The sequence below is a fragment of the Bifidobacterium intestinale genome (assembly GCF_023656765.1).
In the GTDB taxonomy this organism is placed as follows: domain Bacteria; phylum Actinomycetota; class Actinomycetes; order Actinomycetales; family Bifidobacteriaceae; genus Bifidobacterium; species Bifidobacterium hominis.
This window is the reverse complement of sequence record NZ_JAMOKR010000002.1, coordinates 230,687-288,357: the sequence shown is the minus strand read 5'-3', so window position 1 is coordinate 288,357 and position 57,671 is coordinate 230,687. Positions and strand designations below refer to the sequence as shown.

The following is a 57,671-nucleotide window of genomic DNA, read 5'->3' as shown; positions in this document are numbered from 1 at the left end:
ACATCCTCATTTCAACGTGATGTTCTACCCGTGCCATGGTATCCCGCAGCAGCGCAGCAGCGCACGTTCGTCTCAATCAGGCATGCCGGCCAATGGCTCACCGACAGCAAGAGACGTGAAGCCTTAGAAGATGACGGTTGGGCATACATTCAAGTGACCGCCGAAAACCTTATGAACGACTTCGAGGAACGGGCACTCGCGCAACGCGTGGCCGACCGGATGAGCCAACGATTAAGCAAGCCCATCATGCTCTGTCAAAGAATGCCCTCGGGAAGGATACACATCCGCATAACGTCTCTCGCCAATGGAAGCAGAAAGATTCTCATCTGAAAGCCACTATATGTGGCAGATTTGCCATCCCCGGACAAACCAAAACCGCTATATGTGGCAGACCAGACTGGTTTCAAGCTTCAAAAGACCCCAATCAGTACCCCCTAGACGAGATTTTCCTTGGGAGACTGCCACATATAACGGAAATCATTTTTCTGAAATGCCAAAAACTGCCACATATAGGACATTTCAAACTGAAAACACGGCATAGACATATCACCTTTTTCGTCAGATCGAAGACAGCATTTCGAAAACGTCATCATCATCGACGACGAGGCTATCGATTTTGCGGCGGCCGAGTTCGCGCAGCCATTCGTCGGGTTCCGTATCGGCGAGCGCACGGATGTCGAGATGCAACGGCTTGTGCCTTCCGACCACCACCTCGTTAGCATCCACAGCTTGGACCGGCCCGTCGAAATGGGCAAAGGCACCATCCGGAACATCCAACTGATCCGTCCGACCCGGAAGGCGTGCGGCACTTCCCACCGATCCTTCCGTACCGTTCGAATTACCCGGGACACCCGCACGGCCACCAGTCGGACATATACCCAACACCGCCGCATACGTGTCATATAGCCCGCGTCGACGTACAGCATATTCGGCATCAGATTCCTCCGCATGTTTTCTGCCGTCCACAATGTACGGCATTCCTGTGGTGATGTAGTGGAAGAAATGGCGATTGATGGCGTCGCATTCCGCCCGCATCACGTCATATACCACTTCCACACCGGTTTCCTCAAGAATACGAAGTCCTTTGCCGGCCACGATGGGATTCGGATCGATCGAACCGACCACGACGCGCGTTATGCCGTGCGAAAGAATTAGATCGGTGCATGCCGGCTGCGATCCGACATGGCAACAAGGTTCGAGAGTGTCGATGACCGTGGCTCCATGCATGTCAATACCATGCTTGTCGGCGTAGTCGAAGGCCATGCGTTCCGCATGCAGTCCGCGGTAGCGGTCGTGGTATCCGGCTACGAGAATCTCGCCGTCGCGAACCACCACCATGCCGACCAACGGATTCGGATTCACCCAACCGGCTCCCTTATGGGCCAGTTCCAGCGCCTGCGTCATGTATTTCCGATATTGAGGCATGTCATCCATGGTTCCAAGCATATTACGTCGATTGCGGTCCCACATTTCAAAATCGCCATGAGACATTTCGTAAATGGATAGGCGCGAACCGGTCATCCGTTCCATCGCCGTACGGCGTCGCACAATAACGCCATACAATGTTGGCAGACCAGCAAAGGAACCAGCGAGAGGAAGCACCACATGCAGCGTGAAATCATGACGTCTATCCCGTTTTTAAGCCAGCCGTCGGCGGAGGCGCTCAATACGCCCGAGGATCTTGCCGTCGCACAGGATCTCGAAGACACGCTCGACGCACACCGCAAAGGCTGCGTCGGCATGGCCGCAAACATGATCGGCGTCTCGAAGCGCATCATTGCATTCGTGGACGAGGATTTTGGCGGTCGCATCTTCATAATGTTCAACCCGACGATCACCGCGAAAGACGGCGCCTACGACGCTTCCGAAGGCTGTCTTTCCCTCAAAGGCGAGCGCCGAACCATGCGCTACCAGCGCATCGAGGTCTCGTATGCGGATCGCAAGTTCCGCGAACGCCATGCCACATTCACTGGTTTCACCGCGCAGATCATCCAGCACGAGATCGATCATTGCGAAGGCATTATCATTTAAGGCATTAGCATTATCATTTAACGACTTTTTCAGGCATGACACCTAGCGGCTTTTCGGGCGCTCTATCTAGCGACAGGCTTAGGAAAAATCGTTTGATGTAACAATCGTACGTAACCGCCTTACGTTACAGTTTCCGTAATGCACCGTAGGGCAGTGTCAAAGGAGATTTCATGGGTGCCATCGATATGTTCAACGATTTCGTCAAACTCATTGAAAGCAAGTCCCTGCCCGTCGAAGCCGTTGCGATTGCGGATGGCGACGCCATTATCGCGGAACGTCATTTCGTTCCCGACCAGGATCGCAATATTTATTCCCATACGAAAAGTTATGTTTCGACGGCTATCGGCATTGCGATTGAAGATGGCTTGCTGTCACTCGATTCGCGATTGGTCGACTCGTTCCCCGAGTATGTTCCCTCCGATGCGCAACTGGAGTTGGGTCAAATCACGCTGAGGCACTTGCTGACTATGTCGAGCGGTTTCAATCATGCATATTTGATGAACCCTGACCGGCGCAGTGGTGTTGGCGCACCTGATTATTTACGGTACATGTTCTCTCGCAGGGTTGAGGTGGAGCCCGGCAGCACGTTCTGCTATTCGTCTGCGGATTCTGATTTGGCGGGCCGCATGTTGGAGCAGGCTGCCGGCATGCGTCTTGGCGAGTATTTGTATGGCACGATTTTTTCCAAGTTGGATCAGGGTTGGCCTGTTTGGGAATGTGATCCGCAAGGTCATCCGATTGCAGGCGGCGGAATCTACATGTCGCTTGCAAATATGTTGAAACTTGGCCAGGTCTATTTGAATGATGGCACTTGGCATGGCACGCGCATTGTCAGCGAATCGTGGGTCAAGCAGGCTTCCGGCAAGCAAATCGACACTCCGTATAGCAATATTTGGACGTGCGGTTATGGCTATCAGTTCTGGATGTCGCCTTATGAGGGGGCATATCGTGCGGATGGTGCGTACGGTCAGATCACTACGATTTTGCCGAAGCAGGGTTTAGTTGTTGCGATTCAATGCCCGGAATCTGGCGATTTCGACAATATCGTTCGTCCTGCTTTGCATAAGCATCTGCTGCTTCCGCTTACTGCCTGAGCGCACGACTTTCGCCCATACCGCCGTGTAGATGGGGTATGGGATAATTATGCATGGTATTGTGCGTGGGTTGCGTTCCGGAATCCTTGATTGAGTTTCCGTTGACCGCTCATGCAACACGCTGGAATTCCAACGTTTCTTAAGGATGGAACACAACATTGGCTGAATTCATTTACCAGATGATCAAGGCCCGCAAGGCTTACGGCGACCGTGTGATTCTCGATGACGTGACTTTGAGCTTCCTGCCAGGCGCGAAGATTGGCGTTGTTGGCCCGAACGGCATGGGTAAGTCCACGCTGCTGAAGATCATGGCCGGACTCGACACCGTGTCTAATGGCGAGGCTTCTTTGACTCCGGGTTATACCGTTGGCATTCTGCAGCAGGAACCGCCGCTGGATGACACCAAGACTGTTGGCGAGAACATCAAGATGGCGTTCGGCGAGATCGCGGAAAAGGTGGCTCGTTTCAATCAGATTGGCGAAGAGATGGCCAATCCGGATGCCGATTTCGATGCTTTGATGGATGAGATGGGCAAGCTGCAGAACGATATCGATGCTGCAAACGGTTGGGATCTTGATTCTCAGCTTGAGCAGGCTATGGATGCTCTGCAGTGCCCGGATCCGGATACTCCAGTGACGGTGTGCTCCGGTGGCGAACGACGTCGTGTGGCATTGTGCAAGCTGCTGCTGGAAGCTCCTGATCTGCTGCTGCTTGACGAGCCTACCAACCATCTTGATGCCGAGTCGATTCTGTGGTTGGAGCAGTTCCTGCACCAGTACAAGGGTGCCGTCATCGCCGTTACCCACGATCGTTACTTCATGGATAACGTGGCTGAGTGGATCTGCGAGGTCGACCGTGGTCAGCTGTACCCGTATAAGGGCAACTACACCACGTACTTGGAGACGAAGGCCAAGCGTATGGAGATCCAGGGCGCCAAGGACGCCAAGCTCGCCAAGCGTTTGAAGAGCGAACTTGATTGGGTGCGTTCTTCGCCGAAGGCCCGTCAGGCTAAGAACAAGGCTCGTCTGGAACGTTACGACCAGATGGAGCAAGAGGCTCGTAACAATAAGAAGCTTGACTTCTCCGAGATTCAGATTCCGGCTGGTCCGCGTCTGGGCTCTACTGTGCTGGAAGCCGAGCATATTCACAAGGCGTTCGGCGACCGCGTGCTCATCGACGATTTGAGCTTCACGCTGCCGCGTAACGGCATTGTCGGCGTGATCGGCCCGAACGGCGTGGGTAAGTCCACCCTGTTCAAGACCATTGTCGGCCTTGAACCGTTGACGTCTGGCTCGTTGAAGATCGGTGAGACCGTGCAGATCAGCTATGTCGATCAGAATCGTGCTGGTCTTGACCCGAATAAAAACCTGTGGGAGGCCGTGTCCGACGGTCTTGACTTCATCGAGGTTGCCGGCGTTGAAGTGCCGACCCGCGCGTATGTGGCGTCCTTCGGTTTCAAGGGTTCCGACCAGCAGAAGCTCACCGGCGTGCTGTCCGGTGGTGAACGCAATCGTCTGAATCTTGCTTTGACTCTGAAGCAGGGCGGCAACCTGCTGCTGCTCGACGAACCGACCAACGATCTTGATGTCGAAACCCTTGAATCGCTTGAAAACGCACTGCTTGGCTTCCCGGGCTGCGCTGTGGTGATCTCTCACGACCGTTGGTTCCTCGACCGTGTGGCCACGCATATTCTCGCGTGGGAAGGCGATGATGAGAACCCAGCCAAGTGGTACTGGTTCGAAGGCAACTTCCAGGCCTATCAGGAGAACCGTGTCGCTCGTCTCGGCGAAGACGCGGCTCGCCCCCACCGTCTCCATCGCAAGCTAACGCGCTAAGCCGTTAAGCAGACAGTCCGGTGGGCTGTGTTTGCGGGGTTTCCGATTTGGTTCGGGAGCCCCGTTTTTGTTGCGTTTTACGGGTTTTGCTTAGTTTGTGATGGTTTGGTGTTTGTGTCTCGATGGCTCTGTTTGTGTCGGTTTGCGCGCCTTGGGGTATCATTTGGGGTATCGCCGGCCGATGCGGGAAGGCTGGCCCCATGCGCAGGAGAAGAAGTTTGAGCAGACGGTTCGGGTCGGTGGTGAAGAGGAAGAACCGCAATGGCGTGTCCACGTGTGGATTGGCAACGGCGTGTTGGACAATTCTTTAGAGGACGAGTCCTTGTTGTGTGAATTCGTTGGGGCTCCGGTATCCGAGGGTGGAGTGGAGTCTTTGGTTGTTGAACCACCACACATAGTCGTTGAGGTCGGAGCGTAGTTGTTCCAGGCTGGTGTAGTGGTTCCAGTATATGAGCTCCTTCTTCAGGAGCCTGTTGGTGGATTCGACCACGGCGTTGTCGTATGGGTTGCCCTTCCTTGACAGCGATCTTCTGATGTCGAACACGTCGAGCAGCTCGTCGATTTTCGCGTTGTCGAACTCGCTGCCCCGGTCCGTGTGGAACACCTCCACCTCGGTCAGAGGGAAGTCGAGCGTGGCGAACGCGGCCATGACCAGGTCGGCGGTGCGGCTCGTGTCGGCGCTGTGGCCGGCGATGCTCCTGTTCGCCAGGTCGATGAGCAGGCACACGTACGCCCACTTGCCGCCGACGCGCACGTACGTCAGGTCACCGGCCAGGTGGGTGCGCGGCTCGTAGCCGTCGAACTCGCGGTCGAGGATGTTCGCGAGCCTGGCCTCGTCGGCCCGCGTCTTGTGTGGTTTGAACGTTCTGCGCGCGTACGCGCTCGTCATGCCCCGCCGTTTCATGATGTCGACGATGCGCCTTCTGGAGGCGGTGACGCCCCTCCGCTCCAGCGCGGCCTTGATCTTCCTGGCGCCGTAACGCTCATGGCTGTCGCGCCAGATCGCGTGCACGTCGCCGGCGATCGGGTCCACCCGCTCGGCTTCGGGATGTTCGATCATCCAGTAGTAGGTGGAGCGGGGAACGCCCAGTATTCTGCACTGCGCCGATATCGGATAACGGGAGGCGTTGGCCCGTATCACTGCTACTTTCGTGCGAATACCGGCGCCGCTTGTTCTGAAACGTCCACCTCCATCTCCAACTGTCTGCTGCGCTTGCGCAGCTCGATCAGCTCGTTCTGCTCAGGGGTGCGGTTGTCGGCGGCTTTCGTGGAGCCGCTGTTGCGGATGCCCTGGACCCAACGGTGCAGCGTGGAATGCGAGATGTCGTACTCGTCCTTGATCTCGCGCGCCGGCTTGCCGTTCTCGTAAAGCTGCACGATCTGCCGTTTGAACGCCTCGTCGTAGTGGCGGGGATGCTTCGGGTCGGCCATCGTCGGCCTCCAATCTCATGTCATTCGTCCCTCATCGGACTGTCTAATACATTGTAGCCAATCCACCCGCCTGGCCACCGAGCCCGACGACCCGGCCAAGGGCCGGCATCCCACCGGCGGGATCCGGTACGAGAGGGACATCGCCGCCGCGTTCGCCGACTGGCCCTGGTGCGGCCAGATCGAGGAGGGGGCGCAGCGCGAGGATGGCGCGTCCCACGGCTACCTGCACTGGCAGATCTGGATAGAGACCGGGAACCCCAAGAAATTCAGCACCGTGAAGAACCGGCTCGCCAAGGCGGGCATGCCGGACGCCCACATCGAACCCAGGGAAGGCACCAAGGCCCAGGCCTACGCCTACGTCACCAAGGAGGAAACCCGTGTCAACCACACCATCGAAATCAACGTCGGCGAAGCCAACAGTCCCGACGATAACGGCAAATGACGCCGGGCCGTTCTTCCACGGCTTGTCCGCTAACGACATAATCGACGAGCAGGGCAAACGCAACGACCTCGAAGAGCTGCGCGGCATGGTCGAACAGGGCATGACCCTTGACGAGATACTGCTCGCGGACACCGACAACCACGCCTCCCGATGCGTCGGATGGCTCTCGCGGCTCATCGAGGCGAGGGACAGGTCGATCTACAACTCCAGCAGCAGCCGCGACATCGAGGTCTACTACCTGTACGGGCAGACGGGCGTGGGCAAGACCTCCTACGTGATGAACAAATACGCGCCCGAGGACGTGTACCGCGTCAGCGACTACCTGCATCCCTTCGACGGCTACGGGAACCAGAAGGTGCTGCTGATGGACGAGTTCTCCGGCGCACTGCCGTTCGACCAGCTCCTGAACGTCACCGACCGGTGGCGCACCACCCTGGCCGCCCGCTACCACAACCGGATCGCCATGTACGACACCGTGTGGATCGTGAGCAACCTGCCCCTCAACGAACTGTACAGCGAGATCGAACGGCCCCGACGCAAGGCGATGTTCAGAAGGTTCCGCCAGGTCATCTACATGACCAGACAAGGCGGCATGCACCGCTACGACCCCGACGAGATCTCCGACTACCTCGGCGACCCCGAGCAAGCCCCGGCCGGACGCTTCCATCTCCTCGGACTCGACGACAGCCTGAGGGCCGAGGACATCATATGAGCGCACACCGGTCCGCTGGTTTCACTGTCGAACACCCACGTGCCCCACGTGTTCGCGGGAGCCTTCTGGTCGAGGGTGACCGTATGCTGGCCGAGGCCGGTGAACGTTTCCGTCTTGGTGCCCAGCTGCACGCCGCCCGCCGACTTGATCTGGTTGAGATAATTGTTGATGCCGGCGTCGGTCGGATCGCCCGTATAGGGCAGGTTCCTGAGGATCACGTCCTTCGAACCGGTGAAGTAATACCCCCTCGCCGTCACACTCGTGCCGTTGCTCCACCGGTCACCCGACTTCACGCCGACCGTCACCTTGTCGGTGATGGGCTGACCCTCCTGAATGATGTGGGGGCCTCGGTGGAGATGGTGGGGGTGAAGCTCGGAGGGGCGGGATGGTACTTGTCCAGAACGATCACCACGATGGACTTGTTCACAGCGGCTCCGCCAAGGTTGCAGACGTCGCTACCCCATGCGGGATTCACCTTGCACTTTCCGTCGAAGGTCTTGTCCCACATAATCTTCTGCACGGAGGTAGTCGGATCATCGTTGAAAGCGTAGTTGACGTTATATGACTGCGTGCCTGCGTACCGATATGTGTTGGGCTTGATGTAGGTGTCCCATGCGGCCTGCCACTGGTTCTTGCCGCCCAGTTCAGCATGGTTGGAGTTGTCGTACGCTTCGCCGTAGTACACGTTGACGCCCGTGGAGAGCATGGCGCCGACCGCGACCACACGGCAGTCACCATCACCCTCGCCGGGATGACGCTGGCGGAAGCCGTTCATACACTCGTTGTTGGCTTTGGTGAGCGCGGACTGAGCCTTGGCCCTGCCCGTATTGTCGATGGTTGCATTTGCCGCTGCGAAAGCCGCCTCCACCGAACTGAAATTGTTCGCGCTACCGAATGAGCCGGATGTCGGATCATTGGGGTTGCTAAGCCCCCGTCCCTGTACTGCCAGAACACATGCGGAATGCCACCGCCGCCAGCCCAGCCACCAGCCGACTCACCACCGCCGCCACCGCCCGCGTAGGCTGTGGAAGCAATGATGCCGCCCGTGGCGAGGGTCGCCACAGCCGCAAGGAGGGCGATACCCTTCCTCCACCACTTCGGCTTCCCCTCGGGCGGAGTCTTAGAATTATGCTTCTTCAACTGCATAACGCTCCTTAATCTTGACTACATAGACAAGGCCGCACGAGCGGCCTGCCTACCTTCAAACAGACAATCAGGAAGCGGGTATTACGCAGGGAGAATGAAGTGCTATTGACAGGGCTGTGATGCATATGATAAGCCCCACCTCAATGAAGAGATGGGGCTTATCAGAGAAAAGGAAGAGAAGAGGAAAACGAACAAGCATTAATGATAAATTATACCGGTGCTACCATCAGAAGGGCCAATGCCTTGCCCGCCTGAAGCGGCACCGATCAGATCGGCAAGGTTGGAACCACCGGTGGAGGAGCCACCATTGTTGGACGGGGTGTAGGACTGCTTCGGGGCGGAATACCCACGGTTGGAGGAATACCCACGGCTGGAGCCGCCGTAACGGTTGTAGGACTGGGAGTAGGAGCGTTGCGACTGCGCAGCTGCCGCGGCTGCCTGCGCTTGGGCTTGGGCTGCGGCCTCGGCGTCGGCCTGCTCCTTCGCGGCCTTCGAATCGGTCACCTGCCTGACGGCGGCGGCGACCATCGCTCCGGTCATGACCATGCCGGAGTTCGACTGCAAGACCAGGTACCAGAAAATAGCGTATTGCACGACGCTGGAGCCGAACAGCGACAGCGTCTGTTCGACGGTCTGCCGTCCGATACAATGCATCACAGGGAGAGCCGTCCATGTCGTTCTTGTTCCGACACCGCGATCCTGGATCACGGCATGTCTACCGCTACGGGCCGCTGCGCATCACGTGCGTCGACAGGGACGTGCCGATCGACGTGCGCGTCAACGCCCATCTGATGTACAAGGTCGTGCTCTCTTGGGAGGACAAGGCCCGATGCGCCACGCCGTTCGACATGATCGCCCGTGATCTCGGCGAGTTCTGGCTACTCGACCAGTGATCCACTGGTAGGCCTGCACGGCTGGACCCGTTCGCCGCTCAATTACGGTTCGAGCAGCATCATCCTGCGACTGTTCACCAGCGCATTCTTCCATGCCGCCCATGCCCGCAGGCCACGGTATGTCCAGCTGCTCGATGAGCACCGACACACCGCCCGCCACCGGGCGCGCAGCCCATCGCTGATAGACTGGAGCGATGGGCAAATCGAAGAACAAACCGCCGTTGCGCGCACGCTGGAAGACCATGGAAGCCGCCATGGGCATGGAGATCCGGGAGCACAAAAGCTCGTTCGCGGTGTATGTCGTGCTGCGCGTGCTGGTGATCGCTGTCGCGGTGCTGGAGTTCTTCAACGGCAACTATGAGGCCGTGTTCCTGTGCATCCTGACGTTGCTGTTGCTGCTGGCGCCCGCGTTCGTCCAAGTACGGTTCCGCATCGAACTGCCGTCCGCGCTTGAGGTCACCGTATTGGTGTTCGTGTTCGCGGCTGAGATCCTGGGCGAGATCAGCTCGTTCTATGAGATCTTCCCGTTCTGGGACACGGTGCTGCACACGATGAACGGCTTCCTCGCGGCCGCCATCGGCTTTTCGCTGATCGACCTGCTCAACCGTTCGGACCGTGTGAAGTTCGAGCTGTCGCCGCTGTACCTGGCGATTGTGTCGTTCTGCTTCTCGATGACGATCGGCGTGGTCTGGGAGTTCTTCGAATTCTCGATGGACATGCTGTTCGGATTCGACATGCAGAAGGACGCCATCGTGCATTCGATCAGCTCGGTGATGCTCGATCCGGCCCACGCCAATCACGCCGTTCATATCAACGACATCACGCAGGTGGCGGTCAATGGGCGCGACCTCGGCCTTGGCGGCTATCTTGACATCGGCCTGATCGACACGATGGAGGATCTCATCGTCAATTTCATCGGTGCGGTCGTGTTCTCCGTCATCGGGTTCATCTATGTGAGGAACCGCGGCAAGGGCGTTTCCGTCATCAGCCGGTTCGTACCCCGACGCAAATCCCACGACCGCGATTACCTGCGGCTTGCGGGCGGCGACGGCGATGCGCCACTCGCGCCGGGAGCGCAGGCTCATCAGGCGCAACGCCAGTCCCAGCACGATCCACACCACCACGACCACCCATGATGCGGGTTTGAGCGCGGCCGGGGAGAACGGCAGCACCTGCAATCCGATGATGACGAGCCCGGCCGCGATGGCCAGCACGATGTTCGCCGTCTTCGGCTTGCCGGTCTTGCGGTCGATGGACGCGAAGCTCTTGGGCAGGTAGCCCCACCCTCGCGACTGGGCGGATTATGTGTTCGTCTACGCGCTCGCAGGTCTGATCGGCACCGTGCACGAGACCATCTGGGCATACCTGGCCAAAGGCATGTTCGAGTACCGCAACGGATCGATCCTCACCCCCCTCAACTACGTGTACGGTCTCCGCGTTGGCCATCGTCATCGCGCTGCGCCGTATCGACCGGGGGTGGAAGGTCGTGCTGGGCAGCCGGTCATGGAACTATGCGAACGAGCCGCTGAACATCGGCGGGCGCACCACCGTCCCGTTCATGCTGTTCTGGGGGCTGTTGTGCTATCTGATCGTCCGTTTCATCCTGCCGCTCGTCCTGTGGCTCGTGCATCTCATCGACGACACGTGGCACACGCGGCTCGCGACCATACTGCTGGCGTGGATTCTCATCGACGCCGTGGTCACGCTGCCCGCGATCTTCCTGTACGGGCAGCGCGCCAACGGCGTGGTGTTCGACAACTGGTTCGCGCAGCATATCGGGCGGCTTTCGATGACGACTTCATGCGCCTGCATTTCCCGAACATGCGCGCGTGAGAGCCACCGCGGGTCGAGCGGCACCATATATCGGCCGCAGGCTCGTTCGGCGGTGATGGCTTATGGGCGTCACGCCAGGCTGGCGCCCAGTTGACGGATGCCTTCGAGTTGGGCCGCGGCGGCCTTACGCTTGTCGGACGAATCGTCGCCCATGGACAGGTTGTCGACGTACACCAGCTCGACGTCCTTCACCCCGCAGTACTTGGCGAAGGTCTGCCGGCAGATCTGATTGTCCAACGACTCGCCGATGCCGTCAGACTCATACCATTGCCGCGAGCCGCCACGCCAGCCACTCGCCCGGCTGGTCTTCGGGGACGCCCTTGAGCGCCTTCGCCTTACTGATGGCGTCGTCGAGCTTGTCCAGCAGCTTCGGCTCCTTGAGCTGATCCGCCTTGTACTCGGTGGCGGTGGCCTCGTCCACGGCCTTCGAGAGCGCCTTGTCGGCGTTCTCGGCTTGGGCTACCGCCTCATGGTAGGCGTTGCCCTCGTGGCGCGCCCAGTAGGCGTAGCCGCCGCCGATACCCGCCAGCGCCACGACCACCACCGCGACGATGATGGCGACGGTCTTCCTCCTGACGCCGTGGGCCTCGCCGTTCCTGCCGTCCTCCGGCACGTCCTTGGTTTCGTCGGCGGTCTCGTCGGACATCGTTCCTCCCGGTCTGCCGTTCTGCTCTTCCGAGTCCATCATAGACCACGGAATACTACATCTATGAAGTAATCATATATGCAGTGGTGCACTTGGATGGAACCATGCACGAGCGCATATCCGACGAACTCACCTGGCGGCAGTACGCCAAGGGGCTCGGCATACGCCTGCGCCGCCTGCGCGACCAACGCGGCCTCAGCCAGGAGCGCGTGGCCTCGGACGCCGGACTCTCCACGGTGCAGTACCAACGGCTTGAATCGGGAGGTTTCGCCGGGCCCACGCCCAACCCCACCTCCAAGACCCTGATCGCCATCGCCCAGATCCTCGACGTCACCATCGACGAACTCCTACCCCCACCATGGCCCGACCTACGCACCAGATGATGTGTCACGAAGCGTCCCCATGTGCTAGAATCGGCATCGTTTAAGGTTCACATAGCCGCCTTGGACATGAAAAACCCAATGATTCCAAGCCTTGCGAAACCTAGGCATGTAGCCCAGTGGACTGTCTGTAGGCTTAGTCTGAGTGAGGCGACAGCCGAACGAAGGCAACAATGAGCCTTGCGAAGCAAGACCATAATTGCGGGGCCAGTTAACCCCATATTTCAGTAAAGCGCCGTGCTTCGTTACGAAGTGCGGCGCTTTGCCGTATGCGAATCGTTTGACGATTACCTGCCGTTCACGCTTCTCACGCATTCGTTACAAAACAATCCGGCGAAATTTACCGCCCTTGCGTAGACTCGAATCCGGAACGAAGCGTTACCTATACGACTCAAAAGAATCGAGGAGTGTCATGACAGAAACGGCAATCACACCATTGCAACGGTTAGCAAAGGTGCTTCAACTGGGCACGCCGTCCATGTACCGCAATCATATGTATGTGAATGGTGAAAGCCTGTATTTCCCCACTGGCCGCGTGTATGGCGGTCAGGTGATTGCGCAGGCTATGATGGCCGCATCCAAAACGGTGTCGCCATCTCGCCTGCCGAATTCGATTCATGGCTATTTCATTTCTGCCGGTGATATTCGTCAGGATTTGCTGTTTGATGTGGAGAATCTGCGTGATGGCCGCTCGTTTTCAGCTCGTCGTGTAAATGTCACGCAGGCTCAGGGTTCGATTCTTACCGCCATCGCCAGTTTTCAGGAGCAGGGTCAGGAGGGTGTTGAGTTCGCTGATCCGATGCCGGATGGTGTGCCGGAGCCGGAAGCGTTGACCAGCGCGAAGCAGCTTATGGAACCATTTGCCGAGAAGTCTTCGTTTGCCAAATATTATGCGGAAAAGTCGCCGTTCGACATTCGTCATGTGACGCGCACGATTATGTTGGGTGCCGATAAGAAGAGCGCCAGCAATGATTCCGGTAAACAGATGGTGTGGATGAAGGCTGACGGCACGGTTGATGTTCCGCAGGTTATGCATCGTGCGATGTTGGCGATGGGCTGCGATCAGGTGATGTTGGAGCCGGTGTTACGTCGCGCTGGGTTGAGTATTGCCACGCCTGGTATTTCGTTCGCTTCGATCGATCATTCGATGTGGTGGTATCGCGATATTGATATCACTCAGTGGCATTTGTATGTGCAGGATACGCCTACTGCAGCTCACGGCCGTGGCTTGGGTCAGGCGAAGGTGTATACGCAGGATGGTGAGCTTGTTGCCTGCATGACACAGGAGGTGATGCTTCGCGTTCCCGAAGAGGATCTGAAGAAGTGAGGCAATCAGACTTTCGATTGTGTCGCTGATTTGGTAGCCGCGGCCGCGTAACGATTGCGTTGCGTGGCCGTTTTCATTTTCGGACTTTCCGGGCCGTCGATTGGTGGGATTTGGCACAGCCACTCCCCCACAATGCCAATGATCATATCGATTATGCATACGATTGCCGCGATCGCGCATTCGAGGATGGCTTGGCTGTAGAACGCTGCCTCACCATGCGGCAGGCTCATGATGAGCTGCCCACCATACCAGCCGGCTAACGACGCTCCTGCCACGCCCAACGCTTTGCACGACACCAGTGTGGCGAACGCCTTCTGCGGGTCCAAAGGTTTCAGCTGCGCGCGTTTTTCGGGATCTGTGGTGGTGTATTTGTGGATCTGCAATGCCATATAAAGCACGACGAATCCCAGAATCGCCAACACCACGGGCACAATCCATGGAGCGCCGACCAATGGAAAACCTGAAATCTCGCCATATTTCGCCAATCCTATTCCGGCAAGCAATCCTAATGCGGCAGCGAGAACGTAGCACCACCAAGGGGTTCTGCGCGCTTTCATAGCGTACCTCCGATAATCCAATTGTCAGTCAGCAGTCCCACCTGCGCGGCATCGGGGGCCATGGCTAGCAGGAATGATACCGGATCCTTACCCAGTCGCGCATCGGGATCCATGTCGAGCCATGGCGCAAGCACTGCGGCATGATTGCGTGCGGTGGGCCACGGCACCTTGCAGTCGGGTTCATCGCATTCCACGCCTTCCATGTCGATCAGGTCGAGATCAAGGTCTTCGCCAATGGAAGCTTCCACATTGCCTAATGCTTCGATCAGATCATGGGCGCCCATGCGCGTGGAAATCTGGATTACCGCAGCCATTTTGTCGGGGAGTCCGTCGAGTTGGCTCACATGGTAGAGGGGTGAGATGCCCTCGACTTGGTTGCCGGGAATGCCGTCCAACGTGACGATGGCCATGCGGAACTGCTGTTCGGCATCGGTTGCTGGGCTGTCGAGTGAGATCACCGCACGTTTCGATGTGGGTTCTGGCTGTGCAGAAGCAAGTGCCGCCGCTTTGGCTGCGGCGGTTCCTTCCGGCAGATCGCTGGAATCGATCGCACCATACGCTTCGTCCATATCATCCGCATCGCCCGCATTATTGGCATCGCAGGCAAGGTCGTCGATACCGTAGCCGGTCGGACTTCCCACCATCCAATCATCAGCGATTTCGTCGATATGGTCGCGGTCGGATGCCTCGTGCAATAGCTGGGCCACGGAACCGGCATGTTCACCCGACAATTCAGCGTCCGGCTCGAGTGCCAGCCACGGCCCCAACACAAACGCACGCTGCCATGCACGGGGGTGAGGCAGCGTCAGGTCCGGATCGTCGCTGCTCTGACCGTCAAAATCGATGATGTCCAGATCAAGTGTGCGTGAGGTCCAATGGTCGGTACGCACTCGACCATGTTCGGCTTCGATGCGCTGCAATCCTCGCAACAGCTCCATTGCCGATAGCTTGGTGGTCACGGAAACAACCGCATTGTAAAAGTCGGGGGTACCATCGGGCATGCCCCACGCATCGGTACGGTACAGCGGCGAAATGCCCGTAACCTGAGTGGACGTCAGTCCGTCGATCGAACGCACCGCGTCACGCAAGGTGGCCACTACATCGCCCTGATTGCCACCCATGGCAATGATGGCATGATGCACTTGCGATGCAGCCGAAATTGTTTCACGAGAACGTTCCACGGTTACGCTCACGTCGTCGAATGGCACTACGATTGGCGCACTCGGCTTATGCACGGTCACTTGCGTTTGTGCCACGGCAGGATATTCAAGAATCATATTGGCGATGCGATCCGCCAGTTTTTCAATGAGATCGACATGCTCGCCTTCGATGATGGCGACTATTCCTTTGGCGATAGCACCGTAATCGACGGTGTCCCGCAGGTCGTCGGAATGCCCGGCTGGCGCGAGATCAAGAAACAACGTGGCGTCGACGACAAACGTTTGCGCACGCTCATGTTCGAAATCAAGCACTCCGTGTTTGCCGACCGCGCGAACGCCAGTCAATCGAATCTGATCCATGCCAGCCTTTCTTTGCATATCCTAAGAGTTCCAGTGGTTTACGGCGTTGTGATATCTGCGCTGTCGGGCGCGTATCAGTCGTTAGCGAAGGCACGCCATGCGTTGCCGATCGCCACCGCATCGCGGCTTTTCTTCACGTCATGCACGCGCACGGCCCACGCTCCATGTTCGGCACATAGGGCGCTGATGGCGGCGGTCGCATTGTCTTTGCTATCCATGTTTGGCTTGTCAATACCAGCATCGGCAAGCGCCGCGCCGACGAATCGTTTACGCGAGGCTCCAATCAGCACCGGATACCCGGTAGCATTGAACCTCTCCAATGCCGTCATCAGCGGGAAGTTATGCTCGACGCTCGGTTTGGAGAATCCAAGACCCGGATCGATGATGATTTGTGACGGTGAGACGCCTGCCTGAAGCACGTCGTCGACCTGCTTCATGAGTTCGTCATACACGTCATCCACCACGCCATTGGCGTACACGGACGTATCAGCGTCAGGCACGTCGCCTGCGGAACCGGCAAGCCAGCCGCGCCAATGCTGCACAATATAAAGGCTTTCCGAATGCTCGGCCACCACATGGGGCACTTCGCGGTCCAGCCGACCGCCGGACACGTCGTTGATGATTTGCGCACCATGCTCCAACGCCATGCGAGCCACCGATGCGCGTTTGGTGTCGATTGACAGCACCGCACCTTCCGGAATCAACGCATCCACGGCACCTAGCACGCGGGTTTGCTCATCTTCCTCACTGACGCGTTTGGCTCCGGGGACTCCGGGGCGAGTGGATTCGGCGCCGATGTCGATGATGTCAGCCCCATCCTTCATCATCGCCTCGCCGTGCGCTTTCGCATTCGCAGGATCGAGCCACAGCCCTCCATCGGAGAACGAATCCTCCGTAATGTTGAGCACGCCCATCACCAGCGTACGGTCACTATCATGAATCGCTTTCATATCAATGGTCATCCGGTTTCCCCTCCTATGTCCGGTTATTGTTATTTACGATTCGGCTTGCTGCAGCCGCATCGATCACGAATGCTGCGACAGGATCAGGCTCATGGCTTCGGCTCGCGTCGTCGCGTCTCGCATGCAACCGCGTACCGCCGACGTGACCGTGCGCGATTGCGCCTTCTTCACGCCACGCATGGCCATGCACATGTGGTCGCATTCGGTGACCACGATCACGCCACGTGCTTCGATGCCTTCCATCAGCGCGTCGGCCACCTGTTGGGTGAGGCGTTCCTGCACTTGCGGACGTCGGGCGTACAGTTCCACCAGTCGTGCAAGCTTGCTTAAGCCCGCCACTTGGCCGTTTGACGGAATATAGCCGACATGGGCCACGCCATGGAACGGCAGCAGGTGGTGTTCGCATACCGAGAAAAGTTCAATATCGCGTACCAGCACCATTTCGTCGGTATCGACTTTGAACTTGGTTTTCAGTACTTCCTCGGGGCCGTGGCCAAGGCCTGCGAACAGCTCCTTGCAGGCACGCCCGATACGGTCTGGGGTGTCGAGCAGGCCTTCACGGTCCGGATCTTCGCCAATGGATTTTAAAAACAGGCGTACTGCCTGGCGCACGCCTTCCTCGTCATAGCCGACAGGCCCGGCCGCATGGGCGGCACGGGCCTTGTCGTCGAAGAGGGTATCGAATTCTTCGGTATCGCTCATCAGTTGGTCAATCCTGCGCTTTTCTTCAGGGATTCGGGAATCGGAACCGGCGGAATGTCGGAATCCGGGCGCTTGCTGTCACTCAGCCACACTTCACGCTTCGGCGCCTTCTTGACATTAGCGAAGATTTCCGCGAGCTCCTTTTCGTTGAGTGTTTCCTTGACGAGCAGCTGACGTACAAGCTCGTCAAGAATCTCACGATTCTCATTGATGACGTTCCACGCTTCGGTATGCGCGGTTTCCACCAGTTTGAGCACTTCCTCGTCGATGATTTCGGCGGTGCGTGCGGAATACTTGTGGTTCAGCGATCCAAGGTCGCTCTGCTCGTCATCAGACCACTTGATGGCACCCAGCTTGTCGGAGAAACCGTAGTCAAGCACCATCTGACGTGCGATGTTCGTCGCCTTTTCGATGTCGTTGGAAGCACCGGTGGTCGGATCGTGGAACACGACCTCTTCCGCGGTACGACCGCCCATAGCGTACGCCATCTGGTCGAGCAGCTGATTGCGCGACATGGAATAACGATCTTCAGTAGGCATTACCGCGGTGTAGCCAAGCGCACGGCCACGCGGCAGAATGGTGACCTTGGTGACCGGATCGGTATCGTTCATGGCGGCTGCCACCAGCGCGTGACCACCCTCGTGGTATGCGGTGTTGCGCAGTTCGTCGAGCGCCATGCCCTTGGAACGGCGCTTCGGGCCCGCCTGCACGCGGTCGATGGCCTCATCGATGGCACGATTGTCGATCAGCTGCGCACCGGCGCGGGCGCACAACAATGCAGCTTCGTTCAGCACATTGGCCAGATCGGCGCCGGTGAAGCCCGGCGTACGCACGGCAATCATATGCAGATCGACGTCAGGCACGAACGGCTTGCCTTTGGCATGCACCTTCAAAATAGCCTCGCGGCCTTCCAAATCAGGCGCTTCGACGGCCACCTGACGGTCGAAACGGCCCGGGCGAAGCAGTGCCGGATCAAGCACGTCGGGGCGGTTGGTCGCGGCGATGATGATCAGATTGGTGTCGTTATTGAAGCCGTCCATCTCAACTAGCAGCTGGTTCAGTGTCTGCTCACGTTCATCGTGGCCGCCGCTCATACCGGAACCGCCACGCTTACGACCGACGGCATCGATCTCATCGATGAAGATGATGGCCGGAGCGTTCTTCTTGGCCTCATCGAACAGGTCGCGCACACGGGATGCGCCAAGGCCCACGAACATTTCCACGAAGTCGGAGCCTGCCATGGAATAGAAGGGCACGCCGGCCTCGCCTGCGATGGCTCGTGCCAGCAGCGTCTTACCGGTACCTGGAGGACCATACAACAGCACGCCACGCGGAATACGGGCGCCCAAAGCCTTGTAACGAGATGGATCCTTCAGGAAGTCCTTGATTTCTTCGACTTCCTGTACGGCAGCCTCTTCGCCGGCCACGTCGGCGAACTTGGTGGTCGGGGTCTGGCCTTCGAGCAGCTTGCCGCTGTTCTTCTTGCCGCCCATACCGAACATACCGCCGGCACCGCCCATACGGCTCATCATGAACCAGAACAGACCAAAGATAATGAGGAACGGCAGTAGCGAGGTAAGCAGATAAGTCCAAATGCTGCTCTGCTGCATGGTCGCCGTCCAGCCCTTGACCGGATCAGCCTTCTGCACGGCCTTGACCACGGTTGCGGACTGCGCGTACGTGTAGTAGAACTGCACGTTTTTGCCGTAGTTCTTCATACGCCCGGTATCAGGGTCGGTAGCGGAGTAGTCGCTCTTAAGCTTGAGCTTGACCTGCTGGGTGTTGTCTACGATCTGCGCGTATTCAACATTGTTGCCGTTGAGGATCTGCAGACCATCCTTGGTGTCAATGGTCTGGGAACCGGTTCCGGCGAAAATCTGGAACATGGTCACGGCAAGCAATGCCACAACCACAACCCACAGCCATGGGGACTGCCAGAACGGACGCGGACCGCCATTGGATCCGTTGCCGTTGGACTTGTCACCCTTGCCGTTGGAATCGTTGCCATTGCCGGCGTTATTGTTGCGTCCAAACGGATTGGTGAACGGGTTATTGCCGCCGCCGTTGTTGTTCGGCGACTGGCCCGGACCAGGAAAACTCATGCCTGACCTCCTTCATAGACTTCCGGCTTCAGCACCGCGATCGAATCAAGATTGCGGTATCGCTCGTCATAATCCAAGCCGAAACCGACCACGAATTCATCGGGAATCTCACGTCCCTTATATTTCACAGAAACATCCACCTTACGGCGCGCCGGCTTTTCCAACAGCGCAAAAACCTCCACAGAAGCGACACCGCGGCGCTTGAGCTCATCGACGAGCCACGCCAACGTGATGCCCGAATCGATGATGTCTTCTACAATGAGCACGTGACGACCGCGAACATCGGTGGACAAATCCTGTCGCACGGTGATCTTGCCGCTCGATTGAGTGCCGGAGCCATAGCTTGACAGGCTCATGAAATCCATCTCCGCGTGGATGCTCATGGCCTGCGAAAACGCTGCCAGCGTATTCACCGCGCCTTTGAGCACGCAGACCAGCAGCGGATTCTTGCCACGGTAGTCTTCACTGGCCTGAGCCGCGGCACGGTTGATGATGTCGGCAATTTCTTCTTTACAGATCAGCTCGTGATCAATGTCTTCTTGTACGTCAGCGATTCGCATGCCCACCATCTTGGCACACGCGAATGACGTGTTTCTGGCGATATGCTGAATATCCGCTGGGAAGATTCACACCTTGCTGACCATGCCAGTCGCATATCAGCCTGTCGATCCCTTCAACCTGCCGTGCCATGCACGAAATGCCGGCTTCTGCAAGCGAGCGCACAATCACCCGTCTTCTGATGGCAATGTCTTGCGATTGCAGCGCACGCACGTCGATGATTATATCGCCGTCGTTCACGGTTACGGCTTGTTCCGATACACGTTGCGTCACGCCGTCAAGATATGTGCGGTCGGCTTCGGCAAGCCTCGCTCCAAGCGAAAGTCTCGATACGACGTCGCTTCCCGCAAATGATTCAAGATATGGCATGAGATCGTGCCGTACGCGGGATCGCAACGGATAGTTCGCGGGAAGAGGCTCGTTTCCATCCGAATTCCCTACATCCGGCCCATTTGTGGGATCGTCCCACCAGGCAAGCCGTAAATCCTCGCAGATGCCTGTGGTTTCTTCGCGTGTAACATTCAGCCACGGGCGTAGAAAACGCACCCCGTCTCGCATGAAGGAACCGTTCATACCGCAAACCGCATCAAGGCCAGCGGAACGTAACAAACCGATGATAACGGTTTCCGCCTGATCGTTTTTCGTATGAGCCAGAAGCACGGCCGAAGCGTCGGAGCATGCGTCGACAATCGCATGATAGCGTGCTTCACGCGCCGCAGCTTCAATGCCGATGCCGCGGGAGTCGGGCACGTCAATCGCACGAACATGAACTGGGTCAAGACCCAACGCAACGCAACGATCGGCGGTTGCCTGCGCAACCTCGGCAGAGCTTTGCTGCAACTGGTGGTCGATGATAATCGCCCCGCATCGCAATCCCAATGAAGCACATGTTTTCGCCGAAACCGCAGCCAACGCCATCGAATCGCGCCCACCGGAACAGGCCACCATGATTAGAGGAGCGTCCGCATCTGGCGCGTGCTCGCCATGACGGGCGAATCGGGCATCCTGCAATCCAAATCCTGCCGATTCCAGAGCGGCCCGCAACTCACCAATACCCTTACGCAAACGAGACGAATACACCATGGCATCACAGCTTCGGCAGTGCGGCCACGAATGCGTCGATAGCGGATTTCGCAGCTTCGAAATCATCGGGATTGTTGACGATCACGGCAAAGCTCAACGCACCCCCCTTATAACGCGACACATTGCCGGTCATTGAGGTCACTTCCCCTAAACTGCCGGTTTTAACACGGATGAGACCAGCTTCGTCGGCATCGTTCAAACGATTCGCAGCGGTACCCACAAAACCCACGACCGACAATCCTTCGGCAGCGGCGGCACCGGCGCCGGCCGTCAGATTACGCTGCTGCACGTCGAGCAAGGTATGCGCGGTGAGTTTGGAATCATCAGACAGCCCTGAACAGTTGAGCATGGTGAGGCCATTGGTGGAGATTCCCCGCTGAGTCAGCACCTGTTCGACCGATTGAACCGCGCCGGCCGGCGAATTATTGGCACCGATATGCAAAGCCAGCAATCTGCCGAATTCCTCAGCCAGAGAATTGTCGGAATGCCGAAGCATGAACGCCATGATCTCATTCAGCGATGCGGAATGCACGGCCGCGATGGGACTGGTGCCTTCGGGAACCGTTCCCTGTTCCACGGAAGAATTCACGGCAATGCCCTGTTCAGCCAAACGCTGCGCGAACACCTGCGCGGCCTCGCGGGCAGGCTGCGTACTCAAAGCGGGGTATGCGCTGAACACATCGGGATCCGCGGGATTGGCACCGTTCCAGTTGCGCCCGCCATCCACCGCCATGGACGCGGTCGGCGCGTAGTACACGTGGTCCGAGTCTAGTTCTGCGATGCCGCTTGGCCAACGGTCGCTACCGAACAGGGAATCATCGTAGACAAGCGTCACGGAGGCGATGTCCCGCTGGCGCAACGCCTGAGCCGTGTTCGCGGCAAGCGTTCCCAGTCCGGCACGCCCATTGATATGTTCCGAATCGGATGCACCGGCACCGAGCAGCATGTCGCCATTGCCTTTGAGCACCAATCGCGCGGTGCCGTCCTCACGCTGTTCCAGATAGGTCTGCGTGTCCAACGTCTTACCCATGTCGAGCGTGGTCGCCGCAGCATATGCCGTCAACGTTTTCATGGTGGATGCCGGCGTATACGACTTGTCGAGATCATGCTCGGCCACCACATTGCCAGCCGCATCGGCGATGGCGATGCCATATTCGCCACCGAAATCGGAGGCGGCCGTTTCGAATTGGCTGATCAGCGCCTTCGCTGCAGCTTCATCCACGGTCTTCGAAGCGTCAAGCCCTTCGACCACCGTTGCCGCAGGAACGGCGTTGCCCGGCGTCTTGGCGGTGATGCGTTCGACTTCCTGCAGGGTAAGAACGCCCGGCAGCTTGTCGAAAATGTCGGCCACGACATAGCCGACGCACAATACCGTGGTGAGTGCCACGGAAAGCGCCACCGTAATGTATCGGCGGCGTTTCACATGCCGGTATTCAGCCGAATCATCCATGGAACAACAACACTCCAGTCATAAGCGGAAATCGAAATGAAAAAACGAAATGAAAACGAAAAAGCAGGAAACACGCAAGCCTGCGAACGAACGTCATCCCTTATGCTCGATTGGCTTCCATTCCGACTTGGCGAACATCGCCTGGAACGAGATCGGCACATAACTGAACATGTAGATCGGGAAGCTCAGCACATACGCGAACAGTTCCTTGTTGGTGGCGCCGATCTGATCGCGTTCCACAATGATCGTCAACGCGGCCAACGCCATCATGCCGATCACCGACGTCACAATGCCGGACGTCCAACTGGTCAACGAGCTCAACTGGCTCTGCCATGTCACGAATCCGCAGGTCGCGAACAACAGTCCCAGCAGAACGCGCATGATACCGATCACCGTGAACGGACACAACAACAGTGTGAAATCAACGGCGGAGAAATCGCGTTCCCTGATGGCGCGTTTGATCAAGTCCGGCCCGTAATAACGGAACACTTGCAGGAAGCCCTTGCTCCAACGCAAACGCTGACGCCAGCTCTGCGCGAAGGTGACAGGCTGCTCGTCATACAGAATCGCGGTACCGCAGTAGCCGATGCGGTCGCCGTGCAGCACGGAATCCATGGTGAATTCCAAATCCTCAGTCAAAAGGTGGAATTTCCAACCGTTATTGCGACGCATGATCTCCTGCGAGAACATGAAACCCGTACCCCCTACATGACAGCTGTTGCCGAGCCACATGCGCGAGGCCGACAGGAATCGAGATTCACGGATGAACCACAATGCGGAACCGGAAGAGACCCAATTGTCGGACAAATTCACGGAATTGCGGTAGCTGGTGAGAATCTTGAAACCCGACTGGAACGCCTTGTTCATCTCTTCGACGTAATGCTTGTCGAGCTTGTTGTCGGCATCGAACACGAAGAACGCGTCGTACGGGTCGGATGCGCCGGATTCGTTCATCCGGTCAAGCAGATACGTCAATGCGTAGCCCTTGCCCACAAGTTCCTTGTTGAAGCGTTCGATCACATGGCAGCCCATGTTGCGCGCCACTTCGGCAGTATTGTCGGTGCAGTTGTCGGCGACGAGCCAAATGTCGATCAGCTCGCTCGGGTACGTCTGCGTTTGGATGCAAGTAATGAGGTTGCCAATGACTTTCGCCTCGTTTCGTGCGGAAATCAGCACCGCGTAATGCTTGTTCATCGGTGCGTCGGGAAATTTGATCGGCTTGGTGAACAGGGAGATGAGAATGCACACCGCCTGATAGACCACACCTGCGCCGCCGACGATGACCAACAGAATGTCAAGTACACTCAGCAGTACCATTAACGCCACCTACTTCTTGGATTGTCATCCACGTTTTTCGCGCTTCCTCCAGTTTCCCGCGATTCACCGTTCTTCCGTTCATTGCCGGATTCCGGATTTTCGTTGGATTCCTGCGATGCGTTTTCGCTCTCAAGACCCCGCAATGGCTTGCGTTCCGTTTTGCTCGTTTTGCCCAACACATGCTTCGGAATGGCGACGGTTTCGTCCGATTCCAGCGATTCCTCGGAACGGGTGATATTGTACGCCTGCTCCTGCAACTGCCGCACTTCGTCGGAAATAGGCACATGCGCACTGGATCCCTGCACCGCGCGAGGCATACTGTGCAGATGCTCGCTGATCACTTCGGCGCCTTCCACCAGCTTCGACTTCTTTTCAGGCACCGGATCGTCCATCAGCGGGGAATCGACCAGCTCGTACCGCTTCGTATAGGTGCGGAAAATCGTCTGCACGGACGCGACCACCGGCAATGCGAGGAACGCACCCAACGCGCCGAACAGCGAGGTGAACGCCAGCACCGCGAGGAACGCCACGGCATCGTTCACATCCATGGTGCGCTGGGAGATCTTCGGCGCGAAAATCAGATTCTCAATCTGCTGGTACACGCAAATGAACACCAACACCACCACAGCCTGCCACAATCCGCAGCTGCCCCATGCGAACAGCACCGGCAACGCGCCGCCAATATACGTACCCAACATGGGAATGAACTGCGAAACCATACCGCAGAACAGCGCCAATGGCATCCAATAGGGCACATGCAGCAACATCAGACAGATTCCGGTGAAGAACGCGTTCAGCAACGCGAGAATGGCACGGGAGAACAGGAACGACGAGATCTGGCTCTGGCTCACCGTCCATACGAACAGGAATCGCCGCTGAGCTGCCGGAGCCATCCACTGGCATGCGGCACGACGCAGTTTCGGACCAGCCGCTGAAATGTAATACGTGGTCATGATTATCGTCATGAGGTTGATCAGGAACGAGAACAATCCCGACACCGTATTCAGCGCGGTACCCGCGAAATCGGTGACCCACGATGTTTGAATGTTCTTCAGAATCTCATTGCCGAGATTATTGATCTCAGGAAGTTGGAAATCCGCGTATTGACTGGCGAACTGGCACATCTGCTCGTACAGGTCGGGCAGACCGTTCACCAATGCGATCATCTGCTGCACGAACAGGTTGCCGAACAGTGTGAACAGCACGCCGAGAATCACGGCCAGCATCAGCAGCGAGAACAGCGACGCGAACGAACGTTTCCAGCCATGCTTGACCAGCGGCACCACCACAGGCTCCACCGCGAGCGCGATGAACAGCGAGACGATGATGTCGATCACCAGGTATTCGATTTTGCCCCAACTGCGCCAGCAGAAAGTAAACACCACAATGGCTATGGCGACGTATAGCAGCGCACGCCCCAGCCATTCCGGCGGTTTTCGTGGATCTCCTTTGGCTGGAAACAGGGTGCCGAGATCCCAGCGTTGCTCGCTGGTGTTCGCACCGTTTTCGCTCTGCGTATTGTTCAATCGCTGTTCGCTTTCGCTCATGGCTTCCCATTGTAGCGATAGGCGTCGTGTACAGGCTGAGCTATTGTGGTAGTTATGCTGAACGTTTCAATTGTCATCCCCGCTTGGAATGAAGAGGAGCGTATCAACGATTGCCTGCTGAATGCCACTAGGCAGACCGTGATGCCCCATGAAGTGATCGTTGTCGATAATCGTTCCACCGATTCGACGGTGGCTATGGTGGAGCAGTTCATCAAAGACCACCCGGAAGCACCCGTCCGTCTGCTGCATCAGGATGAGGAGCAGGGATTGATTCCGACGCGAGATTATGGTTTGAACCACGCCACCGGCGATATTCTTGGCCGTTTCGACGCTGATTGCATGATTCGCCCGGATTGGGTCGAAGTGGTGTCCGGCATTTTCACTGAGGATCCGGAGGCCATGGGTGCCACTGGTCCGGTTATGTATTACGACCTACCGAGCCGCCATTTTGGTTTGCGTGGGGATAATTCCACACGCAAACGCATTTACAAGGCCGATGGCGGCCAGCCGTTGCTGTTTGGTTCGAATATGGCGGTCCGCGCTTCAGCTTGGCGTGAAATTTGCGACGAGGTGTGCCGCGACAAGGCCGATGTGATGCATGAGGATATTGATATTTCGCTGCATCTGCTGGGCAAGGATCTAAAAACCGTGTACTGCCCACGCATGATCGCCGGCATCAGCGCCCGCCGTATGGACACGTCGCTCACGTCGTTCAACAATTACATGCGTCGTTTCAAGAACACGTTCGACGCGCATCCGCAGCATTCGCGCAGGCATAAGCCGGAGATTCTGCTCACCGCGCTGTATCCGGTGATGCATTTGCTGTATCCGGTATGGCAGAAGGTGCTTGACACTGCCGACATCAATCCTGCGGAGGCTGCGTGGATCAACGAGCAGATGGAATTGGCCGAGCAGGAAGGCCGTGAATGGTATGACGACACTCCCACCGATGAGGAGTGGAGCGAAAAGCACGAATAATTTCACGCAATCGCAATTGACAATCACGAATTATTATTGCGATTGATCTGCGATTTACATACAGATATGCAAAAACGTGGTGCGAATATCTTTCGAAGATTCGCACCACGTTTTTCATGCTTATAATGATGTGCCCTCACGATTGGTTTTCACTGCAGATTCACTGCATGCGATTGCCGATTCGTGGAAGCTTTCGCATTACATCAGGCTCTTATAGATGGCGAGGATATCCTCCTGCGTGGCCTGACGGGGGTTGCCCGGCGTGCACACATCGTGGAAGGCATCATGGGCCAGCGGCTCCAGATCGGCTTCGGTGGCGCCGACCTCGGAGATCGTGGTCGGGTTCTTCAGGTCCACGGTGAGCTTATGCACAGCTTGGACGGCCTCTTCGCGCACGGTTTCGATATCGCCGGTGTAGGCGTCCGCGATGCCGAAGGCGTCAGCGATGTCACGGTACTTCTCACCGGTGTAGTCCTTGTTGTATTCCATGACCGGGGCCAGCAGAATGCCGTTGGCAACGCCGTGGGCCACGCCGAGACGGCCACCCAGCGGGTGGGCCATGCCATGCACCAGGCCGAGGCCGACGTTGGAGTAGGCCATACCGGTGATGTAGGAGGCGTATGCCATCTGCTCGCCTGCCGGAATGTCGCCGTCTGCGCTCTTGGCGAGATTCTTGGCGATCATACGGATGGTCTGCATGGACAGGCAGTCGGACAGGCTCCAGGCACCCGGAGTGATGTAACCTTCAATGGCGTGGGTCAGGGCGTCGAGTCCGGTAGCAACCTTGAGGCCACGCGGCATGGAATCGGTCAGATCCGGGTCGACGAATGCGACGATCGGAATGTCGTGCGGGTCCACGGCCACGAACTTACGCTTGTTGGCGGTATCGGTGACCACATAGTTGATGGTGGTTTCCGAAGCGGTGCCTGCGGTGGTCGGCACGCCGAAGATCGGCACGGACGGGTTCTTGGTGTCGGCAACGCCTTCCAGGGAGAGCACATCGGCAAACTCCGGGTTGGCGGTGATGATGCCGATGCCCTTGCAGGTGTCTTGCGGGGAGCCGCCGCCCAGACCGATCAGGAAATCAGCACCGGATGCGGCGAACTTGGCAACGCCATCCTGAATGCATTCGACCGGCGGGTTCGGCTTGACGTTGTCGAAGACCTCGTACGGCATGCCTGCCTCATCAAGCACATCGGTGACCTTCTTGACGGTGCCGGTTTCCAGCAGTACCGGATCGGTGACGATGAACGCCTTGGTGAAGCCATGGGACTTGGCAACGCCCGGAATCTCCTTGATGGCGCCGCGACCGAAGTATGCAGTCTGGTTGAAAATCATGCGATAGACCATAGATGTCTCCTTTAAGCGACTGTGCTTGTTCGCCGTGTCATAGCAACCGTTGCCATGACCAACGATTCTCATCATAGACCCCATTTTGTGATTCGGCTGGAAATCGACACAACCTTTTCTGTGAGCGTTCTCACAAAATATGCGAACGCATCACACAAAAACGCATAAAACCAGACAATACGGCCTTATGACTCGAATAATTCCAGCTCGACCTGCGGCAAATCTTTCTTGGCGAACACCCACATGGTCTCGTCTTTGGAACGTCGATCAGCGAAAATCGTCAACAGGAACTTCTCACCGTCGTTCCGCGTGTACCCGTACTGCAACACGCCGGCGGACTCGATACGGGCATGAATGAAGTCGTAATCCATAAGCAGAGAGAAACTGTCTTTGCAGAACGGCGCCACCAACCGTTCACAATAGTCATGCAGCGCGCCTTTGAACGAACCGTCATGCGCATCAAGCATCTTCTGGAAATAATCGGGCACCATGATCGCACGCTGTGATTCAGTACGCAGATTCACCATGCATGCGAATGAATAGCGTCCATTCAAATGCCGCAGCAACGCTTCCATATCCTGATTACGCACCAGAATGCTCTCAAGTTTTTCGTTGAGCCCGCGCAACTGGCGTTTGCTGCCACCGCGCACGTAGTATTCCTTCTTTTCGCGGCGCATCTCGTTTTCGGCCTGTTCGATGGTTTTCGGCAAATCGGAAGTCGACTCGCTCGACGCTACGCCCACCGATATCTCGCAGCCTTGCGTATGCAAGCGCTCACGCATGTAGTTCAGCTGCTTGCGTGTCTGCGCTTCCGTATGTGCGGAACTGATCATCACGAATTCGTCGCCGCCGATGCGATACAACCGGTCATCGCCGAAGAACGCGCGCGCCGTGTCCGCGAACTCACACAACATTCTGTCGCCCTGCTTATGCCCGAGATGGTTGTTCACCTCGTGCAGGCCGATCATATCCGCATACACGCACACCACCGCCCCAATGTCGGCGCTCCGCAGCTGCTCCACATCGCTGTCGTATGCATTGCGGTTGAGCAATCCCGTCAAGGAATCCTGCCAATAGGTTTCCTTCATGTTCTTGGCGATTAGGTCGAACGACATGTCGATTCCAATCAGCACCACGGCCCACGGATTGGCCTCACTGCAATCAGGGGGCACCAGCATACCGAATGCGATCACACTGGTTTTCGCCTCGACCTCGCTTCTAAAATACGTGAATTCCGATTTTTTCTTACTGAATAGTCGGTCGCGCAAATCAGACAATCGCGTGTATTTCAGGAATTCTCCGGCATCATCTGGATGAATGATTCGTTTTGAAACCAATGCATGGCAGTAATCATGAAAATCATCCGCATACACGTCTGGAAGTTTCGGATCGCGTTTGATGGTGCGATATTCTCCCGTGATGAGATTCAGTCGGGACAGTTCCGCAACGCCCTTGTTAAGGATTTCAAAAATATGCGCCGACAATGACGACGATTCGAGCATGCTGCGGCCGTTCGTCGACATGCGGTAGTCGCGATGCATCAGATCTTTGGAGATATTCCAGAAATGCCGGCCATCCGGGCGGTGTTCCAGCAAATCCTCCATCTTTCCCACAGTGAGCGGACGGTAGAAATAATATCCTTGGATGTACATGCATCCCAGCTCACGCAGCCTGCTCACCTGTTCGGCGGTCTGCGCACCCTCCGCAATGATCGACAGTCTCAGCTGGTAGGCCATGTCGATCACGGATTCGATGATTTTCAAACCTTTCGCCGCATTGTCAGCATTCAGGTCAACGAATTTCATGTCGAGTTTGATGGCATCGACGTTGATGTCCTTCAACATGTTGAGTGACGAATACGCCGACCCAAAATCGTCCATCAGCACGGCAATACCTCGCGCATGCAGGTCCCGAATGGTCTCTTCGACCACATCCATGTTCTGCGCGATCGCACTTTCTGTGATCTCCACCTGCAGCAGGCGAGCATCGATGCTGAACCGATCGAGCAGGTCGCCAAGCACTCGCGCCACATCGATCGCCTCGATATCCTTCATCGACACGTTGACGGACACCGGCACCAGATTGCGCCCCTCCCCATCCCAACGCGACAGCATTTCACACACGGAACGCCAGATGAACAAATCGAGCCGCGTGACCATTGACTCACGTTCAAGCAGAGGAATGAATTTGCCGGGAGACACCAAGCCATATTCCGGATGATTCCAACGCACCAACGCCTCCGCACCCACGATTGCGCCGGTTTCAGCATTGCATTTGGGTTGCAGGTAGAAGCAGAATTCGTTGTTGTCAAACGCCTGGTTGATGTCGTCAAGAGAGAATCTGGGTACGATTTCGTCGTTGCTGGGCGCCCTGCCCGTGGATTCCAGCCGCGCGCCTGCGGCAACATCGAATTGATTACCTATGATACTCACCGTTGTACTGTATCAGCGTCACGTCTTCGACACCCTCAATGGCGCGAACGCGTTCCGCGAACGTCATGTCCTTATCATCACAGAATACTTCAACCGCCATTTCCGTGCGTTCGCCACGCATGGTTTTGGATTTGACGAAGAATTTGGTACGCCCGAACGCACGCGTGATCTCATCGCCAACCATATCGCCCACGTAGTGGATCACCGCAATGTATACGCGACCCTTGTCTTGATGCGAGTAGAACAGCGCCAACATACCGATCATCACCAATCCGGCAACAATCACCAGCACATACATGCCGGCACCCGCCGCAATACCCGACGTGATTGACCAGAACAAATACAGCAAATCCATCGGATCCTTGACTGCAGTACGGTAACGCACAATCGACAATGCACCGACCATACCAAGCGAAATCACAATATTCGTACTGATGGCCAGCGTAACCATGCAGGTAAGCACGCACATACCCACCAACGTGACCGCAAAACTACGCGAATACACCACACCCGTATAGAAACGGCGGTACACGTAATAAATAACGATGCCAACGATCAATGCCACCAGCAACGACAACGCCACTTTGGGCATATTGTATTGGCTGAAGGACTTCAGCACCGATCTTTTGATCATGTCATTAACGCTCATATGTTTTCTTTCTCTCTTGCTTCCCTGATTCGTAACGTGTGTTGTTTCGGAATATGCCAGCCGAAGTGTCAGCTGATTACAGACTTGGCTTTACAGACGGCTTTACAGGCTCGGCACGCTCCAGCCTTCCTGCCAGTAGTCGAACCCCCGCAAATACGAGGCTTTGTCGTAGCAGAGCACGTATTTCGAAGCCGACGTCAACTCCTGCGCCTTGCCAGGCAACAGATCGCGCACAACTTGCGGCAGAAATTCGGTGAATTTGACCTCCATCACCAGCTTGCCCGGCTCAAGCACCGGCAATACCGGCAGTGTGGCGTCGAAAACATCGAATCCACCGACCGCTGCGCGCACGTTCATATCGAAGGTAATGCGTACGGTGCCGGCGTCAAGAATCCACGGTTCGCGCTCATAATCGACGATCACGCGAGGGCGCATCACATTGCACACGCATTCCACATAGAATTCGCGGCACAACTGATGTTCGCTATCGCGCAGAAACTCATAATCGCCGGCAAGAATACGGTCGAACTGCTCATGCGTGAGCGGTGCGTCCTCCTTGTAGATCCAACTGTCGCTTTTGCGTTTACGTTCCAGTTTGATCACGCGATCGCTGTAATCGTAGATGCGAATACGGTATTTCTTACGCAGCAGCACACCGTCGACTTTTTCCTGATATGCGCTGTTCCAATAGTCGTCGAAATACAGGCTGCGAATCATATAGCCACCGTTGCGCGCATGCTTGTCAAGGCCAAGCAGCGGCGCCATACGCACATTCAAGTCGGCTTTTTGCGCGTATGAGATCAAATATTTGAGCTCATGACGGAACCGTTCCTTGGCTGTGCGCGGCGGAACGGATAATTCTTCGCTGACTCGACGTTTGACGCGCTGCAGCAGCGACGTTCCGCGATTGCCACCGTCACTGCGCATTGGCATCCTCCACAATGCTGCCGTCGGCTTTCACATAGAAGCATTTGGTGCCGTAAATCTTGTTGCCGTCGGTGATGTAATGATCGAACGCGTCTTGCGTGTAGCCTGACGCATTGCGAACGCTCACCTTGATAAAGTACTGGCCTTCGCCAGGCATATCTATCACGGCTTCCGGCAGCACGACATCGCTTTGCGAGAACACTACGTCGTTGCCAGCATAGTCCTTGGACACGGTGACGGTGTAGCGCAGATCCTCATCGTTGAAATCGTAGGCCACATCCCAGTTGAGCTTAAGCTTGCCGTTGGCGGGAGTCGGCTTGCCGATATAGAACGGCATGGGCTTGTTGAATCCGGTTTGGTACGTCTGGTAATTCCGCTCGATTTCGCTGTGCAATTGGTTTGCCACCGTGTCATATTGGCTTGGCGTCAGAGGCTCATGCATGGAGTCGGGCATCTTCTGCACGTATGGCTCAACGATGGAACGATACTGCCGCACCATGGAATTGATGCGACCGGCGCTCATGTATTTGTATTCGTCGTTGATGGCTTTATCGAGCGCGGTGCGGAACGACTTGGTCTGCAGGCAACGTCGTAACAGTATGTTGCCCCAATAGTTGCTGATGCCGTTTTCCCAGCTTTGGCCGTCGGCACGTTGCCTGATCTCATATTCCTTGCGCATGAGCATACCGTCGTTGTCCCAGTCAAGCAGGTAAAAAGTATCCGAATTCGTAGGACTATACAGGTACACATTACGGTTTTGTGTGTCGGTGTTGCCGGTCAACAATTGGAAAGCCATCCAATATGCGATGTTTTCGGTATCGAAATATTTGCCGAGGATTTTGCTCATCGGCACGGAATAATCATTGAGATCATCCAGCATGGCGATTAGTTTGGTATGGTCGTTGTCGCCTTTGATTTCCAGTTTTTCTTCGAATTTTGTCTGATTGTAGTCGGGATCGTCGGCGAGTTTGATCACGTCTTCGTCTCGATAGAATTCGAAATAATTGACTTTGTACAGCTGGCCGTTCTTATCAAGTCCGTGCGCTTGCAATGCGGTTTTGTTAAGCTGTTCGACCTGCGTGTACAGACCGTAATCGTCGAAGGAATCCGATCCGCTGGTCTCGTCTTTCACGTACAAGTGCACGAATTGTGTGCGCAGTCCCATCATCTGGTCGATGCCTTTGATAAGGTCGTACGCCATTTTGTTGCGGAAACGCAGACCTTCACCCATATGCTTGTTCAATGCGATGGTACGCTGTCCACGCCACTTGCCTTTGCCGCTTTTCAACTCGATCTTGTAGTTCTTCTGCTCGTTTTTGCTCGATGACTGACCACGTACCTGCACGGTGGCGTTCGGCGCGCTTTCGCCAAAACCAAGCTCCCCGGAAACCGGCCCCTGTTCGTCGCCGACCTGCAGCAAACCATTGACCTTGTAGCGTCCAACGCCCATTGCCGCATAGTCATCAACAGAATACTGGTTGATTTCACTCCAGCTATGGTCGGTTCCTTCCGACGAATTACCGCGCGATACCGTCAGATACATGGTTTCCACGCCGCTGTCGTCATACACCTTGTATAACGATTCGTTGTCGCGCAAGTGTGCGCCGTCGATGCTTTGTTCAGCGCTTTTCTTGACTTGCTCATGCGTCTGCGTTGAATCCGATGATTGCGATTGTTCATTATCGCTGGGTGATGAAGTCGCACACCCAGCGCAGGAAAGCACCATCAGCATTGCCGTCAATGCCGCTATTTGCTTGACAAGCGTGGTAATAGCTTTTGTGTTGCGTCGATTCCACCATGTCATGATTTACGATTCCTCCCCGATTGTATTGTGCGCTTCTGTAATGTTCGTCCCGCACTCGCGCCGCACGTGCCTCTTATATTCCGTGCGATGCAGTGATTGATCGATTCGTTGTTCGCCGTGTTCAAGCAGTATGCCCAGTTCGGTGAAACGTCCACGTTTCGTCTGTGCCACAATCGGCTGCTGCCCCAGCACTCGGTATGGCAGATTGTCGGTGTATGAGGCGAGCCGGAATGTCGCATAAATAGCGAACAGCGACGCTCCCATCAGAAAACCGAAGCCGAACAGTGTAGTAGTGAAGAACTGTCCGATCACCGTGAAAATGACCGTCGACCCGGCGAATAATGCCGATGCAGTCAACGCACCGGAATAATCGGTGAAGTACAGCAGGATCAGCATTACGGTATTGCCGACCGCATACAGCGCATATCCGACGCATAGCACACGAAAATATCCATGCATCGCATCGTTGAAGCCCAAAGGAAGCGCGTTCAACACTGTTTTTTCCAACGAAATCACGGCAGCGGTCACCAACAATTGCTTCAACGCCGTGTAATGCAATTCTCGATTGAGCACAGCCAGCATTTCATTTTCGGCAACGGTAATGTCTTTAACCGTGCCACCATCGTTGAGCAGACTGTAATACGAACGATATGTCGGATAGAAATTCACTTCCACCGACACCACAAAATTCACCGTGGTGATCAGAATCGTTAAAAACGCAAGCATGGCGGGCACATCGTAATATGGCGCGCCATAAAACAAACCCTTCACCTTGATGCCGAGAGGTCCGCACCAAGTGATCACCAAATGGGCGAACAGGCCGATAGTGGTGAACAACCCGGTCAATGCCAACGGCAGAAACTGATCGACCCACTGCAAAAAAAGCCACGAATGCTTACGACTTTGCGGAAAATACCGATGCAACAAGAGCACATCCCACACCAACATCACACCATAGCCAAGCACCACTGCGAACAACAGCGACTCCACGGGCGGGCATGTCAACGCAAGCAACACGCATGACGTAACGAACGCCACCAACACCGCAGCGGCGAAAGAATACAGAATGCTTTTGTAATCCTTGATGGCCGTCAAATAGCTCATCGCATTCCAGTTGACGATCATTTCAAGAAACAGCCACAAACACAATGCTCCCTGCATCAACGTGGCACCGGAAAACAGCAGAAATACCGTGTATAACACCGCGCCCACTACCAGCATGATGCCAGTAGAACCCCAGAACGACGGCAGAATCATCTTCTCATCATGATCAAACAGCATATCCGCCAAAAAACGGGTGACCGGCATCGACAGAAAACTCGTCAACACCAACGAAGCAAGCAGCGTGTAGGTAATCATGCATACGAGCAGATCACGGTCGGGGCGTGCTACCTGCCACCAACTGCTCACCATCAGCACACCGAACTGCAGGAGTACGCCCAACAGCATCGGACCGGCACAAATCACACCGGCGTAGCCGTAAGCTCGCAGCATCGCCATCAAGCCTCTACGGCGGAATAGTTTCTTCAGTTCAAATCCAATACCGGCCATATCAGCGCTCCAATCCGAACTGATTCAATCCGAACTGATTCGCGGTATCGGCATACAGCTTGCGATAATCGTCAAGCATGCGCTCATGACGGTAATAGGCGTTCACACGATTGCGGCCGATTTGCCCCATGGTTTCACGCAACGTACGGCTGGAACACATTCGTTCCATGGCTCGACTCAAGCCTTCGCGGTACATCGGGGGCACGTAGAAGCCAGCAGTGCCGAAATCGTCGCCATCCTCGCCTTCCAAAAGCTCACGGCAACAGCCAACATCAGTGGTCACGCACGGACGTGCGGCTGCGAACGATTCCAACACCGACAATGGTTGCCCTTCGGAAATGCTGGTCAACACGGTGAAATCAAGCTTTCGCATGTATTCGACCACGTTCACGCGGCCTGTGAACTCAAGATTGCGCACACCCAACTGTTCCACAAGCTCATAGCATTCGTCAGCATACTCCTGATCGTCAACGCCGCCGAGAATATGCAGGCGAACGTTGTCAACATGAGATGAAAGCTCATGAAACGCGTGAATCAGGGTCTTCACGTCTTTGATGGGAGCCATGCGCACCACCGCACCGATATCGACCCAACCGTCATCGGGTTTCAAAGGAATATCGCAGAAACGCTCATACTGAATGCCGTTGGGAATCACCTGGCAAGCATCGGCGGGCGCACCCATATCAATCTGGATAAGACGGGCGCGGCCAAACAAGCTGGTAATACGCCATGCGCGATGGTAAATCTGTTCCGAAAGCATATAGAAGAAGCGGATCCAACGCGGCCGGAACGCCGGCAGCACCCATTCGGCGGAAATGATTTCCTCCTCGCGTTCACGCGTGTAAATGCCATGTTCCGTAAGCAATACCGGCGCATGGTTGATGGAACCGCCCAAACAGGCCAACAATCCGCCATATCCGGTGGAAATCGCATGGTAGACCTGCGCTTCCGGCACTTCGCAGCCCATCAAGTACAACACCGGCAGCAACATGGAGCGCACGGTATGGAAAGCGTCGGCGTAGGCCACATACGGATATTCTTCCATGCAGATTTGCGTAAACAGGTCGATGAATTCATGGCTTTGCAGGAACGATAGCGGATGCACGCCTTTGGTGTGGAACAGGTTGAAAAGCACATCCCAATCAGGGCTGCCAAGATTCACCAGTTCACGCAACGCCTGCAATTCTTCGGCAGTGAACGATACTTGCGCACGTTCGCCACTGAGACGCAATGCATCATCGAGAAACACCTCATGCACTTCCACCACATTGCTGGGCAGGTCATACACGAATTTGCCGCGGTCTTCGGCTTTGGCGCCGATTACCCACAATACGAACTCGTGCTCTTTCATCGCTTCGATGTAGCTGTGCATCCATGTGGACACGCCACCATGCACATACGGGTAGCATCCTTCCAAAACCAGGCAGATTCTCATGCCGCTCCCCCAGTCTTGCGTTCGATATGCACGGTGGCGCTCGTAGCTTTGAGCAGATACAAGTTGCCGGTCAGCTTGGTTAGGCTTCCGCCGCGAACCCTGCCAGGCGTGCCATCGTTCGCGCGGAATATGAGCCAGCCCTGATCGGTAAGGTTGCCGAGTTTCAGATCCCAACCGGTATCGGACGTTGCCATCGAAACCGTCAATCCTGAGAATCGTTGCACCGCCGCAGCGCATTCCGTTCCAGTTTGCATACGAATGGACGGAGCCGACTTCTCCAACCAATCCAAATAATCTTCCAATCCCTTGCGATAGGTTTCCCAACCTTCTTTCGCACCACGATCCTCATCAAGCAAATCGTCAGGATGCATGAAGTGCGAACTCACGTAATGCATATTGAGTTCGGAAACCGCAACAAGACGCATATATGAATCATTCACCATGCTTCCCGACACAATACGGGGAGCTTCAACCACACCATCGGCGGCCACGCCAAACTCCTGCACATACGGCAGAGGACTGTCGGTAGGAAGGAACATGCTGGCAATGGCACGAATCTGAGGCATATCCTCGCCGAGGATTTGGCGGCTTTCACTGGAAAGAATATTGGACGGCGGCACGTATACTGACGATGTCGCAGCGGGAAGCACTGCCTTTTGAAAGGCAATCAGTTCGTTCAACGAATCGATGATGGCTTTGCGATTCGGCCACTGCACATACGTGTATTCGTTGCCGTAATCCGTATTCGGCAACACCAACGGCTGATGGTTGTACCCGTGATATCCGATTTCGCCGTTTTGCCGGAGCAGCAATCCTCCGTAATACTCGAATTGGGCGTTATCCGTCTGCCGTACGGGATCAGATTTGGTGTCATCACCATAATTTTCGATCATCACACCGGTGAAACGAATGCCATACCGTTCCGCAAGCTTGGTCAAATCAGGCCACCACACCCGAGAATAGAATTCGGAAATACTCATGTTGTAGTCACGTTTGATGTATTTGCCACTGCCGGACGGTACCGGAGAGGGAAAATCATCCAAGTAGAACGCCGCACTGTTGATCACCGGATAGGCCGTGGCAGAACCGAGCAGGCTGAACGCCGAAGCGTAAAAACCTCGAAACACCTTGCCGTAAATACCGATATTGCACACCACAGCCGAACCTGAATTCACGAACGTGCTCCAAATCAACGGTGTGCGCCCATTGCTGCTGACGGCCTTGACCTGTGCGCGATCATTCAGGCTTACACTCAGCGACGATTTGAACGGGTTGCTGACCGTGTACGTCTGACCGCCACCCAACATGAAATCCTTGGACGGCGTAATGCCCTCAGTCACCACATATTCGTATGAGGACGATTCAATGCCGATCTGGGGGCCGACCACATCCAAATAGCCGGTTTTCTCCGGGGTCATGGCGAACATGACGCCGCCGCCCTTTTTGACCCATTGCATGATCTGCAGCACATGCTCGCCCAACGGATCCAAGTTAGGCATGGCAATCACCATCGTCTGATACTGCTTCAATGCAGGAATCTCGTCACCTTTCGCAAGGTCGACAGTGACAGTGGGCACTTTCATGTCAAGAAGCACACGGTCGAGCATGCTCTCAGCATCAGCAACACCCTCCTGCGAACTGTCAACCACCAACAGATTCGTAGCTTTTTCGCCAGCGATGGCATTGGCTGCAGGAATGGCTTTGTTTCGATCCAAATACGTAATGTCGAACCGCGTGGCACCGTAATGCACGCCCAAGCTTTCCACCAGCAACACCAATGCGATGGCCATGAACACGGCCCACACTTTGACCAAACCTTGCCAGCGGAATCGTTTCCACTTGGCCAACACGTCTGACAGGAATCCTCTGATCATGCGCGTTCAGCCTCCTTGGTTCCGGTCCAGAACCGCAGCACACGTCTTCCTTGGCCACCGAGATAAATATGCTTGCTTTCGATTTGATGAACGGTGTGGCGCAACGCATCGCCATCATTGCGTGCGGCATCGAGTCGTAGACGCATCAGCCATACATCGCCTTGATCCGGCCACTGTTCCATAGCGCCGTCAATGGTGTGCGCGGCATCATCAAAGAGTCCAAGATCGATTTGCATTTGCGCAAGACGGCACGCAACGTAATAATCGCCATGTTGGCGAAGTCGTTCCTGCAATACTTCGGCATATCGCTGCTTCTGCAACTGCAATGCGTATCCTTGCGCAATACCGGAATTGATATATCGTTCCAGCGCATCGCAATAGCGTTCCAACATCGTTTCGGAATTTCGATGCTGCAGATAATCGTTGCGGCAGCGCTGCAATGCAAGATCTTCCTTGGCACTGATCTGTGCCAAGGCGGTAGCCGCGTAATGCACGACCTCCACATCCTCATTCAGTCGGGCCTGCGACAGCACATCGATATAACGGCTGGGATTGTCGTTGAGAATGGACATCACCAAGCTGCGTCGATGACTGGGACCATTGACGATCAACGCCTCTTCCAACGGCACGGTATTGGCGAAATCGGTACGTTCCTCAACGAGAATGCTTCGACGTTCCTCATCGTCCACACGCATCTGTTCGAGACCTGGAGCCGTATGCTCGCCCGCACGAATCAGCGTACGCACATGCAGCAAGAGCACGCATAACGGCCCCCACAGCGGCACCAGCAGCATAAAAGGAAGCAGACGCCCTTCCACACGAAGCACGCCAAAACGAGACAATACGCACATCAGCACGCATATCATTACATGCACGGCGATAAGCAGCATCGCCATCACCGTCGCATTCATGCTGCGCCACCTTCGTGCGATGCGGAGTCATTCGGTGCAGCGTTGTTGCGCGGCGTTTCATCCGCTCGCGTTTCGACGGCCACTTGCGCCGAAGCCTCCGCTAGCAGCGTGTCTTCCTCTTGGTCGCAAACGCGCGTCACATGCAGTCCGGCTTGGGTCAAACGCCTGTTGATGATCGGCAGCTCATGCTCGCTGGCTTGATTCATGAGCACATACACATTGCCGTCCTGCAGTACGCCGGTCTCATCCGTTTGACGAATGGCTCCCCTCAGGCGGCTGCCATCGTCTTGCCAGGCGTCTTCCACACGCAACAGCAGGTGATCGCCCATATGGTCGTGTTTGAGTTCATTGGCGGCCAACACTTTGGGCAGGAACGCCTGGGCGTTCAGGAATTCAGTGCCGGGTACCAGCATCGACTGCCGTGCAACATCCTCATAATCGAAGGCGCGTACCATCGCGGATTCCACCAAGCCGCACATGATGGTGAACAGGTTCTGGAAGTACAGGTTCATTTGGTCGGGCTGCGCTTTGGCAAGCACAATCACCACGGCCAGCTTGCCATCGGCATGCACGCCCGCCGCATACATTGGAAGGTTTTGTTCAAGATTGCGATTTACCCACAATCCGCCATGGTCCAAGGCCATGACAATGTTGGCATAATTCTCGAGCAGCGCCGATTTACTGAATAAGGATTCAGTCTGCGGACTCGCAGCCATCAAACGCGCGAAACGACCACCATTATCGATTCGGTAAATACCGAAACTATCGCCGCCCAATGTGTCTTGCATAATGCGAATGGTCGTGTGATACAGCTTTTGCGGCTGCACTTCGTCCAATTCACGGGTCATCGCATACATTTTGCCGAAACTGTCACGTCTGCCGATAATCTGCCCGCGCAGCATACGACGATCATCAAGCACATCGTGGTACAGGTCACGCAGGAACGCAAGTCGTTCACGCAGCAAACTGTTTTCGTCACGCATGAATCGCAGGTTTTCGCGATTACGCAGCTGCACATACCCACATACTGCGCCGGCAACGAAATACACTACGAACGCAAGCCAGTTCGACGTGTCGTAAAACAGCGGAGCGAATGACGCACCCTTCGATGCATATGACAACGCCATGCCGGCACATGCGAGCGCGGCCGCGAACACACCTGCGTTCAGTCCGTACATCGTGCCGACAATCACCACGAAAAACAAGCGCAAATCCACTGTTCCCAACTGGCTGTTGCCTTGTACCGCGGTGCGAAGCAGTTCTTCCAATATGAACGTGATGAAGATTTCGATTGCGATCCATGGTTTTGAATGGTTGCGTAGAGAATCCCAGATCGGGTGCTTTTCGGATTGTTCCTGAGCACGCGCCTCTTTCCAGCGCTGCAACACTGGGGGAAGATCCTGTTTGAGCGAATATCGCGGCGACCAGCCGTATCGCAATCGAAGCGCATGATCGTCGTCCGGGTAGCGTTGCGGACGATCGTTGCCGTACGTGACCGACATGCCAGGAAACGCTTTGCCGATTACCTCGGCCAAATCGCCGTATGTGAAATTGGAAACGTTTGGTATGCGGAAAATTTCGCTGTCAGCGGTCCAATCATCGAAAATACGGTAGATCAATTCGGCGAGATCGTCGGCGCAGAGAAAACACGTTTTCTGGCTTTTGCGTTCGTGGAATGACAGTGCGCCTGATTCGGCCTGTTCAAACAAGGTGTTGAAATATGCGGTAACGCCATTACGATCCGGCGCATACAGGTACGGACTACGAATGATTTTGACTTCGATCTGATACGTGCGTGCGTAATACAGGCAGAGTTCTTCCAACGCTCGAGACATCAGGCTTTTGCTGGTATCGCGTACGTCGGCGTTTTCCGGATAGGTGAATTCGACTTCGGGGCCGCTGACCATCAGCATTTGCGTTTGCCTGTTGCGAATGGCATGCAGGAGTCTTCGCAATGTTCCCAGATCGCCGTCTCGGTCGCTGCGTGGGGTCAGATCTTCGGAAAAGAATACGATGCGATCAAATTCGTATGTGGTGAGGGTTTCAGCAAGGGTGCTGGCATCAGACATGTTGACGATTCTGAGACGGTCATTGCCGTCTACAGTGCCTTCTCGTTCCGCTATCACCACATGGTCTTGGGGAAAGGCATGCTGAATCCACTGTTTGGTAATGAAGTCGGTATTGCCAACCAAAAGCACTTCCATGCCGCCGCCCCAGTGAATACTCCCTTGACGAGGTTATGGCATAGCTCTGCCCCCACCCCCATTGTTCTTGCTTTACGGTATTCCAGTGTAATGCGTCAACAGACAAATTCCCCCTTCAGCGGGGGTTCTTAGTCACTTCCAAGTAACGCATAAGATGACGCACCCATCGGAAAATGCCCTCTCCTGCTACCGAAGACCAACGGCATATATGACCAAAATTGTGGCGAAAAACAAAAACCTCGGAGATTTCCGAGGTTTCAAACCATGGTGGCTCCGAGCGGCATCGATCCGCTGACCTAACGATTTTCAGTCGTTCGCTCTACCAACTGAGCTACAGAGCCATGAACAGGAATCTGTTCGAGCGACCCCGGCCGGACTTGAACCGGTGACCTCCGCCGTGACAGGGCGGCGCTCTAACCAACTGAGCTACGGGGCCATTGCCACCTTGTTACCAAGGTAAGTACCCCCTGAGAGAGTCGAACTCTCGTTGTCAGATTGAAAGTCTGGTGTCCTAACCGTTAGACGAAGGGGGCGCTTTCAGCGTTTCCGCGTGACAACTCGCTTAACTATACGCGAATCCTTGGAACATGCAAGTCTCGGCGTGTCGCAACGCTGCACAATCGCGGAAATCATGCTGTTCATATGTTGAAAATCGTTGAAATAAAGCCATTTCATCACACGAACAGCACAACACGAAGCCTCATACGCGGCGATACGTGAAGTCATGAATCACACGACCGGCAGCAAGTCCTTTTTTCTCGAAATTCGTCAAAACTCGACCGGAAAAACGCTTGGATTCACTGAAATCGGCGTGTCGCAGACTTGCGGCTTCGTCGGCATTTCCCTTGCCGACATGCTCAACCGGCAGACTCACCGTCAGCGCGCCGTCATTATGGAATCCTTCAATACCATCCATGACCTCATGCACATGCAATGCATAGTCTTCAATATCGGTAGCGATACGCCACACTCCCCCAGCCTGCAGCGTGCGATGAACCTCACAGGCAAGCTCCGGTTGCACGATGCGGCGCTTGTGATGACGCATCTTAGGCCACGGATCGGGGAAGAAGGTCCACACTTCGGCAATCGAGCCATCTGCGGCGGCCTTGAAGAGTTCAGGAGCGTTGACCTGTGCGATGCGCAGATTGGCAAGGCCCTGCTTGCCCGCAAGCAGCATGGTGTGCGCCACGCCCGGATCGTAGACTTCGAGCGCCAGAAAATTCATTTCCGGGTGCTCGGCGGCCGCGGCAACAACGTTTTCGCCCTGACCAGTGCCGATTTCCACAATCAGAGGATTGGCATTGCCCCACGCTTCCGCAATGTACGACTGGTCAAACACCAGATCGTTTCGCACGTCAAGGGAGCCTTCACCTGCATTGACATCCAAAAGATAGGTATCGGCATAGGTATCCCATGCGCGCTGCAAGCGCGCGTCGAGCCTGGCGGAACGACGTACGAAGGAAAGCACCTTGCGTCCATACAGAGCAGGGCGCCGCCCCTCATCGGATGGTCGTTCACCGTGCGTTTTTGACATGTTTTGTTCGCTTTCGCCGTTTACTTGATTCTCATTCGGCGTGTTCACATCTTCTTGCATACCCTAATTTATAGAGGAAACGCAGGAACGGATCGATTATGTGCGTTCATGTTCATGTGTTATACTCAAATTGTTCAAAAGGTAACAAACTAGAGCAAAAGTGAACAACGTTCGTTGAACGTTCGTTTTTCGAACCAAAACGCTTTATCGCTCATTTGGAGGAAAGGCCAGAACATGACAGTTCTCGTCACTGGTGGGTGCGGCTACATCGGCGCCCACGTCGTCCACGCTCTTCATCAGGCCGGCGAACAGGTCGTCGTCGTTGACGATCTGAGCTACGGCAAGCCAACCCGCATCGAAGGCTCCCGCCTGTACGGCATGGACATCGCCGCTCCGGGTGCCGGCGAACGTCTCGCCGAAATCATGAAGGCCGAAGGTGTCGACTCCGTCATTCACTTCGCCGCCCGCAAGCAGGTCGGCGAATCCGTTGAGAAGCCGCTGTGGTACTACCAGCAGAACATCAACGGCATGCTCAACGTGCTCACCGGCATGCGCGACTCCGGCGCCAAGAAGCTCGTCTTCTCCTCTTCCGCAGCCACCTACGGCGTTCCGCCGGTCGACGTGGTGCCGGAAGACGTCGTTCCGATGCTGCCGATCAACCCGTACGGCCAGACCAAGCTGTTCGGCGAGTGGATGGCTCGCGCCTGCGAAGAGCCGTATGGCATTCGCTTCTGCGGTCTGCGCTACTTCAACGTGGCTGGCTGCGGCCCGGTCGAGCTCGAGGATCCGGCAATCCTGAACCTCATCCCGATGCTGTTCGACCGACTGAAGAAGGGCAAGGCTCCGGCAATCTTCGGCGACGACTACCCGACTCCGGACGGCACCTGCGTGCGCGACTACATCCACGTCTCTGATCTGGCCGACGCCCACATCGCCGCCCTGAAGTATCTGGACCGCGACGAGCGCAAGTACGATGCCTTCAACGTCGGCACCGGCGAAGGCACCTCCGTGCGCCAGATCGTCGATGAGGTCAAAAAGGTCACCGGCCTGCCGTTCGAAGAGACCGTCATGGCCCGCCGCGCAGGCGATCCGCCGCACCTGATCGGCTCCCCGAAGCGCATCAACGAAGAGATGGGCTGGCACGCACAGTACAACGTGGAAGACATCGTGAAGTCCGCTTGGGAGGCATGGCAGGCCAATCCGGAACACCACATCGACGTCGAGACCTGGAAGCAGACCGACTGATTTCAACAAGACGTAGTGTCGTGAGCGACAACACGGCACCGCAAATGTAACGGCCGGTCGTATATGAGAAGTTTTCCCCTCATACACGACCGGCCGTTGCTTTGTTTTCTCGCTATTTCCGATTCCACAAACATTTTCTTTCGCCGATCCATGCAAATATTCGCCGATGACACGCCGCAATTTGCACAATGGCGACTTTGCCGTAACATATGTATCTGTTGCCAGTCGCAAGACTGAAACAATGGCCCCGTAGCTCAGTTGGTTAGAGCGCCGCCCTGTCACGGCGGAGGTCACCGGTTCAAGTCCGGCCGGGGTCGCTTTTTTATTTCTTTTTTTAATTCTTTTCAAATATCTTTTTGAGATCGCCGTATTGCGGTTGCCACACAAGTGTATATCTCATACAAAAAAGCCCGGTTCAAATAAACCGAGCTTTTTCAATCGCCTCGAATGGCACATTCAACATAGGTTCAGAGCCGCTGCTCGACCCAATCGACGATGAACGGAGCCACTTCCTCAATCTGATCGATTGCCACTTCGAATTCGTGGGCGCCACCATACCATGGATCGACCAGATCAATCTCGCTTTCGTAGCCTGCAGCAGGCTTGGCAAGATTCGGATCGAAACTACGGTACATGTGCACGTTCTCACGCTTGGCCTGCGGAAGCTGACGCAACAACGCACGCATGTGGGAAGCGGTCATAGGCAAGAACAGGTCGGTGCGCTCGATCTCATCACGAGTGATGCGGTGCGCGAAATGGTGCGCCGGAAGCTCATATCCACGCTCACGCAACACCTTGACGGCGCGACGATCGATCGGATTGCCGTATTCCTCATCGCTGACACCGCTGGATTCGACATTGACCTTGTCGGCGAGCCCACGACGCTCGAATTCGGTGCGCAGAATGATCTCGGCCATGGGAGAGCGGCAGATGTTGCCGGTGCACACGGTCATCACGGTATACATGGGTTTACTCCTCGTGATTTCTTTCAAAGGTTATGAAACGGAATCCGGCGATGTCGTCGGAACCTTTCGTCGTGCCCTGCCATACGCCTTCCTCGGCCACCTTCCATGCCCCGGATTCCACCAGGCCTTTGATGTCAGGCGCATAGGTGTCGGCGTCAACGTGCATGCTGATCTGCGTCACATACGCCTTGTCCGCAAACGGCATCGCCTCGTGGAACAGCTGACCGCCACCGATGATCCAGATTTCGCTGCGGTCGAGACCATCATCCGGAATGGCTTCCTGACGGGCCAGATCAAGCGCATCATCCAAACTGTCGACCACGGTCGCTCCAGGCGCCCTATAAGACGGATCGTGCGAAACCACGATATTGTCGCGATTCGGCAACGGACGATACTTCGGACTCAGGGATTCCCACGTCTTACGCCCCATGATGACCGGATGCGAGACGGTAAGCTCCTTGAAACGCTTCATATCTTCGGGCAGATGCCACGGCATACCACCCTCGAATCCGATGGCGCCGTCATGACCTTCCTTGTCACAGGCCTGCGCCCAAATCAGATTCACCGAGAACGTCTTGGGGAAATCATCACCCCAATCCTCCTCGTTCTCAAGCCCGGCAAGTCCGGGCTCGGGTTCGTGATAGCCACTGCGGCTACTGTCATGCTCCATTTCACTCACTCCTTGAAGTCGAACTAGGGTCAGTAGTCTAACGTCTGGCGACGACTCTCAGACCGCCACCGGCGCCTTGATGGTTGGATGGTGCTGGTAGCCGACGATTTCAAAATCACTGTAATCGTAATCGAACAGAGAAGCGGCTTTGTTAATGCGGATCTGCGGATACGGATATGGATCGCGGCTCAACTGCTCCAGAACCTGATCGATGTGATTGTCGTACACATGGCAGTCACCGCCCGTCCACACGAATTCCCCCGGCTGCAGTCCGGCCTGCTGGGCGATCATCAGCGTCAGCAACGAATAGGACGCAATATTGAACGGCACGCCAAGGAACATGTCGCAGGAACGCTGGTACAGCTGGCATGAAAGCTTGCCGTCCGCCACGTAGAACTGAAACAGCGCGTGGCATGGCGGCAACGCCATATTCTCCACTTCGGCCGGATTCCAAGCGGACACGACCATACGGCGAGAATCCGGATGGTTCTTGACCAGATCGAGCACATTGCTGATCTGATCGATGGTGCGATTGGGATCATCAGGCGTAGGCGCCGGCCAGCTGCGCCACTGCGCACCATACACGGGGCCCAAATCGCCGTTCTCATCGGCCCATTCATCCCAAATATGCACATTGTGTTCCTGCAGCCAACGCACGTTCGTGGACCCCTTCAGGAACCACAGCAGCTCATAGGCGAGTCCCTTGAAAAACACCGTTTTCGTGGTGAGCAGCGGAAAATACTCGCTCAGGTCGAATCGCATCTGCTGACCGAACAGGCTGATGGTGCCCGTGCCCGTGCGATCGGACTTCAACGTGCCCTCCGTCAGAATACGACGTACCAAATCCTCATAAGGCATGGGAATGTCGGTTTCCGGGCGTGCCGGAATGCGAGTACGAATATCAGCAAGTTGTTCAGGTGTCAAAGCCATGCTTGCAAGCTTAACAGCACAAAATCGCAGGTCAAGCACATACGCCCGCGCGTTGATGGTTCCTGCGCTTTTCGGAATGCTTCACTGTGAATGAACATCGATGGATTACATTAGGTATGTAGGCGAGGAGCGAATGGCGCTCCCGGCAAGACGATGAGGAGTTCACCATGGGCAAGAGGCTGTGGGTCGAGCGCAACAAAGACGGTTCCTGGGATGCGTTCAGCGAGGATGGCGCGCATATCAAGTTCGGCAAAGGCCGTGGCCAGTTCACGCCTGGCGACCTGATGAAAATCGCTTTGGCCGGCTGTGCCGCACTGTCGAGCCAGTTCGCCGTCGAGCATACGCTGGGCGAGGGCAAGGGTGCGAAAATCGTTGTGGATGGCACCTATGACGCCGACAACGACGCTTATATCGGTTTCGACGAACAGGTGGTCATCGACGCTTCCGACGCCGGTCTGAGCGACGAGGATGCCGAGAAATTCAAGGAACGTGTCACCCGTCATATTGACAAGGGCTGCACGGTGAAGCATACGTACGTGGAGAAGACTCCGGTCCGTATGAACGTCACCATCAAGCACTAACGTTTTTTGTAAGAGTTTTTTTAAAAAATAAATGGCGATTGCAGCGCCGTGAAAAGCGCCGCAATCGCCATTTTTTATATATTTATTAAATATTTACTGACGTTCCGGGTCAATCTTGGTTTCGATGGCTTCGACCACTTCCGGCTCGGCCTTGGCGACCGGCACCTCTTCGACACCCTTGATATCGTCGAGCGCCTTCGGCTTGACCTCGGCCGGCGAACTCGGAACCGTGTCAAGACGGGTTTCCGCAGCCTCGACATACTTGCGGGGCACCACATACACCGGGCCGACCGCATGCTGCAGCAAGCCTTGGCTGGTGGAGCCGAGCAGTAGACCAGTGAAGCCGCCACGACCACGGGAACCGACCACGACGACGTCGTGATCGTAGCTGGCCTTGGTCAGCGCGCCAACCGCCGGGCCAGGCACGATCTGCTTGTTGATCTTCAAATCCGGATGGGCTTCCTCAAGCGGCTTGATACGCACTTCAAGATCATCCTTGAACGAAGCCATCACGCCTTCATCGTCGGAACCCTTCATATTCGGCACCGCGGAAATGACGTCAAGCTCGGCATCCCATGCGGCAGCGAAATCAGCCGCGATCTCAAGAGCCTTCAAGCCCCACTTGGATTCGTCGGAACCGACGGCCACCTTGGTGATGGTGTTGTTCAAATGCATCAGATTGCCATCATCGTCGGTATACGGCACCACCACGATCGGGCAGTACGCATATGCCGGCAAACTCGAACTGGTTGTGCCCAGCAGGCGTTCCGCCAAGCCACCTTTGCCACGATTGCCGATGACGATGAGATTGTAGTTGCGGGACAGTTCCACGAACACGGACGCCGGATCGCCCGTAACGATGAGAGTCGTCGCCTCAACGCCCTGCTCATCGGCGATGGCCTTGGCCTTCGACAGAATCTCCTGAGCGTCGTTATGGGCCGCATTGTCATCCCCCATGGCGGTGTACGTCGCATCAAAGGAGACAGCGGCATAGCTCGGCAACGAGTACGCACATACGATTTGCAACGTCAATCCCGCATGCTTCGCATAATTCGCAGCCCACCACGTGGCCTTGTAGCTGGCGTGGGATCCATCAACACCAACGAGGATTGCCTTGTCATTAATCATGGGACGACCTCCTTGAATCGCCTCGGCAACGCCACCATGCATTGCCTCTAGGATCCACCATACCGCGCGACATGCGCTTTTGTCAGCAACGACTCGATCTTTTCCATACAAAAAGGCGTATCCCCGAAAGGATACGCCCTAAAAAGTCAACCGTATGCTCGCTCAGAGCACACGACGAATCGCATAGCCACCTGAGAACACGGCCAGCGAAGTGACCTGCGTTCCCTGAGCCGGATTCAGCGCGTTGATCACCATACCATTGCCAATATAGATCGCGGCATGCTGAGCATTGACGATGATATCCCCCGGAGCTGCTTCGGCAATGCTTCCGACAGCCGTTCCAGCACTCATCTGGGCGCCAGAATAATGAGGCAGGCTCACACCAAACTGGGCGAACACCCACTGCACGAAACCAGAGCAATCCCAGCCGGACGGAGTATTGCCTCCAGCCACATACGGATAGCCTTGGAACTGCAGAGCATAGTCGGCCAATGCCTGACCAGTGGCACTCGCAGGAGCCGTAGGAACGCTGATGTTGGCACGTTCGGAAGAACGGCTGGCAGCCTGAGCTCCAGTCTGCGCTTGCGCTTGTGCCTGTTCCTGAGCCGCCTGAGCCTGAGCTTCAGCCTTAGCTTGCTCCTGAGCCTTCTGATCCTTTTCCGCCTGAGACTCGGTCTGGGGAACATCCAAGCTTTCGATGCCACCCCAATCGGCGTTGGACTCAATATCCGTGGATGTGTGCTCGGCGAGGAAATCACGCTTGGCCGTGGTGGTCTTCGGGAAAGAACGTGTAGCGGTTACCGTGGTACCAGCCACAGCATTGCCTGCGCTTGCGGCCGGAACCGCCGCACCCAACATGGCAGACACAGTAACAACAGCGAAGATACTCGTGAAACGTCTAACAATACTCATCGTGTCCGAAGTTACCATAAACATTCCCCTTCAATAGAACAGCAAGACAACCGGAACAGTGTCATATCATGCGACACGCCGACGTGATTATGTTATGCAAAAAACGGGATGGCAAACGCAAATTAACGGAAAACAGTGAAATCAGTAATGTCAGTAATGAATATACGTCAACTGCGAAGCTTCCTGCGCAGTGAACGTACGATCGGAAATCACGCCAAGACCCTTGGCATTGGATTCCGAGATCTTGATCGAACCGTCGGCATTCACTTCTTCGACAATCGCGACATGCCCGTAATAGCTGTCCGCATTCAGTTGGCCTGGAGCGAATACCACGATATCGCCAGTGTGACGTGCCGTATTATCAACCCAATAGCCGAGAGCGCGCGCGGAATCACCCCAACTACGCGCATCTCCAAAATGGCTTCCGACAGGCAGACCAAGCTGTGTACGACGGGTATACGCCCACCATGTGCACTGGCCGTACGGGTAGTCATTGCCAGTGTCACCGGTGCCGTGGTTCGGATTGAAGCCCGAAGGAAGAAGGCCGGCGTCCTGATCCATGAGAACGGCGACATTGGGATTGTCGGCAATGGACTTTGACAGAAGATTCGCGTCCATGGAGGAACTGGTTTCGCCAAGCTGCCAATCACCGCTGTTGCTGGTGGAGGCCAGAGCGTCGAGACCGCTACGGGACTCGGAACGGGATGCCGCATCGTCGGAGATACGCTTCATCTGCGTGGTAGTGGTGGCATTGTCGGCGAAAGTCATTTCAGACGCATTCTGCTGGCTGACCGCCATGGCAGTGGCCGCGGTGCCAACCAACGCAGCCAGCGATGCGGAAGTCACGAATGCGGAGCGACGGCCGGCTGCACGAGCGGCCTCACGCATGGCGCGGCGGCTCATCGGAGCCACCTCATTCAGCTTCTTGGCAACCGCAGGCTCAAGACCTACAACGGCACCCTCACCATTTGCCAGCTGGACCATACGAACGGCCTTGGCGGTGTGGGAACCGCGGCTCGAGGTGAACAGCGCCTTGGCAACGCTGAAACGCTCATTCGAAACCTTGGCAGCTTTATGCGCCGCATGCCTCATATATCAACACTCCTTGCGGATTACTTCAACCACAGCAAACTTATGGCCGCGTGGTTACAGAACCGTCACGGAAGTTCACGCTACACCGACACCGGGATATCGCAGTCATCATCGTCACGTCATGGTTCCGAAAAGCGGTCATCACCACGCACAATCCGACCATCTGACTACCCTAGGTGTCATGACGAACACTGTGACCATTCCTTCCAACATGCTCCCGGAAGACGGACGTTTCGGCTCTGGACCGACCAAAATTCGCCCGGAGCAAATCCAAGCGCTCGATAAGGGAGCCCGTAATCTTCTGGGAACCTCCCATCGACAGACCCCCATCAAGCAGGTGGTCGGCTCAATCCGCGAAGGACTGTCCGAATTCTTCCAGATTCCCGACGGCTACGAAGTGGTGCTGGGCAACGGCGGAGCCAGCGCGTTCTGGGATATCGCCTGTGCCTCGCTGATCACCCGCAAGGCCGCATTCGGCACGTACGGCTCATTCAGCTCGAAGTTCGCCAAGTCGGCGCAATCCGCGCCGTTCCTCGAAGAGCCGGAGATTTTCGCAGGAAAGCCGGGAACTTACCGTCTGCCGGAGCTCACGGAATACGTGGACACCTACTGCTGGGCCCATAATGAGACTTCCACCGGCGTTGCCGCACCGATCAAACGCATCGCAGGCACCAAGGAACAGGGCGCGCTCACGCTGATCGACGCCACCAGCGGCGCCGGAGCGCTGCCGGTCGACATCAGCCAGACCGATGCCTATTATTTCTCCCCGCAGAAGGCCTTCGGTTCCGACGGCGGACTGTGGATCGCCGTGCTCTCCCCCGCCGCGGTCGAACGCGCATACGGCATCGCCAAAAGCGTGGATCTTCCGGGCGCACGCCGCTGGATTCCCCCGTTCCTATCGCTCACTTCGGCCATAGAGAATTCGCGCAAGGATCAGACGCTCAACACTCCGGCTGTGGCTACGCTGATCATGTTGGAAAACCAAGTGCGCTGGCTCAACGACAACGGTGGCCTCGCCTGGGCTTCGGCACGTTGCGCAAGGTCGGCGTCCCTGCTGTACCAGTGGGCGGAAAAGTCCGATTACGCTTCCCCGTTCGTCGCCGACAAGAACGCTCGTTCCAACGCCGTGGTCACCATCGACCTTGACGAACGCATCAGCGCCACCCAAGTGGTCGCCGCACTGCGCGAAAACGGCATTGTGGACACCAACGGATACCGCAAGCTGGGCCGCAACCAACTGCGCATCGGCGTGTTCCCATCGGTGGATCCGAGCGATGTCGACTCGCTCACCCGCTGCATCGACTATGTGGTGGAACATCTGTGACGCAAGGTAGGGTATGGCGATATGAAGATTGCTCCGATCATTGACCCCAGCGTGAGGAAGCCCTCACCAAAACCAGTGCGCGTGGACTTGCGCAAGGTGTTCACGTTCGGCACCGCGCTTTGGGCCATCGCACTGATCGTCTGCATCGTATTGCTTGCGTTCGGCATCAACGCCGAACGCGCGCAGACCGTATGCGAAGCAGGTACGATCATCGGTGTGCTTATGCTAGTTTGGGAACATTTCGATCGCTGGGATTACCGACGTCTCGGCGAGTAACCGTCAACACGAACAACCGGCAGCATACCCCCGAAAATTTTCTCATAAATAAAAGCATGATGCCCGTCTTGCCTTGTTGAAAGCAAGACGGGCATCATGTTGTCTCCCTGTATTATTCTCCAGCCAACGGCAATACCAGTGCGAACGTGCTCCCCTGCCCCGGACTGCTCCACACTGAAGCGGAACCATGATGTGTCAACGCAACATGCTTGACAATCGCAAGTCCCAAACCAATACCATCGCCAGAATGATCATTCTGATTATTACCACGGTAGAATCGCTCGAAAATGCGGCCTTGCTCGCCAACGGCAATGCCAGCGCCACGATCAAGCACGCTGATCACCGCCTCCGTGCCCTCCTCATTGGCTTTGGCCACAACATTGATCGTCGAACCGTCCTTTGAATAGGTGATGGCGTTTTCAACCAGCTTGGCAAGCGCCGCCTGAATCTGTTCGGCATCGCCATTGATTTCCAAGCTTTCGTCGCCCTTCATATCGATGGTGATATTGCGTTGCGCCGCCACCTCACGATGGGAGTCGACCACAGCCCGTACCGGGCCCATCACATTGATGCGATTGTCTGCGGTCGGCAGAATCGGCTCCTGCGCCTTGATAAGCAGCAGCAGGTCGGAAATCATATGTTCCAAACGAGAGCAGGACTGACGCAATTGCATGGCGTCGCGCTCAACATCCCGCTGGCTTGTTCCACCTTGTTCCACGATATCCGCCAACTGTTCCAGCGATTGCGTGGGCTTGAGCAGCTGTTCGGACACATTGGTGATGAAGGAGTCGCGTATCTGCGAGAATCGTACGCTTTCGCTGACGTCGCTGATCAACACCACCACAAGATTGTCGCTGAGTTTGCCGACGATGACTTTCAACCAGTTTGGCCTTGACACGGTTGCCGTGGGCTTGCTGGCTGACTGTTGCCCAATCAGCGCCTGTTTCGCGGCTTGGCGAGTGGAAAGCCTGCCTGCTTTCGGCGCACGCTGCGCAACATACGCGGTGGTGGTGGTCAGATCGAACTGCTTTTTGCCACCGAAGGAGCGCACTTCGCGCACCGCCTGAAGCACACTGTCTTCGATGATGACGTCGTCCCGCACCACGCCAAGCGAATATGCGGAAGGATGCGCACGAATCACCTCATCATGCTCATCAATCACAATGGAAGCCAACGGAAGCACGGAAAGCAACGCATTAGTGGCATCATCCAATGTATCAGCATCGGCATCATGCTCATCATCGTCGTTGCGGTGCGTCAATGAACGCCACCACGAGCCCAAAGATTCAACCATGGTTTCATTCTCGCATACTCCTACGGCTCCTATGTTCACGACACCACAGCCCGTTCATGAACGCAAGGTGAACGCGCCGGTGAACTTTCACGGAACAACACAAACGCTGGTTATGAATATGGCGTTTCTCTAATAGACTTATGAAAGGTATTACCAGACCTGAAATTATGAAGCATTGAAAGGCAAGTCACATGCGCGTTATTTTCAACGAAGAGCTCAAGGCTGTTGCCGATGATCTCGACCATATGGTCAAAGGCGTTCGCAAGGCGATCAACGGCGCCGGCGACGCGCTGCTGAACCAGAATCTTGAAGCCGCCCAGGCCGTTATTGACGGCGACATCGAAATCGACGCCCTCGAAGCCAGCGTCATCGACCAATGCGTGAAGCTGCTGGCCAAGCAGAACCCGGTTGCCACCGATCTGCGCGTGGTTGTTTCCACCATGCGTTTGGCTACCACTTTCGAACGTATGGGCGATCTGGCTCGTCACATCGCCGAAGCCGCCCGCCGCACCTACCCGGCTTCCCCGCTGCCGCCCGAAGCCCAGACGCTGTTCGCCGAAATGCAGGCGTTCCTGAACGACGTCGCCGACCAGACCGTGGCCATGCTGTCTGACCGCGACACCAAGACCGCCGAACAGATCATCATCAACGACGACAAGCTAGACGAACTGCACAAGAAGACCTTTGAACTGGCTCAGTCCGCGGATTGGTCCGGCACCAACCAGCAGCTCATCGACGTGGTGCTGATCGGCCGCTTCATGGAGCGTCTTGGCGATCACGCCGTGTCCGCGGCTCGCCGCGTGGTGTACATCGTCTCCGGTTTCGACCCGTCCAAGGAGCCGACCCGCGACGAAGACACCGACATCGCCTGATTTTTTTCTTGCGATCTTCTTTTTCATCTTCTTTTTGAGAAGGCGGCTTCCGTTCCCCACTGAAGCCGCCTTCTTGTTTTGTTTTTGCAATCTTTCAGCACGAATCGTCAAGCACTATCTCCCGCATTATTTCACTTTCGTCAAGCCGTAAGAAAAATTAAACAATCTGTCTATTTTTTGCCCATATACTTTTACGCAATGTCGCGGCACAATATGTGCAGTGACATCCAAAGGAGGCAGTCATGTATTATTCCAACGGCAATTACGAAGCATTCGCCCGACCGAAGAAGCCCGAAGGCATGGACAGCAAGAACGCGTACATCATCGGCACCGGCTTGGCCGCACTCACCGCAGCCTGCTACCTGGTGCGAGACGCGCAAATGCCGGGCAGCCACATTCACGTATTTGAAAAGGACGCGGTTCCGGGAGGCGCCTGCGATGGCGCAAATATTCCCGGCGTCGGCTATGTGATGCGCGGCGGCCGTGAAATGGACAACCATTTCGAAGTGATGTGGGACATGTTCCGTTCCATTCCATCCATCGAAACGGAAGGCGTTTCCGTACTTGACGAGTATTACTGGCTGAACAAGGAAGATCCCAACTTCTCACTCTGCCGCTCCACAAAAGCGCGCGGCGTTGACGCAGGCACGAACGGCAAATTCAATCTGTCAGACAAAGCCTCGATGGAGATCATGAAATTGTTCTTCACGCCGAATGAGGAACTGTACGGCAAGAAAATTTCTGATTATTTCGACGATGAGGTTTTCAATTCGAATTTCTGGATGTACTGGCGCACTATGTTCGCCTTTGAAAATTGGCATAGTGCGTTGGAAATGAAGCTGTATATCCGTCGATACATTCATCATATTGGCGGATTGCCAGACTTCAGTGCGTTGCGTTTTACCCGTTACAACCAGTATGAGTCGATGATTCTGCCGATGATCAAGTATTTGGAAGGATTCGGTGTGCAGTTCCACTACAACGCGAAAGTGGAGAATGTCGATTTCAAGATTGGCGGTGGTATGGGTCCAGTTCGGCAGCATACAGGCACCGGTCAAGACACGATTTTGAAGAAGCAGGCTGAATCCGGTGTGTTCGTACGCAATCCGTATAGCTCACCAACCAAGAAAATGGCCACGCGCATCGACTTGACCGAGGCGGATGGCACCGCGCGAAGCATTGACTTGGGCGAAAACGATCTGGTATTCATCACTAACGGTGGTTGCGTGGAGAATTCGACCATAGGCTCGCAGACCGAAGCAGCCGCATGGGCTCCGGAGATCAAGCCCGGCGGCGGCTGGGATATGTGGCGTCGCATCGCCAAGCAAGACCCGAGTTTCGGCCACCCGGACGTATTCTGCGGCGATCCGGAGCATTCGAAGTGGATGAGTGCCACCGTTACCACGCTTGACATGGAGATTCCGCCGTATATTCAGAAAATCTGCAAGCGAGACCCGTTCACCGGCCATGTGGTGACCGGCGGCATTGTGACCGTCGAGGATTCCAATTGGCTTATGAGCTGGACACTGAACCGTCAACAGCAATTCCGCGAACAGCCGAAGGATCAGCTGAGCGTATGGGTGTACGGCCTATTCCCCGACAAGCCGGGCAATTACGTGAAGAAGACGATGCAGGAATGCACGGGCGAGGAGATCTGCGAGGAATGGCTCTACCATATGGGCGTGCCGACCGACAAGATCAAGGATCTCGCCACGAATCATGCGAACACCGTGCCGGTGATGATGCCATACATCGATGCGTTCTTCATGCCACGTTCCGCCGGCGACCGCCCTGATGTGGTACCTGATGGTGCCGTGAATTTCGCATTCCTCGGACAGTTCGCCGAAACCCCGCGCGACACGATCTTCACCACCGAGTATTCGATGCGCACCGGTATGGAAGCAGTGTACACGCTGTGCGACGTGGATCGTGGCGTGCCCGAAGTGTGGGGTTCGGTCTACGACGTGCGTAATCTGCTCAACGCCACGGTGATGCTGCGTGACGGCAAGCCGATTACCGACATGAAACTCAACCCCATTGAAAAGACCGTGCTGAAACAGATTCTGAAGAAGCTCGATTCCACCGACATTCCGATGTTACTTAAGGAATACGGCATGATCTGAGTCGATTGCGATTGACGTCCGTCTGCCGCACATCTCATGTTCCGTATTCCATACGGCAGACGGATGCAATAGCCCAACAAAGGCAACGTATATGAAAAGGTGGAAACCCACGTACTGTGGATTTCCACCTTTTCATACACGTTCCGTGCGATTGAACGCGATTATCTGCGTATCAATCGCAACAAACTCACTTCTGGCCCTGAGCGGCGACAGCGGCGGCACCGGCGGCGGCGGCCTCCGGATCCAGGTACTCGCCACGCGGCTTGATCGGCTTGAAGTTCTCGTCCAGCTCGTACAGCAGCGGCATTGCGGTCGGAATGTTGACCTTGGCGATCTCCTCTTCGGAGAGGTTGTCAAGCATCTTCACAATGGCGCGCAGGGAGTTGCCGTGAGCGGCGATCAGAACGGTCTTGCCAGCCTTCAGCTCCGGCTCGATGTCGGACTTGAAGTACGGCTCAACGCGCTTGACCACATCGGCCAGGCACTCAGCTTCCGGAACCGGATCGCCGGTGTAGCGCGGATCATTGTTCTGCGCGTACTCGTCGTTCGGATCGATTTCCGGCGGCGGGGTAGCGTAAGAACGACGCCACAGCATGAACTTCTCGTCGCCGTATTCCTGACGAATCTCGGTCTTGTTCTTGCCCTGCAGAGCGCCGTAGTGACGCTCGTTCAGACGCCAGCTGCGCTTGACCGGAATCCACAGACGATCTGCCTCATCCAGAGCCACGTTGGCGGTGTTGATGGCACGACGCAGCATCGAGGTGAAAACGATATCCGGAAGGACGTTCTTCTCCTTGAGCAGGCGGCCGCCGTTCTTGGCTTCCTCGACACCCTGCTCGGTCAGCGGGACGTCGACCCAGCCGGTGAACTGATTGGTTTTATTCCATGCGCTCTGTCCATGACGGAGCAGTACTAGTTTGTAAGTCATACCTGCCAGTCTACCGCCTAGCACGCCCAACACAACCGTCGATGACGATTATTTGGTTACGTTCATGCAACAATTTTCATTCTGTTGCATGCCGTTTGCATCATCAGGCAATCG

At 56.0% G+C, this 57,671-nt stretch carries 54 protein-coding genes and 4 tRNA genes (1 of these 58 cut by a window edge); 19 read left to right on the top strand and 39 right to left on the bottom strand.

All coding sequences use genetic code 11. The features are described 5' to 3' along the window. Positions 1 to 330 carry the 3' portion of a hypothetical protein gene (locus NBH13_RS04120; RefSeq protein ID WP_250779141.1) on the top strand. Its footprint begins 75 nt before the window's first position, so 330 of the gene's 405 nt are visible here — the last part of the coding sequence; its start codon lies beyond the left edge, outside the window; the stop codon is at positions 328 to 330. A 228-nt stretch (positions 331 to 558) separates the two neighbouring features. On the opposite strand, the gene NBH13_RS04115 is transcribed toward NBH13_RS04120, so the two are convergent. Continuing rightward, positions 559 to 1,602, bottom strand: a complete 1,044-nt coding sequence (locus NBH13_RS04115) for a bifunctional diaminohydroxyphosphoribosylaminopyrimidine deaminase/5-amino-6-(5-phosphoribosylamino)uracil reductase RibD (protein ID WP_250779097.1) — start codon at positions 1,600 to 1,602, stop codon at positions 559 to 561. A 3-nt stretch (positions 1,603 to 1,605) separates the two neighbouring features. Here NBH13_RS04115 and NBH13_RS04110 point away from each other — a divergent pair, with 3 nt between their 5' ends. From NBH13_RS04110 to ettA, 3 genes are all read left to right on the top strand, one after another. Then, complete coding sequence (locus NBH13_RS04110) at positions 1,606 to 2,031, top strand: peptide deformylase (RefSeq protein WP_250779096.1); 426 nt, start codon at positions 1,606 to 1,608, stop codon at positions 2,029 to 2,031. A 170-nt stretch (positions 2,032 to 2,201) separates the two neighbouring features. Further along, on the top strand, positions 2,202 to 3,125 hold the full coding sequence (locus NBH13_RS04105) for a serine hydrolase domain-containing protein (RefSeq protein ID WP_144170878.1): 924 nt from the start codon (positions 2,202 to 2,204) through the stop codon (positions 3,123 to 3,125). Positions 3,126 to 3,283: 158 nt separating this feature from the next. Then, positions 3,284 to 4,960 (top strand): energy-dependent translational throttle protein EttA, encoded by a 1,677-nt coding sequence (ettA, locus tag NBH13_RS04100; protein WP_003835634.1) that lies wholly within the window; start codon positions 3,284 to 3,286, stop codon positions 4,958 to 4,960. A gap of 307 nt (positions 4,961 to 5,267) precedes the next feature. Here ettA and NBH13_RS04095 read toward each other — a convergent pair. Further along, a protein-coding gene (locus NBH13_RS04095) for an IS3 family transposase (RefSeq protein WP_502801758.1) occupies positions 5,268 to 6,391 on the bottom strand; the annotation gives its coding sequence in 2 pieces (ribosomal slippage) (positions 5,268 to 6,139 and positions 6,139 to 6,391; 1,125 coding nt in all). A gap of 274 nt (positions 6,392 to 6,665) precedes the next feature. Here NBH13_RS04095 and NBH13_RS04085 point away from each other — a divergent pair. Next, the gene (locus NBH13_RS04085; protein ID WP_186290990.1) at positions 6,666 to 6,833 is read left to right on the top strand and encodes a hypothetical protein; all 168 of its coding nucleotides are present in this window, start codon (positions 6,666 to 6,668) and stop codon (positions 6,831 to 6,833) included. Continuing rightward, on the top strand, positions 6,769 to 7,545 hold the full coding sequence (locus NBH13_RS04080; protein ID WP_144170880.1) for a P-loop NTPase family protein: 777 nt from the start codon (positions 6,769 to 6,771) through the stop codon (positions 7,543 to 7,545). The genes NBH13_RS04085 and NBH13_RS04080 overlap by 65 nt, the downstream gene beginning before the upstream one ends. On the opposite strand, the gene NBH13_RS04075 is transcribed toward NBH13_RS04080, so the two are convergent. From NBH13_RS04075 to NBH13_RS04065, 3 genes are all read right to left on the bottom strand, one after another. Beyond that, complete coding sequence (locus tag NBH13_RS04075; protein WP_144170882.1) at positions 7,458 to 7,838, bottom strand: hypothetical protein; 381 nt, start codon at positions 7,836 to 7,838, stop codon at positions 7,458 to 7,460. The two genes, NBH13_RS04080 and NBH13_RS04075, sit on opposite strands and share 88 nt — an antisense overlap. An 8-nt stretch (positions 7,839 to 7,846) precedes the next feature. Beyond that, complete coding sequence (locus NBH13_RS04070; protein WP_144170884.1) at positions 7,847 to 8,413, bottom strand: hypothetical protein; 567 nt, start codon at positions 8,411 to 8,413, stop codon at positions 7,847 to 7,849. 476 nt (positions 8,414 to 8,889) lie between these two features. Continuing rightward, positions 8,890 to 9,345 carry a hypothetical protein gene (locus NBH13_RS04065; protein ID WP_144165781.1) on the bottom strand — a complete coding sequence of 152 codons (456 nt, stop codon included), beginning with the start codon at positions 9,343 to 9,345 and terminating at the stop codon, positions 8,890 to 8,892. Between the two features lie 17 nt (positions 9,346 to 9,362). Between NBH13_RS04065 and NBH13_RS04060 the strand changes: the two genes are divergently transcribed. The 3 genes from NBH13_RS04060 (at position 9,363) to NBH13_RS04050 (ending at position 11,511) form a co-directional block, all read left to right on the top strand. Then, positions 9,363 to 9,584, top strand: a complete 222-nt coding sequence (locus NBH13_RS04060; RefSeq protein ID WP_250779080.1) for a hypothetical protein — start codon at positions 9,363 to 9,365, stop codon at positions 9,582 to 9,584. Between the two features lie 242 nt (positions 9,585 to 9,826). Then, positions 9,827 to 10,720 carry a DUF2238 domain-containing protein gene (locus NBH13_RS04055; RefSeq protein WP_144170937.1) on the top strand — a complete coding sequence of 298 codons (894 nt, stop codon included), beginning with the start codon at positions 9,827 to 9,829 and terminating at the stop codon, positions 10,718 to 10,720. A gap of 302 nt (positions 10,721 to 11,022) precedes the next feature. Beyond that, positions 11,023 to 11,511, top strand: coding sequence for a putative ABC transporter permease (locus NBH13_RS04050; RefSeq protein WP_144165777.1), 489 nt, complete (start codon positions 11,023 to 11,025; stop codon positions 11,509 to 11,511). On the opposite strand, the gene NBH13_RS04045 is transcribed toward NBH13_RS04050, so the two are convergent. Together NBH13_RS04045 and NBH13_RS04040 are read right to left on the bottom strand one after the other, a co-directional pair. Beyond that, complete coding sequence (locus tag NBH13_RS04045) at positions 11,487 to 11,654, bottom strand: hypothetical protein (protein WP_250779078.1); 168 nt, start codon at positions 11,652 to 11,654, stop codon at positions 11,487 to 11,489. The two genes, NBH13_RS04050 and NBH13_RS04045, sit on opposite strands and share 25 nt — an antisense overlap. A gap of 22 nt (positions 11,655 to 11,676) precedes the next feature. Next, positions 11,677 to 12,063, bottom strand: a complete 387-nt coding sequence (locus NBH13_RS04040; RefSeq protein WP_250779076.1) for a hypothetical protein — start codon at positions 12,061 to 12,063, stop codon at positions 11,677 to 11,679. A gap of 92 nt (positions 12,064 to 12,155) precedes the next feature. Here NBH13_RS04040 and NBH13_RS04035 point away from each other — a divergent pair, with 92 nt between their 5' ends. Together NBH13_RS04035 and NBH13_RS04030 are read left to right on the top strand one after the other, a co-directional pair. Further along, positions 12,156 to 12,446, top strand: a complete 291-nt coding sequence (locus NBH13_RS04035) for a helix-turn-helix domain-containing protein (protein ID WP_250779074.1) — start codon at positions 12,156 to 12,158, stop codon at positions 12,444 to 12,446. 409 nt (positions 12,447 to 12,855) lie between these two features. After that, positions 12,856 to 13,770: an acyl-CoA thioesterase gene (locus NBH13_RS04030; protein WP_250779072.1), complete on the top strand. Its 915-nt coding sequence runs from the start codon at positions 12,856 to 12,858 to the stop codon at positions 13,768 to 13,770. A gap of 5 nt (positions 13,771 to 13,775) precedes the next feature. Here the strand turns inward: NBH13_RS04030 and NBH13_RS04025 are convergent, their stop codons facing one another. The 10 genes from NBH13_RS04025 to NBH13_RS03980 form a co-directional block, all read right to left on the bottom strand. Next, entirely contained in the window at positions 13,776 to 14,327 is a 552-nt protein-coding gene (locus tag NBH13_RS04025; RefSeq protein WP_003835630.1) for a DUF3180 domain-containing protein, read from the bottom strand. Further along, entirely contained in the window at positions 14,324 to 15,847 is a 1,524-nt protein-coding gene (folK, locus tag NBH13_RS04020; protein ID WP_250779070.1) for a 2-amino-4-hydroxy-6-hydroxymethyldihydropteridine diphosphokinase, read from the bottom strand. Before folK ends, NBH13_RS04025 begins: the two co-directional genes overlap by 4 nt. A gap of 74 nt (positions 15,848 to 15,921) precedes the next feature. Next, the gene (gene folP / locus NBH13_RS04015) at positions 15,922 to 16,809 is read right to left on the bottom strand and encodes a dihydropteroate synthase (protein WP_144090730.1); all 888 of its coding nucleotides are present in this window, start codon (positions 16,807 to 16,809) and stop codon (positions 15,922 to 15,924) included. Between the two features lie 63 nt (positions 16,810 to 16,872). Then, complete coding sequence (gene folE, locus NBH13_RS04010; RefSeq protein WP_144090729.1) at positions 16,873 to 17,511, bottom strand: GTP cyclohydrolase I FolE; 639 nt, start codon at positions 17,509 to 17,511, stop codon at positions 16,873 to 16,875. Beyond that, the gene (gene ftsH, locus NBH13_RS04005) at positions 17,511 to 19,613 is read right to left on the bottom strand and encodes an ATP-dependent zinc metalloprotease FtsH (RefSeq protein ID WP_138266590.1); all 2,103 of its coding nucleotides are present in this window, start codon (positions 19,611 to 19,613) and stop codon (positions 17,511 to 17,513) included. Before ftsH ends, folE begins: the two co-directional genes overlap by 1 nt. Next, entirely contained in the window at positions 19,610 to 20,173 is a 564-nt protein-coding gene (gene hpt / locus NBH13_RS04000) for a hypoxanthine phosphoribosyltransferase (protein WP_250779068.1), read from the bottom strand. Before hpt ends, ftsH begins: the two co-directional genes overlap by 4 nt. Beyond that, on the bottom strand, positions 20,160 to 21,254 hold the full coding sequence (tilS, locus tag NBH13_RS03995; RefSeq protein WP_250779066.1) for a tRNA lysidine(34) synthetase TilS: 1,095 nt from the start codon (positions 21,252 to 21,254) through the stop codon (positions 20,160 to 20,162). The genes hpt and tilS overlap by 14 nt, the downstream gene beginning before the upstream one ends. 4 nt (positions 21,255 to 21,258) lie before the next feature. Beyond that, positions 21,259 to 22,704, bottom strand: coding sequence for a D-alanyl-D-alanine carboxypeptidase/D-alanyl-D-alanine-endopeptidase (locus NBH13_RS03990; protein WP_250779064.1), 1,446 nt, complete (start codon positions 22,702 to 22,704; stop codon positions 21,259 to 21,261). A gap of 93 nt (positions 22,705 to 22,797) precedes the next feature. Further along, positions 22,798 to 24,021, bottom strand: coding sequence for a glycosyltransferase family 2 protein (locus NBH13_RS03985; RefSeq protein WP_072043308.1), 1,224 nt, complete (start codon positions 24,019 to 24,021; stop codon positions 22,798 to 22,800). Beyond that, entirely contained in the window at positions 24,021 to 25,568 is a 1,548-nt protein-coding gene (locus NBH13_RS03980) for an AI-2E family transporter (RefSeq protein ID WP_250779062.1), read from the bottom strand. Before NBH13_RS03980 ends, NBH13_RS03985 begins: the two co-directional genes overlap by 1 nt. A 54-nt stretch (positions 25,569 to 25,622) precedes the next feature. Between NBH13_RS03980 and NBH13_RS03975 the strand changes: the two genes are divergently transcribed. Beyond that, positions 25,623 to 26,546, top strand: a complete 924-nt coding sequence (locus NBH13_RS03975; RefSeq protein ID WP_250779060.1) for a glycosyltransferase family 2 protein — start codon at positions 25,623 to 25,625, stop codon at positions 26,544 to 26,546. A gap of 198 nt (positions 26,547 to 26,744) precedes the next feature. On the opposite strand, the gene fucO is transcribed toward NBH13_RS03975, so the two are convergent. From fucO to trmB, 14 genes are all read right to left on the bottom strand, one after another. Next, entirely contained in the window at positions 26,745 to 27,896 is a 1,152-nt protein-coding gene (fucO, locus tag NBH13_RS03970) for a lactaldehyde reductase (RefSeq protein ID WP_250779059.1), read from the bottom strand. A gap of 185 nt (positions 27,897 to 28,081) precedes the next feature. Continuing rightward, complete coding sequence (locus NBH13_RS03965; protein ID WP_350446134.1) at positions 28,082 to 30,328, bottom strand: GGDEF domain-containing protein; 2,247 nt, start codon at positions 30,326 to 30,328, stop codon at positions 28,082 to 28,084. After that, entirely contained in the window at positions 30,312 to 30,977 is a 666-nt protein-coding gene (locus NBH13_RS03960; RefSeq protein WP_250779057.1) for a DUF4956 domain-containing protein, read from the bottom strand. The genes NBH13_RS03965 and NBH13_RS03960 overlap by 17 nt, the downstream gene beginning before the upstream one ends. Before the next feature lie 102 nt (positions 30,978 to 31,079). Further along, positions 31,080 to 31,904 carry a polyphosphate polymerase domain-containing protein gene (locus NBH13_RS03955; protein WP_099570910.1) on the bottom strand — a complete coding sequence of 275 codons (825 nt, stop codon included), beginning with the start codon at positions 31,902 to 31,904 and terminating at the stop codon, positions 31,080 to 31,082. Further along, complete coding sequence (locus tag NBH13_RS03950) at positions 31,894 to 33,708, bottom strand: CotH kinase family protein (RefSeq protein WP_250779054.1); 1,815 nt, start codon at positions 33,706 to 33,708, stop codon at positions 31,894 to 31,896. The genes NBH13_RS03955 and NBH13_RS03950 overlap by 11 nt, the downstream gene beginning before the upstream one ends. Before the next feature lie 3 nt (positions 33,709 to 33,711). Next, entirely contained in the window at positions 33,712 to 35,259 is a 1,548-nt protein-coding gene (pelG, locus tag NBH13_RS03945) for an exopolysaccharide Pel transporter PelG (RefSeq protein ID WP_250779052.1), read from the bottom strand. Position 35,260: 1 nt separating this feature from the next. Then, positions 35,261 to 36,694 (bottom strand): GT4 family glycosyltransferase PelF, encoded by a 1,434-nt coding sequence (gene pelF, locus NBH13_RS03940; RefSeq protein ID WP_250779050.1) that lies wholly within the window; start codon positions 36,692 to 36,694, stop codon positions 35,261 to 35,263. Beyond that, positions 36,691 to 38,568, bottom strand: coding sequence for a DUF2194 domain-containing protein (locus NBH13_RS03935; RefSeq protein ID WP_250779048.1), 1,878 nt, complete (start codon positions 38,566 to 38,568; stop codon positions 36,691 to 36,693). Before NBH13_RS03935 ends, pelF begins: the two co-directional genes overlap by 4 nt. Beyond that, positions 38,565 to 39,479, bottom strand: a complete 915-nt coding sequence (locus NBH13_RS03930; protein ID WP_250779046.1) for a hypothetical protein — start codon at positions 39,477 to 39,479, stop codon at positions 38,565 to 38,567. Before NBH13_RS03930 ends, NBH13_RS03935 begins: the two co-directional genes overlap by 4 nt. Next, positions 39,476 to 41,683, bottom strand: a complete 2,208-nt coding sequence (locus NBH13_RS03925; protein WP_250779043.1) for an NAD-dependent epimerase/dehydratase family protein — start codon at positions 41,681 to 41,683, stop codon at positions 39,476 to 39,478. Before NBH13_RS03925 ends, NBH13_RS03930 begins: the two co-directional genes overlap by 4 nt. A 265-nt stretch (positions 41,684 to 41,948) precedes the next feature. Beyond that, positions 41,949 to 42,024 (bottom strand) — tRNA-Phe (locus NBH13_RS03920). Positions 42,025 to 42,045: 21 nt separating this feature from the next. Continuing rightward, positions 42,046 to 42,119: transfer RNA gene (locus NBH13_RS03915), tRNA-Asp, on the bottom strand. A gap of 25 nt (positions 42,120 to 42,144) precedes the next feature. Then, positions 42,145 to 42,216 (bottom strand) — tRNA-Glu (locus NBH13_RS03910). A 167-nt stretch (positions 42,217 to 42,383) separates the two neighbouring features. After that, positions 42,384 to 43,217, bottom strand: coding sequence for a tRNA (guanosine(46)-N7)-methyltransferase TrmB (trmB, locus tag NBH13_RS03905; RefSeq protein ID WP_410050785.1), 834 nt, complete (start codon positions 43,215 to 43,217; stop codon positions 42,384 to 42,386). 234 nt (positions 43,218 to 43,451) lie between these two features. On the opposite strand from trmB, the gene galE reads away from it, so the two are divergent. Then, positions 43,452 to 44,462 (top strand): UDP-glucose 4-epimerase GalE, encoded by a 1,011-nt coding sequence (galE, locus tag NBH13_RS03900; protein WP_144165747.1) that lies wholly within the window; start codon positions 43,452 to 43,454, stop codon positions 44,460 to 44,462. 243 nt (positions 44,463 to 44,705) lie between these two features. Beyond that, positions 44,706 to 44,779, top strand: a tRNA-Asp gene (locus NBH13_RS03895). A gap of 150 nt (positions 44,780 to 44,929) precedes the next feature. Here the strand turns inward: NBH13_RS03895 and NBH13_RS03890 are convergent. The 3 genes from NBH13_RS03890 to NBH13_RS03880 are packed head-to-tail and all read right to left on the bottom strand — an operon-like array spanning position 44,930 to position 46,955. Continuing rightward, positions 44,930 to 45,427 carry a low molecular weight protein-tyrosine-phosphatase gene (locus NBH13_RS03890; protein ID WP_039197242.1) on the bottom strand — a complete coding sequence of 166 codons (498 nt, stop codon included), beginning with the start codon at positions 45,425 to 45,427 and terminating at the stop codon, positions 44,930 to 44,932. A 4-nt stretch (positions 45,428 to 45,431) separates the two neighbouring features. Continuing rightward, positions 45,432 to 46,097, bottom strand: a complete 666-nt coding sequence (locus NBH13_RS03885) for a dihydrofolate reductase (RefSeq protein ID WP_195506660.1) — start codon at positions 46,095 to 46,097, stop codon at positions 45,432 to 45,434. A 57-nt stretch (positions 46,098 to 46,154) separates the two neighbouring features. Next, the gene (locus NBH13_RS03880) at positions 46,155 to 46,955 is read right to left on the bottom strand and encodes a thymidylate synthase (protein WP_186277542.1); all 801 of its coding nucleotides are present in this window, start codon (positions 46,953 to 46,955) and stop codon (positions 46,155 to 46,157) included. 239 nt (positions 46,956 to 47,194) lie between these two features. Here NBH13_RS03880 and NBH13_RS03875 point away from each other — a divergent pair, with 239 nt between their 5' ends. Next, positions 47,195 to 47,608, top strand: a complete 414-nt coding sequence (locus NBH13_RS03875; protein WP_003835595.1) for an OsmC family protein — start codon at positions 47,195 to 47,197, stop codon at positions 47,606 to 47,608. A 93-nt stretch (positions 47,609 to 47,701) separates the two neighbouring features. Here NBH13_RS03875 and NBH13_RS03870 read toward each other — a convergent pair whose 3' ends face one another. From NBH13_RS03870 to NBH13_RS03860, 3 genes are all read right to left on the bottom strand, one after another. Then, a complete protein-coding gene (locus NBH13_RS03870) occupies positions 47,702 to 48,736 on the bottom strand; it encodes a universal stress protein (RefSeq protein WP_099594790.1) in 1,035 nt (344 codons plus the stop codon). A 162-nt stretch (positions 48,737 to 48,898) separates the two neighbouring features. Further along, positions 48,899 to 49,666, bottom strand: a complete 768-nt coding sequence (locus tag NBH13_RS03865; protein WP_099570922.1) for a C40 family peptidase — start codon at positions 49,664 to 49,666, stop codon at positions 48,899 to 48,901. A gap of 132 nt (positions 49,667 to 49,798) precedes the next feature. Next, complete coding sequence (locus NBH13_RS03860; protein WP_099570923.1) at positions 49,799 to 50,740, bottom strand: CHAP domain-containing protein; 942 nt, start codon at positions 50,738 to 50,740, stop codon at positions 49,799 to 49,801. Between the two features lie 181 nt (positions 50,741 to 50,921). On the opposite strand from NBH13_RS03860, the gene serC reads away from it, so the two are divergent. Both serC and NBH13_RS03850 read left to right on the top strand, forming a co-directional pair. After that, positions 50,922 to 52,064, top strand: coding sequence for a phosphoserine transaminase (serC, locus tag NBH13_RS03855; protein ID WP_250779038.1), 1,143 nt, complete (start codon positions 50,922 to 50,924; stop codon positions 52,062 to 52,064). Between the two features lie 21 nt (positions 52,065 to 52,085). Continuing rightward, positions 52,086 to 52,340: a DUF2530 domain-containing protein gene (locus NBH13_RS03850; protein WP_144090075.1), complete on the top strand. Its 255-nt coding sequence runs from the start codon at positions 52,086 to 52,088 to the stop codon at positions 52,338 to 52,340. Between the two features lie 112 nt (positions 52,341 to 52,452). Here the strand turns inward: NBH13_RS03850 and NBH13_RS03845 are convergent, their stop codons facing one another. After that, positions 52,453 to 53,634 carry a sensor histidine kinase gene (locus tag NBH13_RS03845; protein WP_099570926.1) on the bottom strand — a complete coding sequence of 394 codons (1,182 nt, stop codon included), beginning with the start codon at positions 53,632 to 53,634 and terminating at the stop codon, positions 52,453 to 52,455. A 191-nt stretch (positions 53,635 to 53,825) separates the two neighbouring features. Here NBH13_RS03845 and phoU point away from each other — a divergent pair, with 191 nt between their 5' ends. Next, positions 53,826 to 54,506: a phosphate signaling complex protein PhoU gene (gene phoU, locus NBH13_RS03840; protein ID WP_099594796.1), complete on the top strand. Its 681-nt coding sequence runs from the start codon at positions 53,826 to 53,828 to the stop codon at positions 54,504 to 54,506. Between the two features lie 242 nt (positions 54,507 to 54,748). Then, on the top strand, positions 54,749 to 56,629 hold the full coding sequence (locus NBH13_RS03835) for an oleate hydratase (RefSeq protein ID WP_250779033.1): 1,881 nt from the start codon (positions 54,749 to 54,751) through the stop codon (positions 56,627 to 56,629). A gap of 187 nt (positions 56,630 to 56,816) precedes the next feature. Here the strand turns inward: NBH13_RS03835 and NBH13_RS03830 are convergent, their stop codons facing one another. Then, positions 56,817 to 57,557 (bottom strand): phosphoglyceromutase, encoded by a 741-nt coding sequence (locus NBH13_RS03830; protein WP_003808215.1) that lies wholly within the window; start codon positions 57,555 to 57,557, stop codon positions 56,817 to 56,819. Positions 57,558 to 57,671: the final 114 nt, after the last annotated feature.

What these genes read in the sequence shown, in the direction of transcription:
- NBH13_RS04025 (WP_003835630.1), bottom strand. Translation starts at nt 14,327, where the DNA reads ATGAAAGCGCGCAGAACCCCTTGGTGGTGCTACGTTCTCGCTGCCGCA.
- NBH13_RS03950 (WP_250779054.1), bottom strand. Translation starts at nt 33,708, where the DNA reads ATGACATGGTGGAATCGACGCAACACAAAAGCTATTACCACGCTTGTC.
- NBH13_RS03975 (WP_250779060.1), top strand. Translation starts at nt 25,623, where the DNA reads ATGCTGAACGTTTCAATTGTCATCCCCGCTTGGAATGAAGAGGAGCGT.
- pelF (WP_250779050.1), bottom strand. Translation starts at nt 36,694, where the DNA reads ATGAGAATCTGCCTGGTTTTGGAAGGATGCTACCCGTATGTGCATGGT.
- NBH13_RS03935 (WP_250779048.1), bottom strand. Translation starts at nt 38,568, where the DNA reads ATGATCAGAGGATTCCTGTCAGACGTGTTGGCCAAGTGGAAACGATTC.
- pelG (WP_250779052.1), bottom strand. Translation starts at nt 35,259, where the DNA reads ATGGCCGGTATTGGATTTGAACTGAAGAAACTATTCCGCCGTAGAGGC.
- NBH13_RS03930 (WP_250779046.1), bottom strand. Translation starts at nt 39,479, where the DNA reads ATGAATGCGACGGTGATGGCGATGCTGCTTATCGCCGTGCATGTAATG.
- NBH13_RS03860 (WP_099570923.1), bottom strand. Translation starts at nt 50,740, where the DNA reads ATGAGGCATGCGGCGCATAAAGCTGCCAAGGTTTCGAATGAGCGTTTC.
- NBH13_RS03850 (WP_144090075.1), top strand. Translation starts at nt 52,086, where the DNA reads ATGAAGATTGCTCCGATCATTGACCCCAGCGTGAGGAAGCCCTCACCA.
- NBH13_RS04030 (WP_250779072.1), top strand. Translation starts at nt 12,856, where the DNA reads ATGACAGAAACGGCAATCACACCATTGCAACGGTTAGCAAAGGTGCTT.
- NBH13_RS03890 (WP_039197242.1), bottom strand. Translation starts at nt 45,427, where the DNA reads ATGTATACCGTGATGACCGTGTGCACCGGCAACATCTGCCGCTCTCCC.
- NBH13_RS03885 (WP_195506660.1), bottom strand. Translation starts at nt 46,097, where the DNA reads ATGGAGCATGACAGTAGCCGCAGTGGCTATCACGAACCCGAGCCCGGA.
- NBH13_RS03990 (WP_250779064.1), bottom strand. Translation starts at nt 22,704, where the DNA reads ATGGATGATTCGGCTGAATACCGGCATGTGAAACGCCGCCGATACATT.
- folP (WP_144090730.1), bottom strand. Translation starts at nt 16,809, where the DNA reads ATGACCATTGATATGAAAGCGATTCATGATAGTGACCGTACGCTGGTG.
- serC (WP_250779038.1), top strand. Translation starts at nt 50,922, where the DNA reads ATGACGAACACTGTGACCATTCCTTCCAACATGCTCCCGGAAGACGGA.
- NBH13_RS03985 (WP_072043308.1), bottom strand. Translation starts at nt 24,021, where the DNA reads ATGGTACTGCTGAGTGTACTTGACATTCTGTTGGTCATCGTCGGCGGC.
- NBH13_RS03955 (WP_099570910.1), bottom strand. Translation starts at nt 31,904, where the DNA reads ATGCGCAGTGACGGTGGCAATCGCGGAACGTCGCTGCTGCAGCGCGTC.
- tilS (WP_250779066.1), bottom strand. Translation starts at nt 21,254, where the DNA reads ATGGTGTATTCGTCTCGTTTGCGTAAGGGTATTGGTGAGTTGCGGGCC.
- trmB (WP_410050785.1), bottom strand. Translation starts at nt 43,217, where the DNA reads ATGTCAAAAACGCACGGTGAACGACCATCCGATGAGGGGCGGCGCCCT.
- ftsH (WP_138266590.1), bottom strand. Translation starts at nt 19,613, where the DNA reads ATGAGTTTTCCTGGTCCGGGCCAGTCGCCGAACAACAACGGCGGCGGC.
- NBH13_RS03875 (WP_003835595.1), top strand. Translation starts at nt 47,195, where the DNA reads ATGGGCAAGAGGCTGTGGGTCGAGCGCAACAAAGACGGTTCCTGGGAT.
- NBH13_RS04055 (WP_144170937.1), top strand. Translation starts at nt 9,827, where the DNA reads ATGGAAGCCGCCATGGGCATGGAGATCCGGGAGCACAAAAGCTCGTTC.
- fucO (WP_250779059.1), bottom strand. Translation starts at nt 27,896, where the DNA reads ATGGTCTATCGCATGATTTTCAACCAGACTGCATACTTCGGTCGCGGC.
- NBH13_RS03865 (WP_099570922.1), bottom strand. Translation starts at nt 49,666, where the DNA reads ATGGTAACTTCGGACACGATGAGTATTGTTAGACGTTTCACGAGTATC.
- phoU (WP_099594796.1), top strand. Translation starts at nt 53,826, where the DNA reads ATGCGCGTTATTTTCAACGAAGAGCTCAAGGCTGTTGCCGATGATCTC.
- NBH13_RS03870 (WP_099594790.1), bottom strand. Translation starts at nt 48,736, where the DNA reads ATGATTAATGACAAGGCAATCCTCGTTGGTGTTGATGGATCCCACGCC.
- NBH13_RS03830 (WP_003808215.1), bottom strand. Translation starts at nt 57,557, where the DNA reads ATGACTTACAAACTAGTACTGCTCCGTCATGGACAGAGCGCATGGAAT.
- NBH13_RS03960 (WP_250779057.1), bottom strand. Translation starts at nt 30,977, where the DNA reads ATGAGCGTTAATGACATGATCAAAAGATCGGTGCTGAAGTCCTTCAGC.
- NBH13_RS03925 (WP_250779043.1), bottom strand. Translation starts at nt 41,683, where the DNA reads ATGGAAGTGCTTTTGGTTGGCAATACCGACTTCATTACCAAACAGTGG.
- galE (WP_144165747.1), top strand. Translation starts at nt 43,452, where the DNA reads ATGACAGTTCTCGTCACTGGTGGGTGCGGCTACATCGGCGCCCACGTC.
- NBH13_RS03880 (WP_186277542.1), bottom strand. Translation starts at nt 46,955, where the DNA reads ATGCCTTATGAGGATTTGGTACGTCGTATTCTGACGGAGGGCACGTTG.
- NBH13_RS04065 (WP_144165781.1), bottom strand. Translation starts at nt 9,345, where the DNA reads ATGCATTGTATCGGACGGCAGACCGTCGAACAGACGCTGTCGCTGTTC.
- NBH13_RS03835 (WP_250779033.1), top strand. Translation starts at nt 54,749, where the DNA reads ATGTATTATTCCAACGGCAATTACGAAGCATTCGCCCGACCGAAGAAG.
- NBH13_RS04105 (WP_144170878.1), top strand. Translation starts at nt 2,202, where the DNA reads ATGGGTGCCATCGATATGTTCAACGATTTCGTCAAACTCATTGAAAGC.
- NBH13_RS04040 (WP_250779076.1), bottom strand. Translation starts at nt 12,063, where the DNA reads ATGTCCGACGAGACCGCCGACGAAACCAAGGACGTGCCGGAGGACGGC.
- folE (WP_144090729.1), bottom strand. Translation starts at nt 17,511, where the DNA reads ATGAGCGATACCGAAGAATTCGATACCCTCTTCGACGACAAGGCCCGT.
- NBH13_RS03980 (WP_250779062.1), bottom strand. Translation starts at nt 25,568, where the DNA reads ATGAGCGAAAGCGAACAGCGATTGAACAATACGCAGAGCGAAAACGGT.
- hpt (WP_250779068.1), bottom strand. Translation starts at nt 20,173, where the DNA reads ATGCGAATCGCTGACGTACAAGAAGACATTGATCACGAGCTGATCTGT.
- NBH13_RS03845 (WP_099570926.1), bottom strand. Translation starts at nt 53,634, where the DNA reads ATGGTTGAATCTTTGGGCTCGTGGTGGCGTTCATTGACGCACCGCAAC.
- NBH13_RS04110 (WP_250779096.1), top strand. Translation starts at nt 1,606, where the DNA reads ATGCAGCGTGAAATCATGACGTCTATCCCGTTTTTAAGCCAGCCGTCG.
- NBH13_RS04060 (WP_250779080.1), top strand. Translation starts at nt 9,363, where the DNA reads ATGTCGTTCTTGTTCCGACACCGCGATCCTGGATCACGGCATGTCTAC.
- folK (WP_250779070.1), bottom strand. Translation starts at nt 15,847, where the DNA reads ATGGATCAGATTCGATTGACTGGCGTTCGCGCGGTCGGCAAACACGGA.